The 56,759-nt window shown below is 66.0% G+C and carries 54 protein-coding genes and 1 riboswitch (2 of these 55 running past the window's edge); of the genes, 6 read left to right on the plus strand and 48 right to left on the minus strand.

All coding sequences use genetic code 11. The features are described from left to right. Both F4036_04830 and F4036_04835 read left to right on the plus strand, forming a co-directional pair. Positions 1-337 carry the 3' portion of a hypothetical protein gene (locus tag F4036_04830; GenBank protein MYK37067.1) on the plus strand. The gene continues 185 nt to the left of window position 1, outside the view, so the window shows 337 of its 522 coding nt (coding positions 186-522); its start codon lies off the left edge, out of view; the stop codon is at positions 335-337. Positions 338-367: 30 nt separating this feature from the next. Beyond that, positions 368-1,588 carry a M20 family metallo-hydrolase gene (locus F4036_04835; GenBank protein ID MYK37068.1) on the plus strand — a complete coding sequence of 407 codons (1,221 nt, stop codon included), beginning with the start codon at positions 368-370 and terminating at the stop codon, positions 1,586-1,588. A gap of 135 nt (positions 1,589-1,723) precedes the next feature. Here F4036_04835 and F4036_04840 read toward each other — a convergent pair whose 3' ends face one another. After that, positions 1,724-4,201 (minus strand): TonB-dependent receptor, encoded by a 2,478-nt coding sequence (locus tag F4036_04840; protein ID MYK37069.1) that lies wholly within the window; start codon positions 4,199-4,201, stop codon positions 1,724-1,726. A 6-nt stretch (positions 4,202-4,207) separates the two neighbouring features. On the opposite strand from F4036_04840, the gene F4036_04845 reads away from it, so the two are divergent. Further along, complete coding sequence (locus F4036_04845; GenBank protein MYK37070.1) at positions 4,208-5,539, plus strand: FAD-binding oxidoreductase; 1,332 nt, start codon at positions 4,208-4,210, stop codon at positions 5,537-5,539. 1 nt (position 5,540) lies between these two features. On the opposite strand, the gene gloA is transcribed toward F4036_04845, so the two are convergent. The 7 genes from gloA to F4036_04880 form a co-directional block, all read right to left on the minus strand. Then, entirely contained in the window at positions 5,541-6,092 is a 552-nt protein-coding gene (gene gloA / locus F4036_04850) for a lactoylglutathione lyase (GenBank protein ID MYK37071.1), read from the minus strand. Between the two features lie 7 nt (positions 6,093-6,099). Then, complete coding sequence (locus tag F4036_04855) at positions 6,100-6,546, minus strand: acetylacetone-cleaving protein (protein MYK37072.1); 447 nt, start codon at positions 6,544-6,546, stop codon at positions 6,100-6,102. 113 nt (positions 6,547-6,659) lie between these two features. Further along, positions 6,660-7,145, minus strand: a complete 486-nt coding sequence (locus F4036_04860) for a DUF3299 domain-containing protein (GenBank protein ID MYK37073.1) — start codon at positions 7,143-7,145, stop codon at positions 6,660-6,662. A gap of 26 nt (positions 7,146-7,171) precedes the next feature. Then, the gene (locus F4036_04865; protein ID MYK37074.1) at positions 7,172-8,416 is read right to left on the minus strand and encodes an FtsX-like permease family protein; all 1,245 of its coding nucleotides are present in this window, start codon (positions 8,414-8,416) and stop codon (positions 7,172-7,174) included. Continuing rightward, entirely contained in the window at positions 8,406-9,134 is a 729-nt protein-coding gene (locus F4036_04870) for an ATP-binding cassette domain-containing protein (protein MYK37075.1), read from the minus strand. The genes F4036_04865 and F4036_04870 overlap by 11 nt, the downstream gene beginning before the upstream one ends. Positions 9,135-9,139: 5 nt before the next feature. Continuing rightward, a complete protein-coding gene (locus F4036_04875) occupies positions 9,140-9,895 on the minus strand; it encodes a DUF2796 domain-containing protein (GenBank protein MYK37076.1) in 756 nt (251 codons plus the stop codon). 4 nt (positions 9,896-9,899) lie between these two features. Beyond that, entirely contained in the window at positions 9,900-12,089 is a 2,190-nt protein-coding gene (locus F4036_04880) for a TonB-dependent receptor (protein ID MYK37077.1), read from the minus strand. Positions 12,090-12,238: 149 nt separating this feature from the next. Here F4036_04880 and F4036_04885 point away from each other — a divergent pair, with 149 nt between their 5' ends. After that, the gene (locus F4036_04885) at positions 12,239-13,099 is read left to right on the plus strand and encodes a hypothetical protein (protein ID MYK37078.1); all 861 of its coding nucleotides are present in this window, start codon (positions 12,239-12,241) and stop codon (positions 13,097-13,099) included. Between the two features lie 25 nt (positions 13,100-13,124). Here the strand turns inward: F4036_04885 and F4036_04890 are convergent, their stop codons facing one another. From F4036_04890 to F4036_04955, 14 genes are all read right to left on the minus strand, one after another. Further along, entirely contained in the window at positions 13,125-13,925 is an 801-nt protein-coding gene (locus F4036_04890; protein ID MYK37079.1) for a crotonase/enoyl-CoA hydratase family protein, read from the minus strand. Between the two features lie 133 nt (positions 13,926-14,058). After that, complete coding sequence (gene bioA, locus F4036_04895) at positions 14,059-15,348, minus strand: adenosylmethionine--8-amino-7-oxononanoate transaminase (protein MYK37080.1); 1,290 nt, start codon at positions 15,346-15,348, stop codon at positions 14,059-14,061. A gap of 8 nt (positions 15,349-15,356) precedes the next feature. After that, complete coding sequence (gene bioD / locus F4036_04900; protein MYK37081.1) at positions 15,357-15,989, minus strand: dethiobiotin synthase; 633 nt, start codon at positions 15,987-15,989, stop codon at positions 15,357-15,359. 12 nt (positions 15,990-16,001) lie between these two features. Continuing rightward, positions 16,002-16,550: a peroxiredoxin gene (locus F4036_04905; GenBank protein MYK37082.1), complete on the minus strand. Its 549-nt coding sequence runs from the start codon at positions 16,548-16,550 to the stop codon at positions 16,002-16,004. Positions 16,551-16,614: 64 nt separating this feature from the next. Beyond that, positions 16,615-17,751: an aminotransferase class I/II-fold pyridoxal phosphate-dependent enzyme gene (locus F4036_04910; GenBank protein MYK37083.1), complete on the minus strand. Its 1,137-nt coding sequence runs from the start codon at positions 17,749-17,751 to the stop codon at positions 16,615-16,617. Further along, complete coding sequence (gene bioB, locus F4036_04915) at positions 17,748-18,719, minus strand: biotin synthase BioB (GenBank protein ID MYK37084.1); 972 nt, start codon at positions 18,717-18,719, stop codon at positions 17,748-17,750. The genes F4036_04910 and bioB overlap by 4 nt, the downstream gene beginning before the upstream one ends. Before the next feature lie 17 nt (positions 18,720-18,736). After that, on the minus strand, positions 18,737-20,305 hold the full coding sequence (gene actP, locus F4036_04920; GenBank protein MYK37085.1) for a cation/acetate symporter ActP: 1,569 nt from the start codon (positions 20,303-20,305) through the stop codon (positions 18,737-18,739). Continuing rightward, positions 20,295-20,699, minus strand: a complete 405-nt coding sequence (locus tag F4036_04925) for a DUF485 domain-containing protein (protein MYK37086.1) — start codon at positions 20,697-20,699, stop codon at positions 20,295-20,297. The genes actP and F4036_04925 overlap by 11 nt, the downstream gene beginning before the upstream one ends. Beyond that, the gene (locus F4036_04930; GenBank protein ID MYK37087.1) at positions 20,680-21,129 is read right to left on the minus strand and encodes a VOC family protein; all 450 of its coding nucleotides are present in this window, start codon (positions 21,127-21,129) and stop codon (positions 20,680-20,682) included. Before F4036_04930 ends, F4036_04925 begins: the two co-directional genes overlap by 20 nt. Positions 21,130-21,132: 3 nt before the next feature. Beyond that, complete coding sequence (locus tag F4036_04935; protein MYK37088.1) at positions 21,133-22,629, minus strand: aldehyde dehydrogenase; 1,497 nt, start codon at positions 22,627-22,629, stop codon at positions 21,133-21,135. A 29-nt stretch (positions 22,630-22,658) separates the two neighbouring features. Further along, positions 22,659-23,486: a phosphotransferase family protein gene (locus tag F4036_04940; protein ID MYK37089.1), complete on the minus strand. Its 828-nt coding sequence runs from the start codon at positions 23,484-23,486 to the stop codon at positions 22,659-22,661. Continuing rightward, the gene (locus F4036_04945) at positions 23,444-24,004 is read right to left on the minus strand and encodes a nicotinamide mononucleotide transporter (GenBank protein MYK37090.1); all 561 of its coding nucleotides are present in this window, start codon (positions 24,002-24,004) and stop codon (positions 23,444-23,446) included. The genes F4036_04940 and F4036_04945 overlap by 43 nt, the downstream gene beginning before the upstream one ends. 20 nt (positions 24,005-24,024) lie before the next feature. Continuing rightward, positions 24,025-24,294, minus strand: a complete 270-nt coding sequence (locus F4036_04950; protein ID MYK37091.1) for a hypothetical protein — start codon at positions 24,292-24,294, stop codon at positions 24,025-24,027. 10 nt (positions 24,295-24,304) lie between these two features. Then, positions 24,305-26,428 carry a TonB-dependent receptor gene (locus tag F4036_04955; GenBank protein MYK37092.1) on the minus strand — a complete coding sequence of 708 codons (2,124 nt, stop codon included), beginning with the start codon at positions 26,426-26,428 and terminating at the stop codon, positions 24,305-24,307. Next, positions 26,417-26,520: riboswitch (TPP riboswitch) on the minus strand. It overlaps the preceding gene by 12 nt. A gap of 101 nt (positions 26,521-26,621) precedes the next feature. On the opposite strand from F4036_04955, the gene F4036_04960 reads away from it, so the two are divergent. Further along, positions 26,622-27,497: an amidohydrolase gene (locus F4036_04960; GenBank protein MYK37093.1), complete on the plus strand. Its 876-nt coding sequence runs from the start codon at positions 26,622-26,624 to the stop codon at positions 27,495-27,497. A 42-nt stretch (positions 27,498-27,539) separates the two neighbouring features. On the opposite strand, the gene F4036_04965 is transcribed toward F4036_04960, so the two are convergent. Continuing rightward, positions 27,540-28,823: a bifunctional folylpolyglutamate synthase/dihydrofolate synthase gene (locus tag F4036_04965; protein MYK37094.1), complete on the minus strand. Its 1,284-nt coding sequence runs from the start codon at positions 28,821-28,823 to the stop codon at positions 27,540-27,542. 368 nt (positions 28,824-29,191) lie between these two features. On the opposite strand from F4036_04965, the gene F4036_04970 reads away from it, so the two are divergent. Then, entirely contained in the window at positions 29,192-29,881 is a 690-nt protein-coding gene (locus tag F4036_04970) for an AhpC/TSA family protein (GenBank protein ID MYK37095.1), read from the plus strand. Here the strand turns inward: F4036_04970 and pmbA are convergent. The 25 genes from pmbA to F4036_05095 form a co-directional block, all read right to left on the minus strand. After that, positions 29,861-31,180 carry a metalloprotease PmbA gene (gene pmbA, locus F4036_04975; GenBank protein ID MYK37096.1) on the minus strand — a complete coding sequence of 440 codons (1,320 nt, stop codon included), beginning with the start codon at positions 31,178-31,180 and terminating at the stop codon, positions 29,861-29,863. The two genes, F4036_04970 and pmbA, sit on opposite strands and share 21 nt — an antisense overlap. Next, entirely contained in the window at positions 31,167-31,631 is a 465-nt protein-coding gene (gene purE, locus F4036_04980) for a 5-(carboxyamino)imidazole ribonucleotide mutase (GenBank protein MYK37097.1), read from the minus strand. Before purE ends, pmbA begins: the two co-directional genes overlap by 14 nt. A gap of 208 nt (positions 31,632-31,839) precedes the next feature. After that, complete coding sequence (tldD, locus tag F4036_04985) at positions 31,840-33,315, minus strand: metalloprotease TldD (protein MYK37098.1); 1,476 nt, start codon at positions 33,313-33,315, stop codon at positions 31,840-31,842. Continuing rightward, on the minus strand, positions 33,312-34,139 hold the full coding sequence (locus F4036_04990; protein MYK37099.1) for a carbon-nitrogen hydrolase family protein: 828 nt from the start codon (positions 34,137-34,139) through the stop codon (positions 33,312-33,314). The genes tldD and F4036_04990 overlap by 4 nt, the downstream gene beginning before the upstream one ends. Next, entirely contained in the window at positions 34,136-38,110 is a 3,975-nt protein-coding gene (locus F4036_04995) for a hypothetical protein (GenBank protein MYK37100.1), read from the minus strand. The genes F4036_04990 and F4036_04995 overlap by 4 nt, the downstream gene beginning before the upstream one ends. Before the next feature lie 14 nt (positions 38,111-38,124). Continuing rightward, complete coding sequence (rsfS, locus tag F4036_05000; protein ID MYK37101.1) at positions 38,125-38,457, minus strand: ribosome silencing factor; 333 nt, start codon at positions 38,455-38,457, stop codon at positions 38,125-38,127. Between the two features lie 23 nt (positions 38,458-38,480). Then, on the minus strand, positions 38,481-39,140 hold the full coding sequence (gene nadD / locus F4036_05005) for a nicotinate (nicotinamide) nucleotide adenylyltransferase (protein ID MYK37102.1): 660 nt from the start codon (positions 39,138-39,140) through the stop codon (positions 38,481-38,483). After that, positions 39,137-40,162 carry a DNA polymerase III subunit delta gene (holA, locus tag F4036_05010; protein MYK37103.1) on the minus strand — a complete coding sequence of 342 codons (1,026 nt, stop codon included), beginning with the start codon at positions 40,160-40,162 and terminating at the stop codon, positions 39,137-39,139. The genes nadD and holA overlap by 4 nt, the downstream gene beginning before the upstream one ends. Continuing rightward, entirely contained in the window at positions 40,153-40,425 is a 273-nt protein-coding gene (locus F4036_05015) for a hypothetical protein (GenBank protein MYK37104.1), read from the minus strand. Before F4036_05015 ends, holA begins: the two co-directional genes overlap by 10 nt. Further along, positions 40,412-40,642 (minus strand): membrane protein insertion efficiency factor YidD, encoded by a 231-nt coding sequence (gene yidD, locus F4036_05020; protein MYK37105.1) that lies wholly within the window; start codon positions 40,640-40,642, stop codon positions 40,412-40,414. Before yidD ends, F4036_05015 begins: the two co-directional genes overlap by 14 nt. Positions 40,643-40,650: 8 nt before the next feature. Then, a complete protein-coding gene (locus F4036_05025) occupies positions 40,651-41,001 on the minus strand; it encodes a SufE family protein (protein MYK37106.1) in 351 nt (116 codons plus the stop codon). 80 nt (positions 41,002-41,081) lie between these two features. Next, the gene (gene hisI, locus F4036_05030) at positions 41,082-41,552 is read right to left on the minus strand and encodes a phosphoribosyl-AMP cyclohydrolase (protein MYK37107.1); all 471 of its coding nucleotides are present in this window, start codon (positions 41,550-41,552) and stop codon (positions 41,082-41,084) included. Positions 41,553-41,559: 7 nt separating this feature from the next. Continuing rightward, entirely contained in the window at positions 41,560-43,005 is a 1,446-nt protein-coding gene (locus F4036_05035) for a cysteine--tRNA ligase (GenBank protein ID MYK37108.1), read from the minus strand. Then, positions 43,002-43,520 carry a hypothetical protein gene (locus F4036_05040; GenBank protein ID MYK37109.1) on the minus strand — a complete coding sequence of 173 codons (519 nt, stop codon included), beginning with the start codon at positions 43,518-43,520 and terminating at the stop codon, positions 43,002-43,004. The genes F4036_05035 and F4036_05040 overlap by 4 nt, the downstream gene beginning before the upstream one ends. A gap of 5 nt (positions 43,521-43,525) precedes the next feature. Next, on the minus strand, positions 43,526-46,132 hold the full coding sequence (locus F4036_05045; GenBank protein MYK37110.1) for a leucine--tRNA ligase: 2,607 nt from the start codon (positions 46,130-46,132) through the stop codon (positions 43,526-43,528). A gap of 186 nt (positions 46,133-46,318) precedes the next feature. Then, positions 46,319-47,110: a hypothetical protein gene (locus F4036_05050; protein MYK37111.1), complete on the minus strand. Its 792-nt coding sequence runs from the start codon at positions 47,108-47,110 to the stop codon at positions 46,319-46,321. After that, complete coding sequence (locus F4036_05055) at positions 47,110-48,261, minus strand: acyl-CoA dehydrogenase (GenBank protein MYK37112.1); 1,152 nt, start codon at positions 48,259-48,261, stop codon at positions 47,110-47,112. The genes F4036_05050 and F4036_05055 overlap by 1 nt, the downstream gene beginning before the upstream one ends. A gap of 36 nt (positions 48,262-48,297) precedes the next feature. Further along, complete coding sequence (locus F4036_05060) at positions 48,298-48,612, minus strand: 2Fe-2S iron-sulfur cluster binding domain-containing protein (GenBank protein ID MYK37113.1); 315 nt, start codon at positions 48,610-48,612, stop codon at positions 48,298-48,300. A gap of 37 nt (positions 48,613-48,649) precedes the next feature. Further along, positions 48,650-48,916, minus strand: a complete 267-nt coding sequence (locus F4036_05065; GenBank protein ID MYK37114.1) for a hypothetical protein — start codon at positions 48,914-48,916, stop codon at positions 48,650-48,652. Positions 48,917-49,042: 126 nt separating this feature from the next. Further along, positions 49,043-51,664: a TonB-dependent receptor plug domain-containing protein gene (locus tag F4036_05070; GenBank protein MYK37115.1), complete on the minus strand. Its 2,622-nt coding sequence runs from the start codon at positions 51,662-51,664 to the stop codon at positions 49,043-49,045. Positions 51,665-51,805: 141 nt separating this feature from the next. Then, positions 51,806-53,122, minus strand: coding sequence for an OFA family MFS transporter (locus F4036_05075; protein ID MYK37116.1), 1,317 nt, complete (start codon positions 53,120-53,122; stop codon positions 51,806-51,808). A 2-nt stretch (positions 53,123-53,124) separates the two neighbouring features. Next, a complete protein-coding gene (locus F4036_05080; GenBank protein MYK37117.1) occupies positions 53,125-53,862 on the minus strand; it encodes a hypothetical protein in 738 nt (245 codons plus the stop codon). Position 53,863: 1 nt separating this feature from the next. Continuing rightward, entirely contained in the window at positions 53,864-55,168 is a 1,305-nt protein-coding gene (locus F4036_05085) for an ABC transporter substrate-binding protein (protein ID MYK37118.1), read from the minus strand. A gap of 55 nt (positions 55,169-55,223) precedes the next feature. Beyond that, positions 55,224-55,736: a tetratricopeptide repeat protein gene (locus tag F4036_05090; GenBank protein MYK37119.1), complete on the minus strand. Its 513-nt coding sequence runs from the start codon at positions 55,734-55,736 to the stop codon at positions 55,224-55,226. Between the two features lie 9 nt (positions 55,737-55,745). Then, positions 55,746-56,759 carry the 3' portion of an FMN-binding glutamate synthase family protein gene (locus tag F4036_05095; protein MYK37120.1) on the minus strand. Its footprint extends 468 nt past the window's final position, so only the last 1,014 of its 1,482 coding nucleotides appear in the window; the start codon falls outside the window, past its right edge — the gene reads right to left on this strand; the stop codon is at positions 55,746-55,748.

The following is a 56,759-nucleotide window of genomic DNA, read 5'->3' on the forward strand; positions in this document are numbered from 1 at the left end:
CGGTTCCGCCCTGGTGGAAGTGATGGCGCCCGGCAGTCCCGACGGAGTCGAAATGGTCAACATGTACCACGCCGACGGCGACCGGGTGCTGATGACGCACTACTGCGCCGCCGGCAACCAGCCCCGCATGGAAGTGAAGGCCACGGATGACGAGAACCGCGTCGAATTGCAGTTCGAGAGCGTCACCAACCTGGCCTCGCCCGACGCCAATCACATGCACCGCGCCGAGTATGTTTTCCACGGCGACGATCGCTTGACGACCCGCTGGTGGAGCATGCAGGACGGTAAGGTCAGCGAAGAGAACCACGTCACTATAGAACTGAAGCGCAAGAAGTAATCTGATTCTCACCAATCGGAGGGTGGCCCGATGCTGCCGATCGATCCGCAGCGGATGCTCGCGGACCTCCGCGCGCTTGCGGAGTTCGGCAAACTGGGCACCGGCGTCAATCGGCGCTCGCTCACACCAGAGGACCTGGCCGCTCGCGACTGGCTGCTGGCGCGAATGCGGGCTGCGGGGCTCGATGCGCGAATCGACGGAATCGGCAGCGTGGCCGGACGCACCCCCGGCAGCCGGCGGCACATCCTGATCGGCTCGCACACCGATTCGGTGCCCAAGGGCGGGTGGCTGGACGGCTCGATGGGGGTGATCTTCGGACTGGAGATTGCGCGGGCCTGCGTGGAGGCCGGCCGAAGGGACGACCCGGGCGTGGAGGTGATTTCCTTCATCGACGAGGAAGGACGGTTCGCCAGTCTGCTGGGAAGCGCCGTGTTCGCCGGTAAAGTGGACGAGTCGGATATCGGAAAGCTCAGGGACGAACGGGGCGAAAAGCTGGAAAGCGCATTGCAAGCGGCCGGTTACGCCGGGCGGGAGTTGTTGCGCTGCGAACCGGCGCGCCACGCGGCCTACCTCGAGGCGCACATCGAACAGGGCCCGGTACTGGAGACCGCCGGGAAGCGGATCGGACTGGTGACCGACATCGTTGGCGTGTCCCGCTGTGAGGTCGTGTTCACGGGCCAGGCCGATCACGCGGGCACCGTGCCGATGGGACTGCGCCGGGACGCGGCTGCCGCGCTGTACGCATTTGCCGACGAATTTGCGCGATTCTGCAGCGTAGAGGGGAGCGACCGGACCGTCTGGAACCTGGGGATCGTGGCGATGGACCCGGGCGCCTACAACGTCGTGACCCGTCAGGCCCGCCTGGGCGTGGAGTACCGCGATCCGTCGGAGTCCGTGCTCGATCGCATCAGGCAATACATCCACGATAGCGCAGCGAACGTGGCGAAACGGCACCGCGTTTCCGCGGAAGTCGTCGCGGGCGCGGGGATCCGTCCGAACCCGATGGACGAATCCATCCTGCGCCACCTGGAGAAGGCCGCCGGCGACCTCGGCGCATCGAGCATTCGCATGCCCAGCGGCGCGGGCCACGACGCGACGATGCTCGCGCCATTGATCCCCTCCGCGATGATGTTCGTGCCCAGCATCGGCGGCCGCAGCCATGACATCTCCGAGGACACGCGCGAAGAGGACATTGTGCTGGGGCTGAAGGTGCTGGCGCGCGCGGTAGAGCGGATCATCGCCTCCGCGTGATCCGGAAAAGAGGGCCTAGCAGCTCTCTTCGAGGGCGGGGACGCTGTGGGGGACATGCCCCCACTCCCAGGGGCGCCGAAAAGCGAAAGCCCGGATTTCGCCGGGCTTTCGCGTCTTGCGGGTTTCAGGCAGTCGCTAGAACGAGTAGCTGATGCTCGCCGTAATGAGCTGCGGCTGGCCCAGCGTACCGATCACGATGATCTCGTCCGCATCGCCGTCCAGGAAAAAGAAGTCCGGGAAGGTCTGCACATCGGTGTAGTAGTCCTCGTCCAGCAGGTTCTCGATGTTCACTGCCCATTCCCATCTCTCGCTGGCCAGGCTGAACTGGGCGCCCACCAGCGTGAAGCTGGGGTTGACCACGCTGACACCGGCCGGATCGGACAATCGCAAGCCCGTGTACTTGCCGTTATGGCTGACCTGCACGCTGGCGTTGAAGGTCATTCCGTTGGCCAGCGGCTGCACGTAGTCGGCGGCCACGTTCCAACTGAAGTCGGGTGTAACCGGCGGCGTGTCCCCGCCGATGTCCTTCAATATCGGATTGCCGTCGGCGTCGGCGCCGGACACCACGCTCGTGCCGCTGTCCCACTCGGCCTCGATCCAGCCGGCGGACAACGCCACGGATAGAGCATCGCTCACCGCCACACTGACTTCCGCCTCCACGCCAAACTGCTTGGAGTCGCCGACGTTGTTGATCAGTTCAACGATACCTGCGCCCTCGGCCGGAATCTGCGTTTCGATCTGGCGCTGGTTGTAGTCGATGAAGTAGGCCGCAATCGTTGCCGATCCCCGGCCATCCATCAGGCGGCCCTTCCAGCCTGTCTCAAAACTGGTGGCGTCCTCGGAATCGAAAGCCGGCAAGTAGTCCGGAACGTCCTCGCTGATATTGAAACCGCCCGGTTCGAATCCGCGCGCGACCGTACCGTAAAGCATCGAATCATCGCTGAGCCAGCGCGTCACGGAAACCCTCGGAAGAATCTCCGTACCGCTGTCGCTGCCTGTGTGGTTGGTGCTGAAGCGCAGCGTCTCGTTCTTCCAGCGGTCGGCGCGCAAGCCCACGCCCAGTTCCCAGTCGCCCATGTCGTAGGTGGCGTTGATGAACGCAGCGAGGTGGCTCTTGTCGCGGATGCGTTTCTCGAAAGGCGTCAGCGCAACTTCACCGGTTTCCTCCGCCTCGGTCACGGTTTCGCCGGCCCAGACGCCGGTGCACATCAGTCCGGCCGCGCAACCCAGCGGACCGCTGATATTGCCGTCCGCATAGATCACCGTGTCGTACCAGACCAGGTCGGAGTCCATCTTTTCGTCGTACTTGGAGTAGTACACGCCGCCCAGCCACTGGAACGGCCCCTCATCCGTGGATGTGAAGCGTATTTCCTGGGTCAGCACGTCCATGTCCTCGGGACGGAAAAGCGAGAGCAGGTATTCCTCCCTCTGGTCGAGATCGGTATAGCGGAAGCTCTCGGTGGTTGTGTAGGAAGACACCGACGTGATGTCGTAGCCGTTCAGCTCCCAGACCAGTTCCACCATGCCCGAGGTGGTGTCGCGTTCGTGGCGTGGATTGTTGCTGGCAGGCACTTCGTTGGGGTGCTCGAGGTTGCCCTCGTCCAGTTCCCTTATCCAGGTGTTGTTCGGGCCTTCGAACTCGTTGGAGCGCACCGAGACGTACGCGGAGAGATTGTCGCCCAGCGGCCCGGCCAGAGAAACGCGCACGCCGGATTCCTCCGTATTGCCGATGTCCTCGTCGTTGTTGCCGGCGATTCCGTTGAGCCGCGTCGGATTCGGATTGCGCAGATATCCGTCGTTGCTCACCCAGAAACCGAACGCCCGCATGGCCCAGTCGCCTGCGCCCAGCGGCAGGTTGAGGCTGCCCTCCACGTCGAAAATGCCCTGGTCGCCGACCACGCCCTTGACGCGCCCGAACATGGAATCGCTGTCCGGACGGGCGCTGACGAACTTGACCGCGCCGCCGATGTTGCTTCCGCCGTACAGCGTGCCCTGCGGCCCTTTCAGTACCTCGATGCGCTCAAGGTCGCCGAACCGCGACGAGGCGTCCGAGAAGAGCTGGACATCGTCGAGGTAGAAGCCCACGCCCTGCGTATTGCCGAAAGCGCCCAGGCCACGGACGGACACGTTGGGAAAACCGTCGAGGCGGGTGGACAGGTTGAGGTTGGGGATCTGGAAGCCCACGTCCTCCAGGCCCTTGATGTTCTGGCGGTCGATGTCGGCTCCGGTGATTACCGATACCGACTCGGGGATCTCCAGCAGGCTCTCCGCGCGTTTCCGCGCGGTCACCACAATCTCTTCGAATTCCCCGGCGGCGCTCTCCTGTGCTGTCGCCGTCCCTGCTGGCAGTAAGGAAATGGAAAAAGCTGAGATCGCAGCTATTGATCCAAGCCACGCAAAGTTTCTTGAAAACTTCAGCATGCTGGCGTCCCCCAATACTGACCGAACTATTGATTCTGCATATATTCCGGCCTGAATCAAGCAAACCTCATTCCGTGTCCGATCCCATTGCGCCATAATGGATTGCCGCCGAACCGGCGCTGCAGACGGAGCTCCCGCTTGAGCGAACACCTCAACGAGAACACCATCGCCGTTCTCAGCCGGCAGGGTCATTCCCTGATGACCGGCGACTCCGTGGGCGAGCGCCACAGCGTGGATTTCACCGCGGAAAACGCTTTCCGCCCGTCTGTGGTGGTGCGCCCCGGCTCCACGGAGGAAGTCTCGCGTCTGCTGAAGACCTGCCACGAACTCGGGCAGCCGGTGGTCGTGCAGGGCGGCATGACGGGCCTGGCCGGCGGCGCCACGCCGCAGGCGGGCGAGTTGGCCCTGTCGCTTGAGCGGCTCAACGGCATAGAAGAGCTGGATGCAGCCGCCATGACCATTACCGCCTGGGCCGGCACGCCGCTGCAGGTGATCCAGGAAGCGGCGCGGGACGCGGGATTTCATCTGCCGCTGGACTTCGGCGCGCGCGGTTCCTGCCATATCGGCGGGGCGATCGCCACCAATGCCGGCGGCAACCAGGTCATACGTTTCGGCATGACCCGCAACCTGGTGCTGGGACTGGAAGCCGTGCTGGCGGACGGTACGGTCATCAGTTCCCTGAACAAGATGCTCAAGAACAACGCCGGGTATGACTTGAAGCAGTTGTTCGTGGGCACCGAGGGAACGCTGGGCGTGATCACGCGCGCGGTCTTGCGTCTCTATCCCATGCTTGAGAGCACCTGCACCGCACTGTGCGCCGTGCGGTCGTTCGATCCTGCCGTTTCGCTGCTCCGTGAGCTGCAGGGCAAGCTGGGCGGCTCGGTGAGCGCGTATGAAGTCATGTGGTCGCCCTATTTCGACCGCGTGATCGGGCACAGCGACAGCCTGCGCTCGCCTTTCGACCGGGATTACCCGATTTACGCGCTGGTGGAAGCGGAAGGCTCGGACCAGGAAACGGACAGCCGTCGATTCGAGGAAGTCCTGGCCGGCGCGCTTGAGGCCGGACTGATCGATGACGCGGCGATCGCGCAGTCGGAAAAGGACCGGCAATCGTTCTGGAACATCCGCGACGGCGTGGCGGAGATCACCGCCGACCTTCTGCCCTACGCGAGCCTGGACGTGAGCATGGACATCGCCGAAATGGCGGAATTCCTGGATGAGTTCGACACGGAACTCAAGGAGGCGTTACCGGATGCCATCAACCTGGTGTTCGGACACATCGGCGACAACAACCTGCACCTGTTCGTGAGCACGCGCCGCGAAGGCGATCTGACGACCATCTTCGATATCGGTTACCGCCTGACCGGAGCGCACGGCGGCTCAATTTCGGCGGAGCACGGCATCGGCGTGCTCAAGCGCGACTATCTGCACCTGTCGCGGAGTCCCGAAGAAGTCGAACTGATGCGGCGCCTGAAGCAGGCCCTCGACCCCAGGGGCATCCTCAACCCCGGCCGCGTAATCCCCGCCTAGATCAGCCGGTCATGGCGACGGCCATGGAGCCGCAGCTGTCGGCTTCGAGGATTTCGATCCAATAGCCGTCGGGGTCCTTGATGAAGGCCAGCCCTTTCATCTTGCCGTCGTCCGGACGCTTTACGAACTCCACGCCCAGCTCCTCGAAGCGCTTGCAGGCCGCATAGACGTCCGGAACGGACAGCCCGATGTGGCCGAAACCGCGGGGATCGGCGTTGCCGTCGTGGTAGCCGGCGAAATCGTCGTCGCTCTCCGTGCCCCAGTTGTGGGTCAGCTCGATCATCGCCTTCTGCCGGAACGCGTAGGCGGCGCGCGCCTCGGCGCCGTCGGGAATGGGTTCGTCGTCTTCGGTGACGTAGCCCATGAAATACAGCGAGAACTCCATTTCCGGAAACCGGAACTCCTTGATCAGCGTCATCCCCAGGATCCGGGAATAAAAATCCAGCGACCGCCGCGGATCCTTGATCCGCAGCATCGTCTGGTTCATCACATATCCCCTGGTTTCGGGGACCGATACGACCTGCCCCTCTACCGCGGCTGGTTGACCGGACATCGGGAACTCAGCTCCCGGCGGTGGCGTTCCAGGCGTCGAGGACCTGCTTGCAGCCGACCAGCGCGATGGTGTTGCCATCGTCGTCCAGGAAGTTCAGCGGACCCAGGAAGGTCATGTAGAACTCGCTGTCCTCCGGGAATTCGGTGTGGTCGTGCTGGGCATTGCAGGCTTCGTAACCGTAGCCCGGCGCCACCGCGGTGTCGCCGCCTTCGTCGGTGCCGCCGCGAACGTGCATGCGCCCCTTGGTAAGAAAGTACTCGCCCGGACCCATGTGCACATGCTTGGCAAAAGACGAACCGGCCTTGCAATCGAAGATCGCGGTCCAGGCTCCTGCTTCCGGCGAAACGTGCAGCAGCTTCCACTTGATGTCGCCTGCGCACAGGCCTTGCGGGAAATCTACCCAGTCCACGGCATCCATCTGGACGTAACTGCCGGTGGGAGAATTGTCAGCCATTTTTTCCTCCTAAGGCGCCGCCGCAACCGGCCCGTCCGGCGGCGGGGCAGCCTGCAAAACGGGACTCAATCCTAACTACGGTCCCGGAACGGGTCAATACAACGCCGTGTCGGCTAGTACTCGTATATTTCTATTGCCTGGGCCGTCATCGTGTATCCCGAATAAGCGAGAAGGGATTCGCGAAACTCGGTCTTCAGTTCCCCCGTCGCCCAGATCGGCTCCCAGGTCGATTCGAGATCCATCGGCTCTTCCGCCGTAATGTAAACAATCTGGTTGGCGGGCGGCGGAGGATAGTGAATGCATGCCCCGAAGTAGGGAACCAGCAGGAATTCGCTCACTTTGCCTTCCTCGGAGACCTCCAGGGGCACGACGAATCCCGGAATCTTCACCAGAACGCCGTTGAGCTCTTCGACCACGCCCGTGGGAAAGGCCGGCATCGCAAACGGATCGAACGAGTTGTTCCCCGGCTGCTCGGTCGCTTCGGAAGCGGGAATCAGATCGTCCCAGGTGAGCTCACGGGCGTCGTCGGCAATCGCAATTCCGCCGAGAAGCAGCGTCACCGCGATCCCCTGCCGAATGACTCGATTCGAAACGTTCATGTTCTCTCCATTTTAGCGCCGCGGCGCTAAAGCCTTACCGTCAGGCCGTCGGCGAGCGAATTCCGGTATGCCCGCCAGGCGGGAATGACGCTCACAATAACCGCGATGACAAGGATACCGGCCAGCACATAGAGATCAAAGGCCCGCCATTGAACGCTCAGTTGAATGCCGAACTCCGAGAGCGCGAACTGCCGTATCGCCAGGATGCCGAACTGGACCAGCACCAGGCCGGAAAACGCGCCGAGAAAGGCGAGCATTGCCGCCTCCGAAAGCAGCAAGGCAAATATGTGCCCGGGCCTCGCGCCGACGGAGCGAAGGACGGACATTTCGCGGCGGCGCTCGTTGAGGCTGACCAGCAGCGTGGCAAGCAACCCGAGCACGCTGGCCAGCACGACCATAGCCGACACGCCCAGCAACGCGTACTCGGCGACGCGGACCAGTCCCCAGAGTTGCTGCAGGGCCACGCCCGGAATGACCGCGGTCATCGGCTCGTTCTCGAACTCGTTGACGTACCGCTGCAGCGCGAATATGGCCGTCCTGGATTTGAGCCCGATCAGGAACGCGGTAATTTCCTCCGGCTCGTAACCGGCGACTGGCGGCACCACGCGATCGGCGCCGCCGGCCGTATGGATCAGGTCCATCCCGCCCAGGCTGATATGCACGGTCCGATCGACCGGCGTGCCGGTGCGCGCGAGTATTCCGCTGATCGTGAACGGGTCCTCGTCGTGGGTAAGAAAACTCGTGTCCGCCAGTCCGTGGGACACGACGATTTGCCGGCCGATGTCGTATCCGAGCCGCTCGGCAACCTCCGCGCCGATCACCGCCTCGGTCGCCGAAGTGAACGGACCGCCTTCATCGAAAGCCAGCGGCCGGCGGTCCGCATACCGGTAATGACTGAAATAGCCGAGGTCCGTCCCGAGGACCCGATAGCCCCGGTGCGCATCGCCCAATGAGAACGGAATGGTCCAGTCCACCTCCGGTCTGCCGCCGATGTTCTCGTAGCTGCTCCACGTGACGTTGTTCGTGGGGTTGCCGATACGAAAAACCGAGTACAGGAGCAGGTTCAGATCGCCGCTGCGCGCGCCTACGATCAGGTCGGTGCCGGAGATCGTGTTGGCGAAGCTGGTCTGCGTGTCCGTCCTGACCCGATCCACAATGGACAGCAGGCCGGCGCTCACGGCAATCGATGCGACGGTCAGAATGGCCGTCGCACGCCGGTTGAGCAGGCTCTTGAAAACCAGCGAAAGTGCGTTGCCGAAGTTATGCAGCATTGGAAGGTTCCGGCGCGGTATTGCTCAGCCCGAGATCGATGGCAACGTCGAAGTGCGTCGCGAGCGAGGCATCGTGGCTGACGAATATGACGGTGCTGTCGGCCCGGCCGGCCTCGGACAGTAGCAGACTGATGAACTCGCGACGACGGTCCGCGTCAAGCGACGAGGTGGGTTCGTCGGCGATAACCAGTTCCGGCCGCCCGATCAGGGCGCGGGCGGCGGCGACGCGCTGCTGCTGTCCAACGCTCAGATCCGTCGTTCTGCGCGAACGAAGCTCCTCGCCGATGCCGAGCGCCGAAAGCAGCCGGGCCGCCGATTTTTCGACGGAGCCGTCCGCGTCGACGGCGCGCTGCAAGCGCCGCCGCGAATAGCGGCACGGAAGGGATGCGTTTTCGACCACCGACAGGTATGGAACGAGATTGAATTGCTGAAAGATGAAGCCGACGTGATCGGCGCGAATCCGGTCGCGGGCCGCACTCTTCATGACGGAGAGATTCTCGCCCAGAATGGCGACGACGCCCTCGCGCGCAACCAGCACGCCGCCGACCAGGGCGAGGAGAGTGCTCTTCCCGCATCCACTCGGACCGTATACAAATGCCCGTTGCGACGCCCGGACATTGAGTTCGGACAAGGCCAGGATGTCATCGCCCGAACCATAGCCGAAGCGCAGCCCCGAAATCGCTATCGCGATCTCGGAATCGAGGGCTGTGCCCGGCATGGCTCCTAGGGCCGCGACAGCGAAACTGAGGTTGCGCGCCCCTCCAGCGTCAAAACCTGCGCACCGGCAGAGGTCAGAATCTGAATCTCGATCGTTTCGACGCCTGCGAAGTTCTCCGTGAAACGCAGGGCGAGGGAGTCGAGATCGGAAGCGTTGGCGCATTGCCATTCGTAGTTTGCGATGACTTCAGCGTGCTGTTCGGCATCGTCGTGGTCGTGGTCGTCGGCTTCCTCGTGCTCATCGTGGTCGTGGTCGTCGGCTTCCTCGTGCTCATCGTGGTCGTGTGCGGCCGATTCGTCGTGCTCATCGTGGTCATGATCGCCCGCTTCGGCATGCTCGTCGTGGTCGTGATCCGTGTCGTGCGAATCATGCGTAGCGTCGTGGTCGCTCAGCACCGTGCCGGCAGCGTCGTCCCCGAGATGTTCCAGGACGTACGTCGGCCCGTCAATCGAAGTGTCCGAAATCGTGCAACTGGCCGAGTCCGCCAGCCCGAACATCGCGTCCGGATTCGACAAGGTCGCGGCAGCCCGCCGAACGAGTTCGAGCTGTTCGTCGTTCTCCGGCGCATGTTCAAAGCCGACGACATCGGACAGCGGCGCATCCAGCGAGACGGCAACCGTGCCGCCCTCAACCACGACGCCAAGTTCGACAACGCCATGGACGTGCTGCGCATGTACGCCGGCGGGGGCCAGGACGCAGATCGCCGTGGCGTACAGGAGCGACCGCCGCCGCTCGAATCGAAAATTCCTGACTTTGTGCATAGTTCTAAAACCTCACTCGTAATCCTGCCTCGATCGTGCGGTTGGGCGCCGGGGCCAGGTCCTTGACGATGGAGGTGTGATGACGCTGTTCGTCACCGGTAAGATTTCTGCCGCGCAGATACAGTTCGGTCCAGGTGTCCCCGCGCTCGATCCCGTACCGGACGTAGGCGCGAAGGTCATCGTAGCCGTCTGTCGGAAGTTCGAAATCCGCAACACTGTTCTGATCTGAAACCCGGGAATAGTCGACGCTCGCGCTGAACGCGCCCGCGCTGTAGTCTAAACCGATACCCGCGCGATCCGGTGGGATCAGCGGCAGGTTGTCGTTGCCGGACACGTCCAGGTCGGCGGACACGGTGTCGAAGAATCCCCTGGCCTCCAGCCTCGCGTCGCCCCATTCGGCCAGCACCAGGGACGCCTCGAGGTCCAGCCCCGAAAAGGTCGCGTCGGCCTGCCCGAACGCCCGCACGATCAACCCCTCGATCTCCTCGCCGGTCGCGGCATGGTAGATGAAGTCATTGAACTGCGTGTAGTACAACGTCCCCGCAATGGACCAGCGCGGGCCCGCTCCGCGCAGCGTCGCCGAAAAGTTCAGCGCCTGCTCCTCCTCAAGTCCGGGTTCGCCGATCTCGAAGCTGCGGGTGGCCAGGTGCGGCCCATTGGAGAACAATTCTTCGCCTACCGGCGCCCGCGCCGAGTAGTCGGTCAGCACGGTAGCGGTCCAGGCATCGTTCAGCGGCACGATCGCCCCCAGCGAGGCGCTCAGTGTCGTGAAGTCCGTCCCGGTGCTGTTCGCGGGCTCATGTTCCACGTTCTCCAGGCGCGCGCCGGCCTCGATGGCAAAACTGTCGAACGATCTTTCGCCCACCCAGAACACGCCCATCGCGCGTGAATCGACCGGTGGCGCAAAGGCCTCTTCGCCCACTACCGACAACGACCGGTCGGATAACTGCAGACCCACAGCGCCTCCCCAGCCGCCAACCGGGAGGTGGGTCAGTTCAACGCGCACCTCCCAAGCCTGGTTTTCGAAGGCCGTGCCGACTTCTCCGGAGGGCTCGATCTCCAGGTGCTCGTAGTCGTTGACGCCCAGCCGCAGGTTCAGATTCGAAAAGCCGGGCAGCGGGTCCGTCAGGCCCGCCTCCAGATCAACGCGGGTCTGCTTCAGGTCGATAAAGGGATTGCCTTCCTCTTCGTGCTCGTCGTCGTGCTCTTCTTCCTCGTGATCTTCGTCGTCGTGGTGGGCCGCCTCGTCGTGGTGTTCGTCTTCTTCGTGCTCATGGCCGTGGTCGTGGGCATGTCCGGGTATTCCGTATTCGCCATTCAGGTTGCTGACGGAAATGCCGATGAATCCGCGCTCGCCCGTGAACGAAAAGCCGGCGGCCCCACCCATCATGTCGAGCGCGCTGCCCGGCAGAACCCCGAAAGCTTCCTCTTCCTCTTCGTGGTGCTCTTCTTCGTCGTCATGGTCGTCGTCTTCATGATGCCCCATTTCGTCTTCATGCGGCTCGTGGTCGTGTTCTTCCTGTTGTTCCATCGCCCGGAACAGCGCCGATTCGGCATAGCCCGGTATCTCGTAGTCGTCGACCTCGCGGCGGAACCCGTCGAGGTGCCAGGCAAAGTTGCCAGCGCCCCCGTCCAGCCGGAACGCTCCGCTGCCCGAATTTCCGTTGTCGGCCCAGCGCAGGTCCAGTCGTCCGCTCAATTCGTCCGGCACGGATTGGGGAATGCGTCCGGTGTGCGTGTCCACCACTCCGCCGATCGATCCCGAACCGTACAGCAGCGTGCCGGAACCCTTGAGCAGCTCCAACCGCTCGGCGATGAATGGATCCACGGTGACCGCGTGATCGCCGCTGGTAACCGACACGTCCATGGCGTCGATGCCGTCCTCCATGATGCGCACGCGCGGGCCGCCCAGGCCATGGATGACCGGCCGGCCCACGGCAATGCCGTATGAACCGTTATGAATGCCAGGTTCTCCGGCAACCGTCGCTCCCAGCGTGTCCCCCAGCTTGCGTTCCAGCTCCTCGCCGGTCAGCACGTCTGCAGGCGTGGCCAAGCCGTCCGCAGACAGCGGATGTCCCACGATCACTATCTCTTCAATCGCCTCGGACCGATTCTCTTCCGCCTCATTCTGCCCAAATGCAGCGGGTGCGATGCACAGCAGCGCGACTACAGGAAAAACCTTGCCGCATTTCATCTAAATTCTCCTGATCCACTTTTGCGCGCGCGGCAACAGAGGGCGCTGCGCAATTCGAATGTTATGCGATAAGGAAACGGTATAACGTATCTGTCTATACGCCACGGATGCAGTGGGGTGTTGACTGCTTCCGTAGAATAGCCGCGCAGATGGACCCGACTGTTCTGCTTCTTGCGGTTTACTGCCCCGCGATCTTCGCTGCCGCGATTCTCGGCGGACGCCTGTCCGTCCTCGGCGCGCTGACGCACACCCGCACGCAGGTCATCATGAGCCTTGTTGCGGGCTTTATCCTGGGAATCGCCCTGTTTCACCTGCTCCCGCATGGCATGGAGCTGATGCCCGGCCCCGAGAAGATCGAGCACGGCATGCTCTGGACCGCGCTGGGCATCATTTTCATGGTCGCACTGCAGCGTATTTTCCGGTTTCACCAGCATGATTTCAGCAGCGAAGCGCAGGCCCTGCAGGATCGTCAGGCGCACGCTCCGGCCGCGATCGGCGCCAGCAGCGTGGCCGGAATCGCTTTCGGCCTTGCCATTCACACGATCACCGAGGGCGTCGCACTGGGGGCCAGCGTCCAGGAGAGCGTGCACACAACGGCGATCGGGGCGCTGCCGGGACTCGGCGTTTTCCTGGCCATCCTGCTGCACAAGCCCCTGGACGCCTACTCGATTCTCAGCGTCATGCGCTCGGCCGGCTACCGGCGCAGAACCCGCAACATCGTGAACGTCGCTTTTGCACTACTCTGCCCGGTGGTGGCTCTGGGCACTTTCTGGCTGGGCACTCAGTTGGCGCCCACGGGTGGAGGCGAGCTGGCAGCTTACGTGCTTTGTTTTGCCGCCGGCGCCTTCCTGTGTGTGGCGCTAAGCGACGTGTTGCCTGAAATTCACTTTCATACCCACGACCGTTTCAAGCTGATCATCGTCTTCCTGGTGGGTATCGGCCTCGCCTACGCGCTGCACTTCGTTGAGGCCGGTGCGTTACACGACCACGGCCACGGACACAGCCACTAGGCGCTTCGCGGTCTCCCGCAGGCGCTCATTCCCCCGTAAACCTGGGCGGGCGCTTTTCGAAAAACGCGGCCACCGCCTCGTCGTGGTCCCGGGTGCGCTGCAAAATTCCCTGCAGGTTCGCGGACATTTCCATGACCGACTCGAACCGGTCCTGCCTGCCGGCGCGCAATAGCTGCTTGGCCATCCGCAGCGCCACGGGCGGCTGCAGCGCGATTTCGCCGGCGAGTTCGCGAGCCCGCGGCAGCAACTCTCCGGGCGAGGTGACTTCGCTGACCAGCCCCCAGTCTTTCGCCGTTTCGGCATTGATGAGCTGCCCGGTAAGCAAAAGCTGCGCGGCGCGCGAATAGCCGATCAGATGCTGGAGGATCCATGCGCCTCCGTCGCCCGGAATCAGGCCCAGCTTGAGAAAGGTCTGCCCGAACAGCGCCTTCTCCGAGGCCAGGCGGATATCGGCCAGACAGGCCACGTCGTTGCCGAGGCCGATCGCGGGCCCGTTGACCGCCGCGATCAGCGGCACGTCCAGGTTCCACAGGGCGCGGATCATGCGGTGTATCTCGTTGCGATAGCTCTCGCGCAACTCCGCGGACCCGCCCTCGAACGCGCCGCTGCGGTCGCGCATGGCCTTGACGTCGCCGCCGGACGAGAATGCACGGCCCGCCCCCGTGAGGATCGCGCAACGCACTTCGGAATCCGCCTGAATTCGATCGGCCGCCTTCTCGAACAAGGCGCCGTCGCCGATGCGGCCCAGCAGGTTGCGCTCGTCAGGTCGATTGATCGTCAGCAGGGCCAGAGCCCCGTCCTTTTCGTACAACAGCTCTTCACTCATGGCAATTGTTTCCCGGAGCGTTAGCCTTTACGCGCTCCCATTGTGCCGGGAGTATAGGAGCCATGGATGGCGGATCAAGCCCCATGGATGGGTTTATGCGTCTCCCGGCACAATGGGAGCGCGTAAAGGCGGGCTATGCGTGCTCCAGGGAGACCGTTTCGCAGACGGCGGCGCAGAGGCGCCTCAGGTCCTGCACGGACATCACGTAGGCCGGCATCAGGTAAACCAGCCTGCCGAACGGCCGGGCCCATACGCCGCGCTCCACCAGGCGGCGCTGGATCTCCGCCACGTTAACCGGCTTGCGCATCTCGACCACGCCGATGGCGCCGAGCACGCGCACGTCCGCTACCTGGGCCAGGTCGCGGCAAGGCGCTAGGCCCCGGCGCAGTTCGCGTTCGACCCGCGCCACCCGCTTCCGCCACGGCGAGTCCATCAGCAGATCGATGCTTGCCGCAGCGATCGCGCAGGCCAGCGGATTGGCCATGAACGTAGGGCCGTGCATCAGCACGCCGGCGGCGCCGGGCGCGGCCGAGATCGTCTCGGCGACGTGCGGCCGCGCCAGCGTGGCCGCCAGGCTCAGGTAACCGCCGGTGAGCGCCTTGCCCACGCACATGATGTCGGGAACCACGCCGGCGTGATCGCAGCCGAACAGTTCGCCGCTGCGACCGAACCCGGTGGCGATCTCGTCGGCGATCAGCAGAAGCCCCAGACGATCGCACAGCTCGCGGGCGCCCTTGAGAAACTCGGGATGATAGAAGCGCATACCGCCGGCGCCCTGCACGATCGGTTCCAGGATCACCGCGGCGATCTCGTCGTTGTGCCCGTCCGCCAGGTCCTTCAGCGAATCCAGGTCGGACGGGTCCCAGGACTCGCCGAATCGAACGCCCGGCCTGTCGGCGAACAGCTGTTCGGAAACGACGCCGGAAAACAGGTGATGCATGCCGGTCACCGGATCGCAGACCGACATGGCCTGGAAAGTGTCGCCGTAATAGCCCCCCCGTATGGTCAGCAACCGCGTCCGGCTCTCCACCCCGCGAGCGCGCCAGTACTGCAGGGCCATCTTGATCGCCACCTCCACGGCCACCGACCCCGAATCGGAAAAAAAGACCCGGTCCAGGTCGCCCGGAGTCAGTTCGACCAGCCGTTGCGCCAGACGGATTGCAGGGGCGTGCGTGAGACCCCCGAACATCACATGCGGCATGCGCGATATCTGGTTGCGCGCCGCGCGGTTCAGCGCAGGGTGGTTGTAACCGTGGATTACCGACCACCACGACGACATCCCGTCGATCAGCTCCCGCCCGTCGGCCAGCGTCAGGCGCACGCCGCGGGCGGATGCCACCGGATAGACCGGCGTGGGATTCCGCATGGATTCGTAGGGATGCCAGAGGTGCCGCCGGTCGAAATCCAGGTCGGCAGCGGACAGGCGGTCGTTCACAGGTCGATTCTCGCCGCGTAGGTCTTTACCTGCCTGGGGCTTACCGGCTGGCGCAGCTTGGGAAGATCGAGCAGGCACTTCAATCCGGTTTCGCGGAGGATCACGCCGCGGGAATGGTCGTTCCGCTCGCCGTTGAATACGATGCCGGCCAGCGGCAGTTCACGCGAATTGAGTGCCTCCACCGTAAGCAGCGTGTGATTGATGCTGCCCAGGTAGTAGCTGGAAACAACCACCACCGGCAGGTTCCAGTATTTCAGAAGATCGACGTTGAGCAGGCCATCGGCCACCGGCACGAGCACGCCGCCGGCAGGTTCCACCACCAGCGGGCCTTCCACGTCCGGCATGCGCAGTCGCTCCTTGCGCAGGGTGACGCCCTCCTGGGCCGCCGCGGCGTCCGGCGCCATCGCCGCATGCAGGCTGTAGGCCTCGGGCAGGAAGCGGGCGCGGCTGAGCGTTACCAGCCGGCGAACCTCGTCGGTGTCCGTATGCACCAGGCCGCCGGCCTGTATCGGTTTCCAGTAGGCGGCCCCCAGGCGCTCCACGAAGAGCGCCGCCACCAGCGTCTTGCCGACGCCGGTGCCGATGCCCGCAATCGCAAATCGCACTGCGAGCCGCGCGGCCTGATGCAGCGCGCGACCCGGCTAGCGGCCGGCAGCGGATTCGGGTGCGGCTCGTTTCTCCACGCCCAGGCGTTCGAGGGTGGCGACAATGTCCTCGGCAGCCGTATCGGCATTGACGTTCCGATCGATTTCGAGAATCCGTCCGTCAGCGCCAATGTAGAACGTGTGGCGACTGGCGAAGCCGTAGGAACTCATTACCTGATAGGCTTCGGCCACTTCCTTCGACTCGTCGGAAAGGATCGGGAAGTCGGCGCCATACTTCTGTGCGAAAGCCGTGTTGTCCTCAATCGGGTCTATGCTGATCATGAAGTAGCTGACCTTGAACTGGCGGATCTTGTCGCCGTTCCTGGTCAAGGACTGGCATTCTCTTGTGCACCCGGGCGTATCGGCCTTTGGGAACCAGGCAAGCACCACGGCGCCGTCCCTGCGGAGCTCGGACAGGGAGTACTCGTTTCCATCAGAGCCCGGAAGGGTCCAGTCCGGCGCGGTGGAACCGGCATCAAGCGGGGCGGTAGTGGCAAAGGCTGCGCCGGCAAAGGCCAGCGCGCAAACAGCGAGAATGTTTTTCATGGGACGTTACCGGTGGTGGCTGCGGGCGGAAAATTATATCCACTTGCCCACGCTCCCAGGGCCGCTAACGCAGCGCTTCGTCCACGGCGCTGAACAGCAGGTCGATTTCCTCTCTGGTGTTGTATGCGTGCAGGCACACCCGGATTCGCTCCTCGCCCGCCGGAACGGTGGGCGCGCGAATCGGCAGCGCGGCAAGCCCGCGGCTGCGAACAATGCCGCCAACGCGCGTTATGCGCCGGGCGCCGGGAACGCGCAGGCACTGGATCCAGGACTCGCTCGGCAGCCATGGCTGCGCGGACTCCGCCACGCGCTCGCGAAAATAGGAGACGTTGCCCAGCAATTGCTCACGCTCCGCATTCAGTTCCGGAAGCAGTTCGTAAACGGTCCGCACGCTTGCCGCCCAGAGCGGCGAAACCCCCGTGGAGAATATGAACGAACGGGCGAAATTCACGAGGTAATCGCGCAGGTCCTTCGAACACAGCACGGCGCCGCCCTGCAGCCCCAACGCCTTGCCGAAAGTCACGACGCGGGCCAGCACCCGGTCCTGCAGCCCGGCGGCGACCGCGCCGCCGCGGCCCGCGGGCCCCAGCACGCCGTTGGCATGCGCCTCGTCCACCACGACCGCGGCATCATGTTCTTCGGCCAGATCCGCGATTTCCTCGAGCGGTGCAAAGTCGCCGTCCATCGAATAGACCGTGTCCACCGCCACCGCGGCGGTTTCCCCGGAATGCATTTCGCCCAGCCTGGCGTTGAGGTCGCGCATGTCGTTGTGCGCGAAGATCACCCGCTTCGCGCCGCTGAGGCGGCCCCCGTCGATAGCGCTGGCGTGAAGCAGGCGGTCGCAAATCAGCGTCTGCACCAGTCCGCCCAGGCTGGCAAGCAACCCGAGGTTGGCGGCGAAGCCGCTGGAAAAAACCAGCGCCGCCTCGGACGAATAGAAACCGGCAAGCCGGTCCTCCAGCGCCTCGATTTCCGGGTGGTTGCCCGAAATGAGCCGGGAACCCGTCGCTCCCTGGGGCGCGGCGCCATCGGCGGCGAGCGCGGCGATCCTTCGGCGCAGGCGCCGGTCCCGGGCCAGGCCCAGGTAGTCGTTGGAACAGAAGTCGATACCGCCGGGCGCCGTCTCCAGGCTGCGCAGCAAGCCGGCCTTTTCGCGCTCCCTGAGCGCCTCCCTTATGGCGCGCCGTATCGCAGCGCTCATGCAGCCGCGTGAGTATCCTGCTGCGTGTACGGTTCTCTGGGGGTGAGGCCCAGCAGCTCGAGCAACCCCTCGTCGCTGTCGAACGAGGGGTTCGGCGTGGTGAGCAGCTTTTCGCCGGTGAAGATCGAATTCGCGCCGGCCAGGAAACACAGGGCCTGCTGCTCGGCGCTCATGCGCGAGCGCCCGGCGGACAGGCGCACCATGGCCCTGGGCATGAGCAGGCGCGCACTCGCGATCATCCGGACCATTTCCCAGGTGGAGACCGGCGGGCAGTCCTCAAGGGGCGTTCCGGGCACGGGGACGAGCGCGTTGACCGGGACCGACTCCGGCGGGCTGGGCAGCGTGGCCAGCGTGTGCAGCAGGTCGATGCGCTGATCGACCGTTTCGCCCATCCCGATAATGCCGCCGCAGCACACCGACAGGCCGGCCTTGTGCACGTTGACCAGGGTCTCGAGGCGATCGTCATAGGTGCGCGTGCCGATGATCTCGGGGTAGAACTCGCGGCTGGAATCGAGGTTGTGGTTGTAGGCGTACAGGCCCGCTTCCTTGAGGCGCTCGGCCTGCGATTCGGTGAGCATGCCCAGCGTGCAGCAGACCTCGAGGCCCAGGTCGCGGACGCCGGACACCATTTCCAGCACCTCGTCGAAATGACGGTTGTCGCGCACTTCGCGCCAGGCGGCGCCCATGCAGAAGCGGGTGCTCCCCGCTTCCCTGGCTTCACGCGCGGCTTCCAGCACCGCGTCCAGATCCAGCAGGCCGTGCCGGTCGATACCGGTGTGGTATCGGGCCGCCTGCGGACAATAGGCGCAGTCCTCGGGGCAGCCGCCGGTCTTGACCGAAAGCAGCGTGCAGAGCTGCACCTCGCCCGGCGCATGATGCTCGCGGTGCACGGTCGCCGCCCTGTAGACCAGGTCCAGCAGCGGGGAATGGTAGATCGCCGCGACGTCCGCCCTTGTCAAGTCCGGCATGCTCGCCTCCTGGTGCACTAGTGCCGTATCACGGGTGTATCCCGCCGCCCAAGCACGGACGGCGCCAGCAATTCATCGTAACGCCGGCGCCCCAGCATCGCCTCGGGGCTGCGGTCTGCCAGCGATACTACAACGATTACCAGCGCCGCGGCCGGTATCGAGAACAGTCCGGGGTAAATCCACGGGAACGGCGCGTTCTCAAGACCAAGGGCGCCTTCCCAGACGGCCGGGCTCAGCGCCAGCAAGACCACCGAAACGACCATCCCCACCCAGCCTCCGAGGATCAGGCCGCGCGCGCTCGCGCCGCGCCAGAACAGCGCCGCGACCAGCGCCGGCGTATTCACGCTGGCGGCCACGGTAAAGGCGAGCGCGGTCAGGTAGGCGACGTTCTGTCCCTGAAACTGTATTCCCAGCGCCACGGCCAGCACGCCCAGCGCCACAACGCTGATCCGCGAGGCCCGGACCTCGGTACGGTCGTCGACGCGGCCGCGCTTGTAGACCCCGCTGTAGAGATCGTGCGCCAGCGCCGCGGCGGCCGCCAGCACCAGTCCGCAAACCACCGCCAGGAGCGTCGCGAATGCCACCGAAGCCATGAATCCCAAGAGCACGTTGCCGCCGATGATTCGCGCCGCGTGCATGATCGCCATATTGGTGCTGCCGATCATGCCTCCCTGCTCGTCCAGGATTTCCGTGTTCCCGGCCAGCAGCACGACGATGCCGAGCCCGGTAATCCAGAGCAGCAGCGAAAAAGTCACGATGTAGCCCGTGGCGAAGACCGCGGACCGGCGCGCCTGCCGGGCGTCGGGCACCGTAAAGAAGCGCATCAGCAGATGCGGCAGACCGACCATGCCGACGATGCCGGTCAGGACGAACGCAAAGATCGAGATCCTGTCCGGCAGGAATTGTCCCGGGCTCAGCCAGTCCTCGCCCCGCTGATGGACGCGCGCCGCCGACTCCAGCAGCGATAACGGGCCCTCGCCCAGATTAAGCATGAGCAGGGCGAGCAGCACCAGGATCGAGAACATGAGCAGCACGGCCTTGGTCATCTGCACCCAGGTGGTCGCCAGCATGCCGCCGACGCTTACGTAGAGCACGGTCAGGCCGCCCACCATGGCGACGGCCCAGGGATACGGAATGCCGAACAGCACCTCGAACAGCGCCCCGCCCGCCACCATCTGCGAAATGAGGTACAGGACCGCGGCCACCAGCGTCCCGGTGGCGGCCAGCACACGGATCGAGGCCTCGCGGAAACGCGCCGACAGCACGTCCACGAACGTGTAGCTGCCCAGGTTCCGCAGCCGTTCCGCGAGCAGGCACATCAACAGCGGATAGCCGACCGCCCCGCCCGTCATGTAGATCAGGCCGTCGTATCCGTCCGTATAGATCACGGCGGTCACTCCCAGCAGCGTTCCGGCCGAGAGGTGGTCCCCGGCGATCGCCAGCCCGTTGCTGAAGCCGCCCACCGAGTGCGAAGCCGCGTAGAACTCCGAGGACGAACGCGTGCGCCGTCCCGCCTGCCAGGTGATCAGCAGCGACGCCCCGAGGATCAGGACGAACGTGAGGATGGACGTGGCGTTAGGCGCCATCGGAGTTGTTCCACCCGTGACGCTCCCTGACCCTGGCGCGCAAGGGCGTCAGCCGGCGCGTGCTGAGCGCCGCATAGGTGGCCGTGGCGGCAAACCAGCCGAGCAGGCCCAGCACGTTCCAGACCAGCCCGACGGTGATCCAGCGTCCGGGCACGAGGCGGATGTCGAGCACCTCCGGCCAGAAGGCCATCGTCACGCCCAGACTGACGTAGAACGCCACCACGCTGCCGGCGATGGTGAACGCGTAGCGCCGCTGGAGGCGGCGCAGCCGGATGAAGTCCGGATCCTGAGCGAGTTTCGCTACGGTATTCAACGCTACCCCGGGAGAGAGGGCGTCTCGCCCTCCGGGAGGTCGGGACGACCTCGCTCCCAGACTACGATTGCAGGATGCAATAGAGCACGATCAGGTGGCCGTCGTGATCGAGCATGCCGATCTCGCGCCCCACGCGGCCGTCGTGCGTGCGCAGCGTTTCCTCCGGAAAAACGTGCAGGCCTTCGGCGCGCGCGGCCTCCAGAACGCCATCGATATCGTCCACCTCCAGGACCAGCGCGTGGCTGCTGGGCAGGTTGGGCTCGGGTAGTTCCACGCCCTTGATCTCGGTCAGCGCCAGGCTGCGCACCTGGTCTTTGGAACTGAGCGCGGCAAACCCCGTGGTGGCTTCGCGTGGAATCTGAAATACCACGAATGAGTATGACTCCGGGCGATGTCCCAGCGTGAAATCCAGCTTGAAGCCCAGGATGTCCCGGTAGACGCGGTACGCGCGCTCCAGGTCGGCAACGACGAGGTTGGTGCGTTGCACCCGCACCGGAAGGTCACTGGTCATCTGTCATTCTCCCATCTTGAGCATCGGAAATTCGGTGAGCGGAATGCTCACGGTCTTGGGTTCGGTAAAGAACTCCAGGCTCCCCCTGGCGCCGTCGCGGCCGATGCCGGACTGCTTGTAACCGCCGAAGGGCGCCCTCAATTCGCGATAGATCGGCGTGTTCACCCAGATCGTGCCGGCGCGAAGCTCGCGCGCCGCGCGCATCGTCACGTTGAGGTCCTGCGACCAGAGGTAGGCCACCAGGCCGAACTCCGAGTCGTTGGCGATCCGCAGGGCCTCGTCCAGGTCCTCGTAGACCAGGAAAGTCGCGAACGGGCCGAAGATCTCTTCCTGGCAGATGCGCGCCGAGTTGTCCTCGGCCAGGACCGCCGTCGGCTCCACGAACCAGCCCTGCTCCATGCCCTTGGGCCGGCCGCCGCCGGTCAGCAGCTTGGCGCCTTCCTCGCGCGCCAGGCTCGCGTAACCCAGCACCCGGTTCATGTGGCTCTCGTAGCACAGCGGTCCGATTTCGGTTTCCGCCTCAAGCGGGTCGCCGATGCGCAGCTTGCGGGAGCGCTCCACGAAACGCTCGATGAACTCGTCGGCAATCGATTTCTGCACCAGGATGCGCGAGCCCGCCAGGCACTGCTGGCCGTTGCCGGAGTAGATGCCGATCAGCGAGCCGTCCAGAGCGCGGTCGAGGTCGGCGCTCTCGTGAATAATGTTGGCGGACTTGCCGCCCAGTTCCAGCAGCACCGGCTTGAGCGACTTGCCGGCCTCGGACATGATGATCTTTCCGGTTTCGGATCCGCCGGTGAAGCCCACCATGTCCACTTCGGGGTGCGTCACCAGCGCCGTGCCGGTCACCGGTCCGCGTCCGTTCACGAGATTCACTACGCCGGGCGGCAGCCCGGCCTCGTGAAAGATCTCGACCATCCGCTCCATCGAGTGCGGGGTGTATTCGGACGGTTTCAGCACGCAGGTATTGCCGAAGGCGATGCAGGTGGCCACCCGCATCGAAGCCAGCGGTATAGGCGCGTTCCACGGCGCCATCATGGCGCCCACGCCCACCGGCTCGCGGGTCACGTAGGTCAGGTAGTTGGGGTTCTGCGTATAGACCTCGCCCGATTCCTGGCTCAGGACCTCGCCGAAGAACTCGAAGTTGTAGGCGGCGCGCGCCACGTGCATGGCGCGGACCTGGGTGATCGGCACGCCGGTGTTGAGACTGTCGAGAAACTCCAGTTCGTCGCGGTGCCTGTGCAGCGCCTCGTGCATGGAGCGGAAGATCGCCTTTCTCTCGTCGGCGCCCATGCGCGGCCAGGGGCCGGTCTCGAAAGCCCTGCGCGCGGAGTTCACGGCCGCATCCACTTCCTGGGCGTCCGCCTCCCTCAGGACCCCGTTCGGCTCCTCGCTGGCCGGATTGATGATGGGAAAGTCCACCCCGCTTCGCGAAGCGCCCACCGGCTCGCCGTCGATGATGCTGGTGACGCGTTCGCGTACGTCAAATGCCACGTCGTTCATGGCGGGCGAGCATAAAGAATCGGCGGCGGCTAATCAATCTGCGCGACCGCCCTCACGGCGGCTTCCCACAGCAGACGCACGTTTCCGTAGCCCTCCACCAGGTGCGTCAGGCCGCGCCAATCGGACGGGTGAACGTGGCCCCTGGCCACGCCCAGGAGCGCGCGGCCCTGCCCCATGTCGAGATCGTGATGACCGACCACGACGGCGAGGTCGAAGAGCGGATCTCCTGGGGCGGCGAACTCCCAGTCGATCAGGCGCAATGCCGGTCCGTTCAGAATGTTCTGCGCGACCGGGTCGTTGTGGCACAGCGCCGGCTTCCTCCGGTGCCCGGCGGCCGCCTTCAGGGAACGGCAGGCTGCACGCGCCGTTGTTCGCGCCCGGACACCTCCGACGAGCGACGCGTAGTGGTGCACGGAACGGGCCAGGTCGAGCGGCGCAACGTTCGGCGGTGGTGGAACGGTCTCGTGCAGGCGCCGAAGTGTCGTTCCCAGATGGCGCAAGAGCCGCGGATTGCGCAGGCCGCCGGGCGTGCAGGCGCGGCCCGGCAGCCAGCGGGTCACGAGCAGGCCTCCGGGAAGATCGGCGAAAACGAGATCAGGGCCGAGTCCCCGGCCCTGGATCGCTTGCAGGGCGCCGAGTTCGGCGGTCCGATCCAGCCGGAGCAGGCGAACGGCAGGCGTATCGAAGCGAACTACAAACCGCTCCTCGCCCCGCGCGGCCAGCCACGTCTCGTTCCATCCCCCGCCCCCGGAAAGCCGGCGAATGTATCCGAGGCGCCCGAGTCCGGGGATTTCCGGGGGCAGCCGTGCGGAGTTCAAGTCGGCAGGGCCTTGCGCCAGGAACGGTAGCCCACCCATGCCAATACAAGGTAGCTGGCGAAAAGCACGGCGGTGAAATAAAGGCCGCGCTCCAGGTACAGGGCCACGTAAATCGAGTCCAGGGCCATCCACCAGATCCAGTTGCCGATGTACTTGCGCGCCTGCATGAAGGTGGCCAGCGGCGCCGCCAGCGCGGTGACCACGTCGATGAAGAACAGCGAGGATTCACTGTATTGCGCGCCGAAGATCGCGATCGGTATCGAGACCGCCAGCAGCGCGGCCACCGCGATCAGGTTGTTGCGCCAGCCCCAGTAGCCCAGCGTCGCCGGGTTCTTCGCTCCCCTGCGCCACTTGCGGTAGCCGTACACGGCCATGACCATGTAGAAGACCTGCAGCCAGGGCTGGAAGATCAGGCCGGCGTCGAGAAAAACCACCACGAACAGCCCGGAAGCGATGTACGACGCCAGCCAGCAGGAGATATGGCGACGTATGGCCAGGGTCACGTAGACGAAGCCGAGCGCCACGCCCACGATCTCCAGGATCGTCATCAGTTCCATGCGGAATCAGGCGCCGGCAGCTAGAGCTGCGGGGGTGAAGAGATCGGCAGGTCGGCGTTCAGGTACTTGGCTACCAACACCACCCGGTCGCCGGATTCCATGACCGCCTTCATGCAGGCGTCCACGGCCCGTTGCACGTCCTCCAGTTCGCCGCGAAGCTGGGTGCTCATCTGGTTGGTGAGCACCTCGACGCCGGGCTGCTCGCGCAACTCTCGGATAAACCCCGTAATGCGCTCGATCGGCTGCTCGCTGGCCAGCGGGTAAAGGCTGAGTTCGGCGGTGATGCGCATGGTCCGTTCCTCAAAACCGGCGACGTATCGTAACGCCGAAATGCCGCGGATCGCCCTGCTGGCGGAACTCCTGCTCGGGCCAGTCCGGAGGCACGTTCGAGAAGTAAAAACCGCGGATCGCGTAATACTCGTCCAGCAGGTTGCGCGCCCAGGCGAACGCCTCCCAGCCATTCCAGGCCCGCCCGGCGCGCAGGTTCAACAGCGTGTACGCCTCCGACTTGCGGTCGTGGCTGTTGGAAAAATAGAAGCCGTCCGTGCCGGTCAGTTCGCCGCCTGCGAACCAGCCTTGGGGATGGCGCCACAGCGCGCCGAGCGCATAACCGTAGCCCGGCGCGTGAGGCTGCTCGCGGCCCTCAAGTTCGGGACGGCCCGGATAGCGGGTGATTTCCGTGTCCAGCAATCCCAGGGCCGCGCTCATGCGCCACGCGTCGCCGGGCCGGTACTCCAGCGTCAACTCGACACCGCGGTTGACTCCGCGCCCGACGTTCCGTGTATAGAACAGGAAGGTGTTCGGGTCCTGGGGGTCCACCTGCCGGGACGTGTCCACCTGCACGTCCACGCGCTGCGAATGGAACACGGCCAGTTCGCCGCGCAGGCGCCCGTCCAGCCACAGGCCCTTGGCGCCGATCTCATAGTTCCAGAGGAATTCCGGCTCGTACAGCAGTTCATCGCTGGTCAGTCCCCGGCCCCCCAGGCCCAGGTTGAACCCGCCGGCCTTGTAGCCGCGCGCAATCCGCGCATAAACGTTCGTGTCCTCGCCGAAGGGTCGCGACAAACTCAAATGGCCGCCCAGCATGTCGTCCGACGCTGAAAACAGCTCGCCGTTCGAATCGGCGTAGTCGGCTTCGCGCCGTTCCCAGCGCAGGCCCGCCGTTACAAGCCATGGGTCCGCGAACGCGCGCGACAGCTCGCCGAACAGCGCCAGGCTGTCGGCACCGTAGCCGGAATCGAACCGGTCCTCGCTGGGTCCGGGCGCGTAGCCCGGCTCCGCGTACAGGCCCGTGTCCAGGCGGTCATTGTCTTCCTCGAGGTTCATGAACCAGACGCCCAGCACATAGCCCGTCTCGCGTTCCGCCGGCGACAGCAGGCGCAGTTCCTGGCTGAAGCCCGAGCGCTCGCGCAAGGTGCGCGAAGTGTAGTCGTAGCGCATTTCAAAGCCGGCGATCTCGGACCAGTAGCCGTCCTCTCCCCAGTCCGCGTCGTAGCTGTGCTCGATGTCCGAACTCGCCGCTCCCGTAACGCTCACGAGGCTGTGCCCGCCGGTAAGCTCCAGGTCGGCGCGCAGCGACGCGCCGGTGGACGCCTGCGAATCGCGCCCCGGCCGGTCCGACCAGGTGGTCAGTTCGTTGTCGATGGACCAGCCGTCGTAGCCGTTGTCCAGGTCGATATGGAGCAGCGTCAGCTTCAACGCCAGTTCCGGCGAGGGCTCGTAGTTGAGCCGTGCCCTCAAGCTCAACTCCTGCCTGCCATTGGTGTCGTGGCGATCAAGCGTGTCGTTGCGCCGGAAACCGTTGGCCCGGTACTGATGCGCCGAAAAACGCCCGGCGGCCGCCGGGCCCAGCGGGCCGCTCAACGCCAGCCCCGCAGCGCGCATGTCGTCATTGCCCAGCGAAATCTCGGCCTCCGCCTCCCGCTCGCGGGACGGCTCCCTGGAGCGCGCGTAGATCAGGCCCGCCAGCGCATTGGCGCCGTAGCGCGTGCCCTGGGGGCCCCGCAATATCTCGACGCTGCCCAGATCGAAACGCGTGGCCACTCCGCCCAGGGCCGAGAAGTCGATGTCATCGAGAAGAAATCCCACCGAAGGGTTCGGCGCGCCCTCGTACTGAGAACGCTCGCCGATGCCGCGCACCTGGAAATAGCGGGCCCGCGAAGATCCGCCGGCCCAGTGCAGGTTGGGCGTGAGCAGGGCCAACTCCTCGAAATGCTGCACCGCCGAACTGCGGATGACCTGTGCATCCAGCACCGTGACGCTGGAGGGCAGGTCCAGGCTCCGCACTTCCTTCAGCGACGCCGTGACCACCACCTCCTCCAGCGGGCCCGTAGCCGAATCCTGCGCGGATTCCTGCGCGAGAGCCGCGGTCGCCAGAAAGGCGGTTGCCGAAAGAAAAAAACTGCGCGAATTGAAATGCCGCATACCTCGTTCCTCCGCCGGTACTAACCGGATCAGGTTCAAGGGGTTCCCCTCAACAAGGGTCTCAGGCCGGAATGCCGCCCCCCAGGTAAGTCGCAAGTATAAGGCGAACCACCTGGCGGGCCGTTATGCAAGCGCCGCCCACGATTCGCGGCGGTTGAAGGATAATTGCCGCCGAACGAGCGGAGCGGATGGTATGAGCAAGCCCAAGCACGATTACCGGGCGATCGACGCGGTCGTCAATATCTGGACGCCGGAGGCGCTGTCGCACCGGCCCGGCTGGCAGGGCGATTTCTTCGTCGGCAAGATGAAGGCCGAGAGCCCGCTCATGGCGGGCCTTTCGCTGGAGCAGATGATCGAGCGGCTGGACGCCGCCGGAATCGAGCGGGCGTTCCTGATCGCCCCGCGAACCGGCCAGGTGGGCCTGCCCGGCTGTTATCACCTGCCCTACGAGGTGGTCGCCCGCGCCTGCGAAGAGCATCCCGACCGCTTCTCGGGACTTGCCGGCATCGACCCCACCCAGGGCATGGAAGGCGTGCGGATGTTCGAGGACGCCGTGAAGAACATGGGCTTCATCGGCGCGCACCTCTACCCGCACTGGTTCGAGCTGGCGCCCGACCACGCGCGCTACTACCCGTACTACGCCAAGTGCTGCGAACTGGACGTGCCCATACAGATGCAGGTGGGCCAGTCGATGATCTACGCCAAGGACGCGCCGCGTCGCAGCGTGGGCCGCCCAATCGCATTGGACGCCGTGGCCTGCGACTTCCCGGAACTGAAGCTGATCGGCATCCACGTGGGCATTCCCTGGCACGAGGAGATGATCGCCATGTCGTGGAAGCACGACAACGTGTTCATCGGCTGCGACGCGCACCGGCCGAAGTACTGGCCGGACAGCTTCCGCCACTACATCAATTCATTCGGCCAGGACAAGGTCATCTTCGGCACCGACTTCCCGGTGCTGGACTTCGAGCGCACGGTGGACGACATCGACGCGCTGGACCTCCGCCCGCATGCTCGGCGCAAACTGATGCGCGACAACGTCCTGCGCATCTACGGCCTGGACGCCTGACCCCGGGTAGCGACCCTGGGAGCGAGGGCGTCCCGCCCTCGTCTAACACTGCCGCAGCAGCCAGCCGCGCGCCGGCCCGGCAGTATTGAACGACCCGGTTACGACCACCCGGCCGCCCGCTTCCACCAACCGCGACGCCTGCTCGCAGGCTTCCGGCACCGATTCGCAGCGCCGCAGCTTCGCATGCGGCCGTACTGCCACCACCCGGGCCAGCTCTTCCGGAGAACAGGCCCTCGGCCATTCCGCCCGGGTAACGATTACCTGATCGTCCGCATTCATCGGCAGAACCTGCATGAATCCGGCGATGTCCTTGTCGCCGTGCATGCCCAGAACCCAGATTGCCGGGCGCGGCGGCAGGGCGTTGAGGCTCTGGGCCAGGCACGCGCCGGCATCGGGATTGTGCGCCACATCCAGCACCCATTCCGCGCCCGCATACTCCATGCGCTCGAACCGCCCCGGCAAGCGGCCGGCCTTCAGGATCGCCGAATAATCGTGAACTTCGGGTACCCAATCGACATCGAGGGTCTCCAGCACCGCAAGGGCCAGGCTGGCGTTCGGCAGCTCCGTCGAGTTGGCGGGATCGGCAACCGCCAGTCCGGAGCGGCGGATGGTCCGCCCGCGCCAGTCCCAGCGCTCGCCATGACGCTCGTAGTCGAAATCCGCGCCTGCCTGGTACAGCGGCGCCTCAAGTTCCGCCGCGCGGGCGGCGATCGGCGCGGGCGCAAGCCCCGCTCCGTAAAACGCGGGACGCCCGGCACGGAGAATGCCCGCCTTTTCGGCCGCCACCGAATCCAGCGTGTCGCCCAGCCAGTCCTGGTGGTCCATCGCGATCCGCGTGATCACGCTCACGTCCGGGTCAATCGCGTTGACGGCGTCCAGCCTGCCGCCCAGCCCCACCTCCAGCACCCAGACCTCACAGCCCTCCCGGTCGAAAAGGCTGAAGGCCGCCAGCGTGAGGAACTCGAACTCGGTGAGCCGGATATCGCCTCGCGCAGCCTCCACCCGCTCGAATTCGCGGCTCAGGCTCTCCGGGTCGGCGTGGGAGCCGCCTATCTGGACCCGTTCCCCGAAGTCCTGCAGGTAGGGCGAAAGATACATGGCGGTGCGCAGCCCGCCCCGCAAGCGCAGCGCCGCATCGATCAGCGCCGCCGTGCTGCCCTTGCCGTTGGTGCCCCCCACGGTCACCACGCGGCCGGGAGGCGGCTTGAGGTCCAGCTTGCCGATCACTTCCGCAATCCGCTCAAGCCCCAGGTCGATCTCGCTGGGGTGCAGACGGGCCGCATGGCGCAGCCACTCGTCCAGACGCTTCGGGGCCGCGTTCGCCATGGCCGCGAATTAAGGCTTATATACCCTAGTAACGCATCCCAATTCTCTTTCGAACTGGCCTGCCCTGCTGAAAGCAGCCGTTAGCGAGTATCCGTATCACCGTTATATTCGTCGCCAGCATGAACGACCTCGATCCCCGTTGGTTCGCCGTCAACTGGCTCTGCCATCGCTTGCGGGTTCACCGGTATGGAAAAACCCGGGCCCGTGCAACCCACCCCTGACAAGACCAAGGATGAAATAAGCAACCCGTAGATTACCTTCATTGGCGAGATACTCTGCATGATTCATTTCCTCCCAAAAGAGCGCGATTCTATTCTACGGCTTTGAAAGGCCGGCGAGTTCGCTCTGACAGCTCCTGGCGCACTACAATGCGCCGACTATTCCGGAGCCACGATATGCGCAATCAACCTTCATCCATTCTTCCTGCCCTTTGCCTCGCCCTGGCGTTCGCCGCGCCCGCATCACACGCCGAATTCGCCGCCAGCGCCGAAGAAACGCAACCCGTGCCCGCCGGTGTCGCGGCGCCTTCGTTCACCGCCCGCAACGCGGACGGCAGCGACTTCGTTTTCGATCCCTCGTCGCTGGACCGCCCGGCCATGCTGATCTTCTACCGCGGCGGATGGTGCCCGTACTGCAATCGCCACCTGGCGGAATTGCGGCACGTCGTGCCCGAGCTGGAGCAGCGCGGGATGGACGTCTATTTCCTGAGCGCCGACAGTCCCGCCAACCTCGCCTCGGCGCTGCACGGCGACGCCGAGGGCCTGGACTACACGCTCCTGTCCGACGCAAGGATGGGCGCCGCCCAAGCCTTCGGCCTCGCGTTCCGCGTGTCCGACGATTACTACCAACAGGCGAAGGAATACGGCCTGGATCTCGAAGAGGCTTCCGGCGAGACCCACCATGCCCTGCCGGTGCCCGCCGTATACGTCATCGACGCCGCCGGCATGATCCGCTTCGCGCACTCCGAGCCCGACTACACCCAGCGCCTGGGCAACGACGAACTCCGCGCCGCCGTGGACGGCTTGCTGGAAGGCGGTTCAGGCGCCGGCGATGCTTAGGTCTTCGATGAGGATCGAACCGGTGTAGATGCCGCCGCGCCGGTCCACGTCGGTACCGATGGCGGCGATATTGCGGAACATGTCCTTCAGGTTGCCGGCCACGGTGATCTCGTGGACGGCGTGCTGGACGGCGCCGCCGCGCACCCAGTATCCGGCCGCGCCGCGCGAATAGTCGCCGGTCACGGTGTTGGCGCCCTGCCCCATCATTTCGGTCACCACCACGCCCTCGCCCATTTCCGCCAGCAGCTCCTCGTACGACTGGCCGGTGCTTTCGAGAAACAGATTATGGGCGCCGCCGGCGTTCCCCGTGGTCGCCATGCCGAGCTTGCGCGCCGAGTAGCTGCCCAGGAAGTAACCCTTCAGCACGCCGCCGCAGATCAGGTCGCGGTCGGCGGTCGCCACGCCCTCGCCGTCGTAGGCGCGACTGGCCAGACCGCGCGGGATGTGCGGACGTTCGTTCAGGTTGACGCAGTCCGCGAAAACCTGCTTGTCCAGACTGTCGAGCAAAAAGCTGGCGCGGTTGTAGAGCGCCCGGCCGCTCACCGCAGCGCAGAAGTGTCCGACCAGGCTGCGGGCGACGCGTGGCGCGAACAGCACCGGCGCCTTCGTGCTGCCGATCTTGCGCGCTCCCAGGCGCCGGATCGTCCTTTCGGCGGCGCTCTCCCCCACTTCCTTCGCCGGAGTCAGCTCCTCGGGCGCCCGGGCCACGCTGAAATCGTAGTCGCGTTCCATCTGACCGTCCTGCTCGCCCAGCACGACACAGGACAGCGAGTGGCTGCTCGACCGGCCGCATTGCAGAAACCCGTGCGAGTTCCCGTACGCGAAGGCGGATTCGCCGGTATCGACGCCGGCGCCCTCCGAGTTGCTGATCCGCGGGTCCGCGTCCAGCGCGGCGGCTTCGCACTCCAGCGCCAGGTCCATGGCCTGCTCCGCTTCCAGGTCCCAGGGGTGGTGCAGGTCGAGGCCGGGGAACTCCGTGGCCATGCGATCCGCGTCGGCAAGGCCCGCGTACTCGTCCTCGGCGGCGAACCGGGCCAGGCTCAGGGCCTTGTCGACGGTTTCGCGAACGGCCCCGGATGACAGGTCGGAAGTGCTGGCCGAACCTCGCCGCTTTCCCTGGTAAACGGTCACGCCCAGCGAATGGTCCTGGTGGCTTTCCAGCGTTTCCACCTCGCGCATCCGCACGCGCAGGGTCAGTCCCGTGTTGTTGGAGGCGGAGGCTTCCGCCTGGCTGGCGCCCCGTTTGCGGGCGTAGCTCAGGGCATCGGCCACCCGCTCGCTGAGTTCATTGGGTGACATCGGCGCCCCGGACCGCTTCCGCCGTCTGCGCGGCCCGAAAGGCCTTGAGCGCGTCGCGCACGTCGGCGTCGCTCAGGGCCAGTATGGCGGCTGCCATCAGGGCGGCATTCACGGCGCCGTGACGGCCGACTCCCAGCGTTCCCACCGGCACGCCGGCCGGCATCTGGGCCATGGACAGCATGGCGTCGGCGCCCCCGAAGGCGGCGGTCGCCATCGGAACGCCGAGCACCGGGAGCGACGTGAGTGCCGCCACCGTCCCCGGAAGGGCCGCGGCCAGGCCGGCGCCGGCGATGACCACCTTGATCCCGCGGTCCTCGGCCTCGTCGCAGTAGTCGGCCAGTTGCCTGGGGGCGCGGTGCGCGGACAGCGCCCGCGCTTCCCAGACTATGCCCAGCGAATCCAGCGTGTTGGCCGCGTTCTCCATGATTTTCCAGTCCGAACGCGAACCCATGAGAATGGCTACTTGTGTCATCTGATGTTCCTGGTTGGTTAGTAAACCTTGTGCTCCCTCGCACATCTATTGCGTCCCTTCTCGCGTGAGACGCATTCGTCATCCATGACGCTTGACGAGAGGCATCCTGCCTTCGACACTCCCGCGAGAAGGGACGCAATAGATGCGCTTGAGCTGGCGTGGCACAGGGGCCGGCGGCAAGCCGGGATCATGCGGTGCCTCCGACGGTGATGCCGTCCACGCGGATGGTGGGCATGCCGACGCCCACGGGCACGGTCTGCCCGTCCTTGCCGCATACGCCCACGCCGGGATCCAGCGCCAGGTCGCTGCCGACCATCGACACGCGCGTCAGCACCGTGGGACCGTCGCCGATCAGCGTTGCGTCGCGCAACGGAGCACCCAGCCTGCCGTTCTCGATTCGATAGGCCTCGCTGGCCGAGAAGACGAACTTTCCGGACGTGATGTCCACCTGCCCGCCTCCGAAGTTCTTTGCATACACGCCCTTCTTCACCGAGCGGATGATCTCTTCGGGATCATGCGGGCCCGGCATCATGAAGGTGTTGGTCATGCGCGGCATCGGCAGGTGCGCGTATGACTCGCGGCGGCCGTTGCCGGTGGGCTTCACGCCCATCAGGCCGGCATTCAGGCGATCCTGCATATAGCCCGCCAGCACGCCGTTCTCGATCAGCACCGTGCGGCCGGTGGGCGTGCCTTCGTCGTCGATCTCCAGCGACCCGCGGCGGCCCGGCATGCTGCCGTCGTCCACCACCGTGCACTGGTCCGTGGCGACCGCTTCACCGATGCGGCCGGCAAAGGCGGACACGCCCTTGCGGTTGAAGTCGCCCTCCAGGCCGTGGCCGACCGCTTCGTGCAACAGCACGCCCGGCCAACCCGGTCCCAGCACGACGATTTCCTCGCCGGCGGGCGCGGGCCTGGCGTCCAGGTTGACCACCGCCTGGCGCACGGCCTCGCGCGCGTATTCGCCGGCCGAATCGGCCGCGACCAGGTCGGCCAGCGGCAGTCGCCCGCCCCAGCCGGCAACCCCGTGGCGGACTTCTCCGTTCTGCTCCAGCAATACCGTCACGCCCAGCCGCACCAGCGGGCGATCGTCGGCCGCCAGCCGGCCGTCGGACGAACACACCAGCATCAGGTTGCGGGCGACGGACAGGCTGGCGATCACCTGCCGCACCCGCGTGTCCGCGGCGCGGGCCTCGCGGTCCAGGGCGTGCAGCAGTTCCACCTTGGACGTATCGGAGTAACCGTCGCCGGGATCGCCGGCGGCGTAGAGGCGCCGGCTTGCGCCTTCGCGGCGCAGCTCGATCCGCCCCCGGCCGCCGCCGCGGGCAATCGCGCCGGCCGTGTTGGCTGCGCGCAACAGGGTCGCGGGGTCCAGGTCGTCGGAATAGGCGAAGCCGGACTTTTCTCCGCTCACGGCCCGGGCGCTCATGCCGCGCCCGCGGTCGTGGCTGGCGGTCTTGACGATGCCGTCTTCCAGCACCCAGGATTCGCTGGAATACTCCGAGAAATACAGGTCGCCCCAGTCCACGCCGGGCCGCAGCAGCGCGCCGAGGGCCCGGTCAAGCTGACTGTCGCCGAGATCCGCCGATTCCAGCAGGCTGCCGCGGGCCAGCGCCAGGGCCTGCTGCTGCACCTCGAAGGTGGAAGGATCGGGAATCCTGTTCATGAACGGCCCGACGCCAGCCGGCGATGATCGAGCGCGGGAAAGCCGCTGCGCAGCCGGTCGAGCTTGTCCAGCGCCACGTCATGGCAGAGCACGCCGTCGCCCGCCTTGCGCTCCGCCACGACCTGGCCCCAGGGCTCGACCAGCATCGAGTGCCCGTAGCTCTTGCGCCCGCCGGGATGGCTTCCATGCTGCGCCGACGCCAGCATGTAGCAAAGGTTTTCGACGGCCCGGGCGCGAATCAGCACGTGCCAGTGCGCTTCTCCGGTCGGGCGGGTAAAGGCGGCCGGAAGGGCAATCATCTCGGCGCCCTGCTCGCTCATGGCGCGAAACAGCTCGGGGAAGCGAAGGTCGTAGCACACCGCCAGTCCCAGCCGGCCGAACGGCGTTTCCGCCACGACCGGTTCGCCGCCCGCCGTGGTCGTCGCGGACTCGCGGTACGACTCCTTGCGCCCGGGCAGGGACACGTCGAACAGATGCATCTTGTCGTAGCGCGCCGCCAGCGTCCCGGAACCGTCGAACAGGCAGCAGGCCGATGCAGGGCGGCGCGGTTCCTCCGCGGACATGGGAATGGTTCCGGCAACGATCCACATCCCCAGCCGTTGCGCCTGCCCGGCCGCGAATTCCTGCCACGGCCCGTCGCCCGGGCTCTCGGCATGCTCCGCGCGCATGCGCTCGGCGTCCCGGGACATCAGCGCGAAGTTCTCCGGCAGCACGGCCAGCGCCGCGCCCTGGCCGGCGGCCCGTTCGAGCAAAGCCGCCGCGCGCTTGAGGTTGGCGCCGGGCTCGTCGCCCGAACACATCTGTATGACCGCAACCTTGCTCATGGCGCACCCGGGCCGGTACCGGCAGCCGGTTCGTCCGCTACGGCGTCCGGACTGTCCGAATCGTCAGCCTGCTGCGGCATGACCTCCTCCTGCGCCTGGCTCAGCAGCGCATCCCAATCCACTTCAGGCATGTCGGTCAATTGTTCCTCCAGATATCGGGCGCAGTCGTCAAACGCGCCCAGATCAATTTCCTCTCGCAGCACCTGCTCAACCAGCGGCTCGTCCCAGCTGCCGCCGACCCGGTAATAATTTGCCGAGATCGCCTGCAGAGGCTCGCGGAAGGCCTGCGAGAGCAACAGCATCGTTGCGCCCAGGCCGGTCCCGCCCACTATCACGCCGCCCAGCGAAAGCAGATCCGGCAGATTGGGGGATACTACGGCAACCTGGTCGTAACTGCGATCCTGCAGGCCGGTGCGGCCGAACAGCGCGAGGCCGGCAACCGCGCCCTGCAGGCCCACATTGCAGGTGTAAGCCTGCCCTTCGCGAAGGCTGAAATCTCCCGCCAGCCGGTCGAAGGGCAGTCCCTCCTCCGTCACTTCGCGGAAATCGAGCGCCAGGCGGCGCGGCAGGCGGGCCAGGCTGAGCACGCCCAGCATCCGACCGCCGCCGGGATCCAGGGCGGCCACTTCGCCCACCTCCACCTCCACGCCGACCGTTCCGTTGGACCGTGCGAGAAAGTCCCCCGAAGGCGGCCCTTCCCAGCTCGCGGAAAGGGTCATCTGACCCCGGTCGCCGGAAATGCCGCGCGCGTAGCCCAGCTGTTCCAGGGCCGCGGCCACGTCGGAGCTCTCCAGGACCATGTCGAGCCGACCCAGCTGTTCCGCGCCTTCCTCGTCCGTGACCAGCCAGGCCGCGCTGCCCTGCGACGAGAAGGCCGGCGATTCGGTCCGAAACCAGTTCACCGCCAGTCCGCCCGCGGTCTTCTCGTAACGGGCCCGCACCTCGCCCAAGCGCATCCGTCCGATGGAAAGATCGCTCAACATCACCTTGCCGGCCGGCAGGCTGCGCGGGTTCGCCGGCGGTTGCGGCTCCGGGTCCGGCAGCGTCAGCCTCAACCGGTTCAGGTCCGCCAGCAACTGTCCGTTTCCGGACCCCGCGCGCGGCCAGAACAGGCGCCCGTCGGCGAAATCACCCTGAAGCTCCACCTGCCATCCGTCGGAGCGGGGACGCACGCGGATCGACTGGTCCTTGAGCGTGCTTCCCATCGTATAGACCTCGCCCGCGGTCAGGTCCAGCGTCCAGGGCAGGTCAAGCGAACCGGCTTCGGATCCCAGCACCTCGGCCCATAGGGCGGGACGCAGCCAGTCGATGCGGCCGTCCACCAGCAGTCCCGGGCCTTCCGGCAGGCGCGGCAAGGAATCGCCGAAGTGCAGACGCCCGCGGCTGATCCGCCATCCCTCGCCGGCGTCGGCGAACTCCAGGGCGACGCCCGGCCCCAGGCCCAGCCTTCCCGTCAGGCGCGGCAGGTCCCCGGAGCCCCATAGAAGCTCCAGCCGCGTGGGCCCGGGTTCATCCGCCGGCTTGTTCATCGGGTACGGCAAGGCACTGCCCAGTCCGGCCAGATCGGTTTCCAGGAGCACCCGCACGGGACGCGAAAGGCCCGCCTGCATCTCGGGCACCAGCACGCTGCCGTCCCACGCGAACTGCCCATCGAGCCGGTCCAGCGCGCAGCAGTCAAACAGTTCTTCCAGCGCTTCCGCGGTCGCCGATCCGTCCAGGTCCAGCCGATACCCGTAGCCGGCCATTCCGGCGGGGGCCCTGTTCACGTCGATCAGCAGCGGCTGATCGAGAAAACGTCCCTGCAACTCGCGTGCGCGCACTCCGGCGCGGGTAAAGCGAATGCTGCCCCTGAGGTTGGTGACCGCGGGTATCAGTTCGCTCAGCTTCAATTCTCCGCCGCCGAGTTCGGTTTCGGTGAAAATTTCCCAGGCGCTCCGGTCCGCGATAGGCAGCCTGAACTCCACGCGGGTTCCGGCCTCCCCGGAGGCCTCGGCATTCAGCAGCATGGGATGAATCCGATCGGCCATCGGAATGCGCGCGAGTCCGGCGATCAGCGCCGGCAGGGGATCGTCGCTTTCGCCGTTCACCTCCACCACCGGACTCACCAGGTCGCGGACATCGGTGCGCACGTCCCGCCAGCGCACGCCTGCCAGCTCGCCCGCCGCGTCGAGAATGACCAGGGCGGATCCGTTCAGCACCAGCTGGCCCGACAGGTCCGCCACGTCGGGCCACGCCTCGTGCACCGTCAGCACGCCGTCGCTCAGGGCCATCTCCACCCGCATGACCGCGCCGCCGAACGGAAATGAATCGAGCGGTCCGCTGAGTTGCATGTTCCACCCGTCGGCGCGGCCGGCGTGAAGGGCCCGGCTCAGCCAGCCAAACGGAAGTCCGCGCGTGTTTTTCCAGGGAAGGAGCGCGAGCGCGGCCGGCAGGTCCTCGATACGATCGCCGCCGCCGCTCAGGTCGAGCACGGGAGAGCTGCCGCCCTCGGGCAGGGACAGGGAGAAACGGCCGGCGAAGTCCATCCCGTCGGCGCCCATTCTCAGGTTGTTGCCCTCGATCGACCAGTTCTCCGGTCCGGTCCTCCAGCTCAATTCCGCCTGCGCCCCGGTCAGATCGACCGCCCCCTCCAGCCAGGAAGCGGCGAAGTCGCCGGCGCCGGAAATCGAGAGATCGGCATTGCCCGCGCCGGATTCGTGCCGCAGGCTGCCGTCAACTCCCGCCAGCGTCAGGCCGCGTTCCGGCCATTGCAGGGACAACCCGGAAAACCCGGCGCGTATTTCCGGCGGAAACGGATCCCCGGACTCCCAACTCAGGCTCAGATCGCTGACATCGCCGGCAACCGGCACCAGAGCAGGCGCCACTCCGGCTGCTTCGGCGATTCCCAGCAGTGGCGGAATCGCGTCCTCGAGTCGCACAAAGCCCGCCTCCAGTTGCAACGCGGCGAGTTCTCCGCCGCTTGCCAGCGTCCAGCTTGCACTGATCTCGGTGGCCCGCCAGTCCTCCCCGTTTCGCGCCGCCTCAAGCCGCGCGGCAGTCAACTCGGCCGCGTTTCCCCGTCGTTGCCATTCGAACTGGCCCGCAAGGCGGTCAAAAACATGGTCGGCAGGCCCGCCCCCAACCCACAGGTCCGCAAAGTCGAGTTCGCCGAAAAGCTGTTCGATTTCGGCGCCGTCGAGGTCCACGAAGACGTTGAAATCGCCGGAGCCGATCAACGGCAGTCCGGCCGCTTCGGTGATCAGTTCCCGTACCCTCGCCAGGTTTACGGACCGGCCCTCCAGGTGCAGCCGCCAGGGCCCGGTGGGCAGAAATGCGCGGGTCCACTGCGCAAGCTCGATGTCCGCACCCAACCCCAGCCAGTCGCCGTATTCCTCCGGCAGCACCAGGCGTCCGTCGAGCACGATCCGGCCGTCGGCTATGGTCACCGACAGCCGTTCCAGCCACAGGTTCTCGCGCACGCTCCGCGCCGGTTCCTCGAAATCGATCCACACGTCGCGCAGTTGCAGTTCGGGCGGGGCAAAAGCCAGCAGGCGCGCCGGACCGCCCGGATAGTAGGCGGGATCGCGTCCCTGCACGGAGAAGGTCTCCGTGCCCAGCCGCCTGAGCGACAGACGGGCGCCGACGATCGACATGCGGTCCAAGTTGAGGCCCGGTCCGGGCAGCAGCGTCAGGAGATTGATTCCCACCAGGATCTCGTCGGCCAGCAACAACGGACCGCCGCCGCGCTCGGACATGACCCGCACCCCGCGCAGACGGAATTCGGGGCCGGTAAAGCCCCAAGACGGTTCGATCCGGGCGAACTCCACCGGATAGCCCAGGGCGTCGCTGGTCCACTCGGCGATCTCCTCCTGGAACGTCGGCACGAGGGGCATCAGCACGCGCAGCACGCCCAGCAACAGGGCCACGAACAGCAATGCCACGCAAACGGCGCCGACCAGCCGGCGCAGGGCCTTCTTCAGCGGGTCGGGCATGTGCCGCCGGTCCGCTATGTTCCCGCAGCGGCGCTGTCAAACTCCCACAAGTCCTCCAGCTTGTAGAAGTCCCGTGTTTCCTGCCGCATGAGGTGGACCACCAGGTCGCCCAGATCGATCAGCACCCATTCGCCCCATTGCAGGCCTTCGACGCCCAGGACCCGGTGCCCGGCCTTCTTGCTTCGTTCGGTCAGGCGATCGGCCAGGGCCCTGATGTGACGCGTGTTGCGGCCGGTGGCGATCAGCATGAAATCGGTCATGCCGGTTTGCGAGCGCACGTCCAGCAGGCGCACTTCGGAGGCCTGCAATTCGTCCAGGATGCCTTCGGCCAGGCGCACCAGGGCCATGTCCGGCACTGCGGAGCGGGCGCTCAATTCTCGCCTCCAGCGTAGGCGCCGGAATCCGAGATGATTCGCGCGACCCGGGCCGGTATCAGGTCCTGCGCAAGGTCTCCCGACCGGGCCGCGCTGCGCACCCGGCTGGAAGAAACCGATGCGACGGGCTTCCGGCAAATCATGATGCTGCCGGCCTCCGAAGCCCTCAGCTCGCGATGGTCCGTAATCGATCGCGCCTCGATTTCCGCCTTGAGGGCCGCCGGCAGCGGGGCCTGATGGCCGGCGCGGGCTCCGACCAGGACGTGCGCCAGGCCGAAAATCGACTTCCAGCGGCGCCAGGTCGGCAGCGTGAGGAATGAATCGAACCCCATCATCCAGCACAGCGTGCGACCCGGGTTCGCGCGCTTCAGGAATTCGAGCGTGTCCACCGTATAGCCGGTGGCGGAAGGACCCAGCTCGCAATCTTCAACCGAGAATCCGGGGATCCCCTCGAGCGCCGCCCTGAGCATCCGCAGCCTGAGCGGCGCGGAAGCCACCAGGGTGGTGCGGTGCGGCGGGGCGGACGCGATGACGAAACGAACCTCGGACAGCCTCGCCGCGCCGGCCAACCGGCGCGCCAGCTCGACATGCCCCCTGTGCACCGGGTCGAAACTGCCGCCGAGCAGTCCCAGCACCGTGTCCCGCCGCTCGCTCATCGATCGGCGCCCATGCGATGCGGCTCCGCCAGGCCGAAGGCCAGAAGCTGAAGTTCCGTCCAGGGCTCTCCCGGCCGGGCGCCCTTGATGACCTGGTCGGCCCGCGCGGAGCGAACGAGCAGCCGGCGGATGGAACGGGCGCCGTGGCGCTTCAGCGCCGAGCGGAACTCGGCCTTGCGGCTCGACCAGACCCTGAGCGCCCCCATGGCCGAGGGCAGGCTGTCGCCCCGTGCCGTGCGCCAGTACAGGTCCGCCAGTGTCGTGATATCGCGAACGAGGACCCAGAGAATCAGCGTCAGCGGCGCGCGTTCGCGCCTGAGCCCGGCGAGAATGCGCGCCGTACGCCGCAGGTCCTGGCCCAGGGCGGCCGACCCGAGCTGAAATACGTCGAACCGGCTGGCGTCCGCGATGGCTTCCATGACCGCGTCCACGGACAGCGGTCCGGGGTCGTGGGCGAGTGCCAGCTTGTCGATCTGCTGCCTCGCGGACAGCAGGTTGCCCTCGGTGCGCTCGGCCAGCAGCGTCACGGCCGCTTCGTCGGGCTGGAACCCCTCGCCGGCCAGACGGTCCCTGATCCAGCCGCGTTGCTCGCGGGCGGAAAGCAGTGGCGCATCCACCCAGGTCCCGGCTTTCTCCAGCGCGCCCACCCAGGCGCTCCTGCGTGCGTTGCGGTCCAGCGCTCCGGCGACCACCATGATCAGAGTATCCTCGGGGACGGCGCCGGACAGCTCCTTCAGAACCTTCGCGCCGGCCGCTCCCGGCTTGCCGGCCGGCATTCGGACCTCGACCAGCCGCCGGCTGGCGAACAGCGATTGGCTGCAGGCGTCGGTATACAACTCGCCCCAGTTGAAGCGAGCGTCGGCCAGGTGAAACGAGCGTTCGGAAAAGCCGCCATCACGGGCCGCGGCCCGGACCCGGTCGACCGCCTCGTCCAGCAGCAGCGGCTCCGCCCCGGACAGCAAGTACAGGGGCGCCAGCCCTCGTTCGAGGGCGGCCGGCAGTTCATTCGGGGTCAGGCGCACGTATCGGCGAGCGCGACAGCTTCCTCGACCAGCAGCACCGGAATGCCTTCATGCACCGGGTAGAGCCAGCCGCCGCATTCGGAGACCAGTGCGCCTTCCATCGCCTGCGTGAGTTTCTGTCCGGCGGCGTTGCTCAGCGTCTCTTTCGCCACGCCTTCGTTGAAACCCGCCAGTTCGTCCGCCCCGGCAGGGCGCAATTCGCCACCGGTCCTCGGACAACGCAGGAGCGACAGAAAGGACTCGTCCACGCTAAGGCCGGTCAATCTTGACGGGCGGCACCGGGTCCCAGCCCGATGGGCCCAGCGGGTGGCAGCGCAGCAGGCGGCGCAGGGCCATCCCGAAGCCGCGCGGCAGGCCGTGAGTTTCGATGGCTTCCCTGGCGTATTCGGAACAGGTCGGCTGGAATCGGCAGCGAGGACCCAGGAAAGGAGACACGCAAAGCTGGTAGGCGCGGATCAGCGCAATGGCCCCGGCTTTCATAAGTGACACTAGAGACATTTTACGGCCCTCTGCCGGATTTCGTTCACCATGGAATGCAGGCCGTTGCTGCGGGTAGGGCTCAGGTGCTGGTCGAGGCCGGCCCCGGCGATGAAGTCGGGCGGCGTCTCCACGATCTCCGCCGGACGCCGGCCGCTGTAAACGCGCATAAGGATTGCCGCCAGCCCGGAAACGATCGCGGAATCGCTGATCGCCAGAAAAAAGAGGCGCCCTTCGTCCTGCCAGGACTTCAGCCACACCTGGGACTGGCAGCCGCGCAGGCGATTGTCCTCGATCCGCCACTCGTCGGGAAAGTCAGGCGCATTGCGGCCCAGTTCGATAATGTGCTGATAGCGCTCCATCCAACTGTCGAAGAAACCCAGCTCATCGAGCAGCTCTTCCTGGGCGTCCCGCAGAGTTCCGGGGGACGGCGGTTCGACGCTCACAACCGGGTGGGGTTTTCCTGCCCGGCGTAAACCTGCTCCGGATCGAACACCTTGTCGCTTTCGGTGAATTCCAGCTCGACCGGCCCGCCGCCCGAAGTCAGCGGGACCCGGCGATAGAAGCAGGACCGGTAACCCACGTGGCAGCTCGCGCCGCCGGTCAGCTCGACCCGCAGCCAAACGCAGTCCTGATCGTCGTCGATCAGCAGTTCGCGCACCCGCTGCCTAAGCCCGCTGGTTTCCCCCTTCCGCCAGAGCTTGTTGCGGCTGCGGCTGAAGTAATGCGCCTCGCCGGTGGTGATGGTGAGCTCGAGCGCCTCGCGGTTCATGTAGGCGTGCATCAGCAGTTCCCCGCTGCCGTGGTCCGTGACCACGGCCGGGATCAGGCCGTTGGCGTCGAATTTCGGCGCCAGCTCGGCGCTCTCTTCCACCTGAACCACGGTCCTCCGGGGTGCAAAAAGTTCGCTCATGGGTCAATCATAGCGCCGTCCGGCGCCAGGTCGTACCTTGCGGGCCGTCTTCCAGGACAACGCCGCGGCCGGCGAGCTCGTCGCGGATGCGATCGGCCGCGGCGTAGTCGCCGGCCGCACGCTGCCTGGCCCGCGCGCCGATGCGCGCTTCGATTGCCTCCGCGCTCAGTTCCGGGTCGCTCTCCGCGGCCGTAAACCACTCCGCGGGATCGGCCTGAAGAATGCCCATAAGGAAGCCGCCGGCCCTGAGCGCCGCCCCCCCCGCGGCCGGCTCCACGGCGCCGGACCGCAGCCTGCGGGCCTCCGCGGCCAGCACGCCCAGGGCCTCAGGCGTGTTGAGGTCGTCCTCAAGCGCCTGAACGAGTTCCGCCGACGGTTCTGCGTGTCGAGGACTGTCTCCCGGGAGCGAAGGCGTCCCGCCTTCGTGGAGGGCGGGACGCCCTCCACCCCGGGGGCGCTTGCCTTCCCCGGAATCCCCGGCGCAGTCGAGCAGAACGCGATACAGGCGGTCCAGGCGCTGCCGGGACGCCGCAACCAGTTCGTCGCTCCACTCCAGCGGGTCCCGGTAACGCGCGCTTAGCAGGGCCAGCCGCAGGACCTCGCCCGGGATCTTCCCGCGCAATTCGCGGATTGTCAGAATGTTGCCCCGGGACTTGGCCATTTTCGACTTGCCCATGCGGATCATCCCGTTGTGCACCCAGTAACGGGCCAGGGGCGCGCCATGCGCGCAGCAGCTCTGGGCGATCTCGTTCTCATGGTGCGGAAAGATCAGGTCCCGGCCCCCTCCGTGTATGTCGATCGTTTCTCCCAGGTGTTCCCGGGCCATGGCCGAACATTCGAGGTGCCAGCCCGGGCGCCCGCGTCCCCACGGGCTTTCCCAGCCAGGCAGTTCTTCGGAAGACGGCTTCCAGAGCACGAAGTCGGCCGGGTCTTCCTTGTACGGCGCAACTTCCACGCGGGCGCCGGCAATCTGCTCGTCGCGATTGCGCCCGGAAAGCTCGCCGTAAGCGTCATACGCACCCACCCGGAAGAGCACGTGACCTTCCGCCTCGTAAGCATGTCCCGATTTCAGCAGGCTCTCGACCAATGCGGTCATCTGCCGCAGATGTTCGGTCGCACGCGGTTGCCGGTCGGGCGCAAGCACGCCCAGCGCCGCAATGTCTTCCTGCCAGACCCCGGTCCAGCGCCGAGCGACCGTTGCGATCGGCACGCCCTCTTCGGCGGCCGCCTGGTTGATCTTGTCGTCCACGTCCGTGATGTTGCTGGCGTAGAGCAGGCGGTAGCGGCGGCGCAGAATGCGCGCCAGCACGTCGAACACCACGGCCGGGCGGGCGTTGCCGATGTGGGCGGGTCCGTAGACCGTAGGTCCGCACACGTACATCGTCACGCGGTCCGGATCGCCGGGAACAAAGGGCTGGCGTTCGCCGCCCAGCGTGTTGTAGAGGCTGATCATGGCCCGCCGGCTGCGGCAGGAGCGGGAAGCGTGGCCAGGTCGCGGAGTATCTGCCAGGCCAGTTCCTCGGCCAGGGCGTCGCGCAGCACATCGGTTTCCCGCTCCATTCCCAGCACCCGGAACTCGTCCTGCACGCGGGTGTGGTTTGCTTCGCGCTCGCGCTCTTCGATCAGCCGCGCCGGGCCGAGTCTGAGCGTGTAGCGCACACGGTAGCTGATTTCCGTGACCGTGGGCAGATTATTCGCGGAAATCGCCACCAGACTTTCTTCGCTCTCGTCGTCCAGCAGACGCAGGATTGCAACATCCTCTCCGGGCTCGCCGTGCAACGTGACCCCCGCCAGGCGCAATTGCTCGTTCAGGGCGCGCCAAAGCGGCGTCGTGCCGTGGGCGCTTTGCAGCCAGATGCCCCCGGACAGCGCCGGGAACTCAAGCGGCCCCTGAAACTGGAAGCCGCAGGCCGCGAGCAGGAGCGACAGCGCGCAGACCGCGGCGCCGCGTGGCAGAAAAGCCCGCATCGGAATCACACCACGAAATTGACGACCCGGCCCGGCACATACACTTCCCGCAGGATCGGGATTTCCGCCAGGTGGGCGGCCACCCGCTCGTTGCCGCGGGCAGCTGCCAGCACGTCGTCGCGCTCTGCGCCGGCCGCCACGCGAATGCTGGCGCGAAGCTTGCCGTTGATCTGAACCGCGATCTCCACGGTCTCCTCCTTCAGCCATTCTTCGCGCGCCTCGGGCCAGGGCGCATTGGCCAGCGATTCGGCGTGACCCAGGCGTTCCCAGAGCTCTTCGCCCATGTGCGGCGCGAACGGGCTGATCAGCAGCACCAGCGGCTCGGCAACGGCGCGCGGCAGTTCATCCCAGCGGGCCGCCGCATTGACCATTTCCATCAGCGCGGCGATGGCCGTGTTCAGCCGCAGCGTCCGGATGTCCTCGGTGACCTTCGCGATCGTGCGATGCAGAAGCCGCATCTGTTGGGCGTCCGGTTCCTTCTCGGCCACCCCGCGATCGAGCAGCGACCACAGCCGGTTGAGGAACCGATGCGGGCCCTCCACTCCGCGGGTACTCCAGGGTTTGGACTTCTCCAGCGGCCCCAGGAACATCTCGTAGAGGCGGAATGCGTCGGCCCCGCAGTGGCTCAGGACGTCTTCGGGATTGACCACGTTGCCGCGCGACTTGGACATCTTGTGGGCGCGCGATTCGAGGACTACGGACGCATCCGCGGTCAGGACAAAGTTCTCCCCGCTCTTCAGCACGTCGTCCTCGCTCACGGCCACGGGTTCGAGTTCCTCGCCGCTGTCCTTCTCCACGTAGGCGGCCGGTTGCGAACCGCTCACGCGGCGCGCGCGTTCCGCCGAGACCAGCGCGCCGGCGTCGTCCCTGTAGGCGGTGTATTCGCGCTCGCCGAGAATCACGCCCTGATGCACGACCTTGCGGAAAGGCTCGTCGCAGGACACCAGGCCCGCGTCGTACAGCACCTTGTGCCAGAACCGCGCGTAGAGGAGATGCAGCACGGCGTGTTCGGCGCCGCCGATGTACAGATCCACCGGCATCCAGTAACGCTCCAGTTCCGGATCCACCAGGCGGCCCGGATTGTGGGGATCGATGAAGCGCAGGTAGTACCAGCACGAGCCCGCCCACTGCGGCATCGTGTTGGTCTCGCGGCGCGCCGGCCTGCCGCCGGACGGATCGACCGTGTCCAGCCAGTCCGTGGCCTTGGCCAGCGGCCCTTCCGGAGAACCGCTGGGCCGGAAGTCCTCCAGGTCCGGGAGCGTCAGCGGAAGTTCTGTTTCCGGAAGGGGACGCGCGACGCCGTCCACGAACACGACCGGGAACGGCTCGCCCCAGTAACGCTGGCGGCTGAACAGCCAGTCGCGCAGGCGGTAGGCGATCCTCGGCCGGCCCCGGCCGCGCCGGTCAAGCCAGTCCACCGCGGCCTGTTTGGCCTCCTCCATGCGCATGCCGTTCAGGAAATCGCTGTTGATCACCACGCCCTCGCCGCTGAAGGCCGCGTCCTCGTAGCCCTCCGGAGGTTGAACGGTGCGCACGACCTTCAGCGAATTCTCGAGCGCGAACTCCCAGTCGCGCTGGTCCTCGCCGGGAACGCCCATGATCGCGCCGGTGCCGTAGCCCATCAGCACGTAGTCGGCCACCCAGACCGGCACGTCCTCGCCGGTGACCGGGTGTCGGGCACGCGCTCCCGTGTCCACGCCGCTGCGGTCGTGCGCGTCGGCTGCGCGGTCGCGCTGGCTCTTGCGCGCCGCTTCGCGGCAATAGCGCCGCACCATGTCGATGCGCCGGGGGGTCGCGAGCTTCTCGACCAGCGGATGCTCCGGCGACAGGGCGAGGAAAGTGGCGCCGAAGATCGTGTCGGGACGGGTACTGAATACCCGGATCTTTTCCTTGCGCCCGACCAGCTCGAAGTCGATCTCCGCCCCCACCGAGCGGCCTATCCAGTTGCGCTGCATCTCCAGCGTGGATTCCGGCCAGTCCAGGCCGTCCAGCCCCTCCAGCAGGCGTTCCGCGTACTCGGTGATCCGAAGCATCCACTGCCTCAGGGGCCGGCGTTCGCAGGCGAAACCGCCCACTTCCGAACGCCCTTCCACGACTTCCTCGTTGGCCAGGGTGGTGCCGAGTTCCGGGCACCACCAGACCGGCTGCTCGTCCTGGTAGGCGAGCCCGCGCTCGTGGAGTTTGAGGAATATCCACTGCGTCCAGCGGTAATAGTCCGGGTCCGCGGTGCTGATCTCGCGCGACCAGTCGTACGAGAACCCCAGCGATTTCAGTTGCATGCGGAACCGGTCGATGTTGCGGCGCGTGGTCACCCGCGGATGCGTGTTGGTGCGCACCGCGTACTGCTCGGCCGGCAGGCCGAAGGCGTCCCAGCCGATCGGGTGAAGTACGTTGTAGCCGCGCATGCGCTTGTAACGGGCAACGATGTCGGTCGCCGTGTAGCCCTCCGGGTGGCCGACGTGCAGGCCGGCGCCGCTGGGATAGGGAAACATGTCGAGGATGTAGGCCTTGGGCCGCGAATGATCGGGCCGGACCGGCGTCCTGAACGTTCCATCACGCTCCCAGCGCGCTTGCCACTTCGGTTCGATTTCGGCAAACGGATACGAACTCATAGGCGCGAATTGTACGGGCCACCAGCGTTATATTCGCTGGTGGGCGGAGCTTTCCACCGCCCATGCTGAAGCTCGTCGTTCGCCCCCCTCCTCGTGGGAGCGTTGGAGCAGGGATAGCGAGAAACGAGCCAGGATGGCGTCTCCAACGAGGAGGAGGGCGAACGACGAGCGAGGAAGCAGTTGAGTCTAGCGAGTCAGGGCCGCCCAGGTTGCGCTCGGGCCCGCGGAGATGGCGCGCCTGCCGATGGCCTCGGCCCAGTCGGTATCGCGGCCGTACTCGGCGCGCCAGCGCCATAGAGGCAGGCTGAAGTACTGCAACCCCATCTCCTCGGTAAACCCGATCGCTCCATGCACCCCATGCGCGATCTGCGTAACCGAATGCACGAGTTCCGAGCAGCGGCACTTGGCGATGGCGACCGCCAGCCACGCCGGGTTCTCCCCGGACTCCGGCATGCCGTGCTTCTGTACGGCCGCGAAGGCCTGCTGCGACGCCGCCTGCATGCAGGCCGCGTAGCCCGCGAGCTCGGCCATTTGCTGCTGCACGGCCTGGAACTTCGCAATCGGGCGCCCGAACTGCGTGCGCTCCGAACAATACGCGGCCGTGCGCTCCACCAGTCCCTGCGCGGCGCCCGCCATCTGCGCCGAGCGGAGCAGCGCGCCTGCCGGCATCGGCAACGGCGACGCGCCGGCGGCGGCATCTTCGGCGCCATGGCCGAGTCCGCGCCGGATCATGGTTTCGGGCAATGCGCCCGGAGCTGCGTAGCGTCCGCAGGCCTCGGCGATGACGAATGCGTCCGGCCACCCCCCGCCATAGCCCCCCTGTTCCTGCGGCACCAGCACCGCGTCCAGGCCCATCTCGAGCGCCAGTTCCATGAAGCGGACGCCGCCGGAGCCATGCGCCTCGGCGAGATCTTCGGGCGCCAGATTTTCGGCGAACATACGCTCCACCGTTTCCACCAGCAGCGGGTCGGCGCGCATCACCGAAGCCCCAGGCCGCGCGCGATGATGCCGCGCAGGATTTCGCCGCTGCCCCCGCGCAGCGAGAACGACGGCGCCAGGACCGTCATCAGGTGCAGCGCCTGCTGGTAAGGATGCGCCTCCTCCCCGCCGTCCGGCGGCAGATCGACGATCTCCTGGGCCAGCCGCGGCAGCGACTGCTCGAAACGGGTGCCCATGTCCTTGACCATGGCTGCTTCCAGGGCCGGCGACTCGCCGCTCTCCAGCATCGCTGCAACCGACAGCGACATGGCGCGCAGCGCGCCCAGTTGCGCCACGATACGGCCCACGGCCGCGGCAGCCGAACCGCCGGCTTCGCGCTCGCCCAGTACGAGCAACATCTCGTTGAACAAGGCCTGGCAGGAGAGATAGCGCTCGGGACCGGAGCGCTCCAGGGCCAGTTCCTCGGTCACCTGCTTCCAGCCCTCGTTCTCGACCCCGATCAACGCGTCTTCCGCCAGCAATGCGTCCTCGAAATGAACCTCGTTGAAGTGTTCGCGGCCGGCAATGTCCCGGATCGGTGCGATGCGTATGCCGGGCGTGTTGCGCAAATCCACCAGGAACTGCGACAGCCCCTCGTTCCGGCGCTGGCCCTCCCCGGTGCGAAACAGCGCGATCATGTAGTGCGCACGGTGTGCGTTGGTGGTCCAGATCTTCGTTCCGTTGACCCGCCAGCCCGACGCAGTCCTCGTCGCCCGGGTGCGCAGCGAGGCCAGGTCCGATCCCGAATCCGGCTCGCTCATGCCGATGCAGAAACACAGTTCCCCGCGGCATATGTGCGGGATGATTCTCCGCTTGAGTTCCTCGCTGCCGTAGCGCAGGATCAGCGGGCCGCTTTGCCGGTCGGCGAACCAGTGAAAGCCGGTCGGCGCGCCGGCGGCAAGGCACTCCTCCAGCACCACGAACCGCTCGAGCTGGGAGCGTCCGCCGCCGCCGTACTCCTCCGGAAAACCCAGGCCGATGTAGCCGGCCTCGCCCATGCGGCGGCTGAAATCCGGGTTGCAGGCGTCCCAGGAGAGGGCCCGCTCGCTCAGCGGCACGTCCCGCAAGGCATCAGCGAGGAACGCGCGCACCTCCCCGCGCAGGGCCTCCGCCCCCTCGGGCATTTCCGGCGGAGAAAAATCAGCCCGCATATGGCGCGTTGACGCGGCGCAAGCCGGCGAAGCTCCTTATTCTTCGGGGGCGATGGTGAGGGTAAGGCCGTCCAACTCCTCGGAGAACCTGAGCTGGCAGGTCAGCCGCGATTTTTCCGAGAAGTACTCCAGTTCCGACAACAGCTCTTCCTCTTCCGGCGACCGGGGCGGCAACCTGGACCGCCAGGTGGAATCGATGTAGCAGTGGCAGGTCGCGCAGGAGCACATGCCGCCGCACAGCGCCTCGACCCCGTTGTCGAGCTCGCGCAGGGTCTCCATGACGCTGGCGCCGGTATGGCCTTCCACGACCAGGGATTCGCCCATCCGGTCGGTTACGTAAATCCGCGCCATTGCCGATCCAGTGTGCTGTCCCCTGACGGGCCCCGGCTCAGGCCGTGCCGGCGTTACGATCCAGCGGCGTGTGGAAGTACTCGCTCTCCTCGCAATGCTGCTTGACCTCCTCCATGAGGCGGGCCAGCCGCTGCTCGGCGGTCGATACCGAGGCGCAGGACTCGCACAGCGGATCGCTGCAGGGCTGGCGCGAAAACAGCCAGAAATGGACCGCGCCCGCCAGCAGGCCCGAGGCCACGTCCCAGGCGTCCGGCTCGTCGTTGGATTCCAGCAGCCTGTTGCCGCCGTTTATGACGGCGTCAATCGCTTCCTGGAAACCTTCGGGATACTCTTCTTCGCCGGTGAAGTAGTCGTCCGGCAGCAGATTATCGGTACTCATGCGCTTACCCGTACTACGCTTACGAGGCCGCCATATGGTACACCGACGGCGTCAGAAACGGTAACTCACGCGGAAGTAAACGAACCCGCCGTTGTAGTCGTAAGGGGAACTCTCGGGCTGTGCGTTTCCCTGGCCCGACGACTCGCCCTCAACGGCGCCGGGCGAAGTATCGAACAGGTTCTGCACCCCTGCGCTGGCCGTGTATCCGCCGGCGAAGTCATAGCTCAGCTCCGCATCCACCAGAAAATCGCCGCCCCAGGAATCGAGGCTGCCGCAGCCTGCGCTCTGGAAACGGCAGGCGTCCCATCCGGCAAAGTAGCTGCCGCGGGCCAGCAGGCGCCAGGCGCCCCAGGCGTGGTCCCAGGTGGCCGCGACGCGGTGCGCGGGGTTCATGTCCTCAAGCTCGGTACGGCGGCGCATCGACAGGAGGCTGACGGTCTGGACTTCGTCCAGCCGTGTCCCGAGGACTTCGCTGACCGTGAATGGAGGCGAGAAGTCGTCCAGCTCGGTCCGGGTCCAGTTCCACGCCAGCGTCAGTTCGCTGCTTCCGCCGAAGGCCGCGAAAGCGTAGTTCAGGGACACGTCCAGGCCGGTGGTCGTGGTGCCGAAATCGTTGGTCAGGAAGTTGATGGTCGTGACCTCGCTTCCCGCCGCCAGGCCGCTTTGCTCCAGCAGGAACGCGATCTGGTCGGTAATCCGGATGTCGCCGGTCGGCGAAATGCGGTCGGCGATTTCGATGCGGAAGAAGTCGGCCCTGATGCGGGCGGCGGCGGAGAAATCGTAAGTCAGTCCCACCGAAAAGCCGACCGAGGTCTCCTCCTTCAGCGGTTCGCCGCCCAGCGCCCGGGCCACGGGATTCGTGGGCGGCACCTTGCCGACTTCCTGCAATCCTCCGAGACCGCTGAAGGTCGTTGAAAGCACTGCAACATTGGCCTGCCCCGGTGACGGCGCGCGAAAACCCGTACTGGCCGTCGCGCGCAGGGCGAGATCGGCGGACGCTCGCCACAAGGCCGAAAGCTTGCCGTTGATCGTGGTGCCGAAATCGTCGTAGAAGTCCTCGTAACGCAGCGCAAAGCCCATGGTCAGGTTGGCCGTCAGGTCGGCCTCCAGATCGACGTAGGCCGCGTAGTTCGGGCGGTCCCACTTGCCCGCATTGCGCGGATTCAGACCCTGGAATCCGTTCGAACCGATGCTGAAGGAACCGGCGATGCGGCCGTCGGCGTAGGGCCCTACCCGGTACGAGTCCGGATCGCCGGCCACCGTTTCGAATTCCTCGTTGCGCCACTCCAGACCCGCGGCCACGTTCAGCGGCGAATGGAACGCGCCGACCTCGAGCGGATAAACGGCATCCAGGTTCACATTGGTCTCGTTCTGTATGTATTCGCGCGGCTTGAAGTCGGTGGGCGTCTCGGGCCCCAGCGACGCGTTGATCGTGTTGCGCATGAAGAACGCGACCTGGCTCTCGGCGCTTGAAACGCTGAGATCCCAGCTCAGGCCGTTCAGGAACTCGCCGCGCAACCCCCCGGTAAGGCTGAAGTCGCTGATGTCGGCCCCGAAACGGGGCGTAAACCCGCCGGGGAAACGCTCGTTGAAGAGAAAACAGGCGCCCCGCGTGGATTGCACGAACGCGCTTACGGCGCTGAAGTCGGCCTCCAGCCCCGGGACCGTCGCCTGGCAATCGATCGCGTCATCGGGGTTCAGGTCCGCGACCAGGCGCCGCGTGCCGGTGCGGAAGACGCCATTGCGCGCCGCGCTTCCGCCGGGAGCGCGGAAGAAGAAGCCGCCTTCCGACGTGCGCGTCGAATAGTTGCCGAAGGAGTAGAGATCGATCCCGGACGGCAATTCGGCAGCCATGTTGTAGAACGTGGTGATCGCATCGTCGATGACCGGGTTGCCCCAGATCTGAGCCGGCTCGGCAACCGGGTAGCCCTGCGCCGCCAGCGCCGAGGCGTTGGCCCGCTGGACCGCCCGGACCGTCGGGTCCAGCGTCTTGTACTCGGCGCTCAGATTGAGGAAACCGGCGCCGCCCAGCGGCAGCCCGACGTTGCCCGCCACCTGCGTCAATCCGCCGTCGCCCTCATAGTACTCGCCGTAGCGCGCCTCCAGCATTCCGCCTTCCGAACTGTTCCTGAGCTGAAAATTGATCACGCCGGCAATCGCGTCGGACCCGTACTGGGCCGAGGCGCCGTCGCGCAGAATCTCGACGCGGTCGATCGCGATGGCCGGGATCACGAACAGGTCCGGGCCCTGCGAGCCGGAATTGAGCGAACTGCCCAGAAACGCGATCACCCCGGAGCGGTGGCGGCGCTTCTCGTTCACCAGGACCAGCGCCGAGTCGGGCGGCAGGCCGCGCAAGGTGGCGGGCCGCACCAGGGTCGCTTCGTCGTCGATGCCGTGCCGCTGCACATTGTAGGAAAGCGTCGTGTTTCGCAGCAGATCGTCAAGATCGGTTGCGCCCTGGTTCATCAGGTCCTCGCCCGATACCACGTCGACGGGAACCGGCACGTTTTCCAGGTTCGCGTCCTTTCGCCGGGTCCCGACCACGACAATTTCCTCGAGGACGGGCGTCGTAGCCTCCTGCCCGCCGGACGCCGGTTCCTGAGCGGCAGCCCCGGCCGCGCCAAAAAAACAAACCGCCGATGCAAGGAGAACCTTGCGTATACAGGTATTCATTGCGCTGCCCCCGCATTCATTCGCCGGCGCATCGTACCAGACGCCGGGATAACCGGGAACGAGGGCATGTCCCTCGCGGCGTCCCCCTGGGCGGGAGGGCGTCCCGCCCTCCGCGAAGGCGAGACGCCTTCGCTCCCGGGACTAGGAAGCGGCGGTTTGCGGGATGCCGTACTCGCGCAGCGTCGCCTCCATCGTGGGGCGGCCCAGCCGTATCCGGCTGTCGCTCAGGAGGTAGGAAAACACGAAGCCGGCCCCCAGCATCATTACGCCGATCAGGAAGCAGTAGAGCACGGCCCGGTCAGGATACACGTCCTTCAGGTAGCCCACGTACACCGGCCCGGCAATGCCGGCCGCCGCCCAGGCCGTGAGGACGGCGCCGTAGATGGTGGACATCTTCTTCGGACCGAAAACGTCCAGCACGAACGACGGCATGGTGGCGAACCCGCCGCCGAAACACAGCAGCACGTAACAGACCAGCGCGGAAAACACGATGGGATTGGTTTCGGTCATCAGGATGCCGAACACCACCATCTGGCTGGCCAGCAGGATCCGGAACACGGCCACCCGTCCGATGCGGTCGGACAGCAATCCCCAGAACAGGCGTCCCACGCCGTTGCACAGGGAACTCACGGCAATCAGCGTTGCGCCGTATTCGGCAAGAATTGCCGGTTCGAGCGAAGGATCGGACAGTCCCCAGACCTCCTGCAGCAACTCCGACTGGAAACTGATCACGGAAATGCCCGCGGCGATATTGAAGAAGAAAACGATCCAGAGAATGACGAAAGCCGGGGACCTGATGTACGGCCACACCGACTCCGGCCCGCCGGCGGCGGATGCCTGCGGCGCGGACGGAGTCCCGGGCGCCGGCTCCGTTTCCGGGGGATTGCTCAGGAAGAGACTGCAGGGAATCAGTACGCAGGCGAAAATCACGCCCAGCCAGACAAACACCAGCGAAAGGTCCTCGCCCGCCTGCAATACGAGCAGGGGCGCCAGGCCCTTGCTCAGCAGGAAGGCGCCCACTCCGAATCCCATCACCACAATGCCCGTCACCAATCCCTTGCGGTCGGGGAACCATTTCGCGACGGTGGCGACCGGTGTCACGTATCCCATCCCGATGCCCGCGCCGCCGATCACCCCGTAGCCCAGGTAGAACAGCGGAATCCAGTCCAGGTACAGCGCGAGGCCGCCGATCAGGTATCCGACGGAGAACAGTGCGCTGCCCAGAAGGGCCAGCCGCCTCGGCCCCAGCCGCGGCAGCGCCTGCCCGGCCCATGCCGCCGAGACGCCGAGCGTAAAGATCGTGATGCTGAATGCCCATGCGGACTGGGTAAACGTCCAACCCGATTGCCTTACAAGGATCGTCTGAAAGAAGCTCCAGGCGTAGACCGTGCCCAGGCACACCTGCAGCGTCGTGCAGAAGAGCGCGATGACGGTCCGCGGCAAGCGTATGGTTTTCATTTCTACGCCAGCGGCGCGGCCTTAAGGGACTCGGGTTTGGGCCCGTTCCGGGCCACGTACAGGAACAGGCGGGCCAGGTGGCCCGCTTCATCGTCACGGGCGAGTATTTCCCTGTCCGACACCGCGCCTTCGTCCTCATCCCTGGCGAGATCCACCGCATAGGCCAGCAACTCGCCGAGTGGCCGCGCCGCCAGGTTTACGAGCCAGATCGCGGCCAGCACACCGAACACCAGGATCCCGGCAACAAGATAAATCTGCTGCCCGATGGCCCGCTGGATCTTCAGCGCCACCACGTCCAGGTCCATGCCCACATGAACGGTCCCGGCCACCCCGGCCAGGATCGGGCTGCCGACTTCCACGAAATAGCCCATTCCCGGAATCTCCCGCTCCACGGGTTCGGTGCTGCGGTGGTCGCTTTCAAGAATGGCGTTGGGAATGCCCGGCACAAAGGTATGCGCAAGGTATTCGCCGGTTTCGCTGGTGATGTAGATGTAACGGATCCCCTGAATTTCGATGAACTGGTCCACCAGCGACTGCAGGGTGGCCATGTCGCGGTTCAGGAGAATGTCCACGCTGGAGTCCGCCACGGTCTTGGCGATGTTCCTGCTGTTGATCTCGTACTCGGCCGATAACTGCGTATTGACCGTATAGACGCAGAGGGCGGACGTCGAAAAAACGATCACGCCGAAAATGGCGAATATGCCGAATCGCGTGCGCCGGAATAGTTTCTCGATTTTCATGTCATGCAAATTTGGCTTGCCAATCCTCCAAGGCCACGAAACGGCCGTCCTCGACGACCGTGTAGTAAACGGTTTGCAGTCCCTGGCGGCGGTCCGGGCCGAAAGAAACCGCCTCGCCGACCCCGAGATCGAAGTCCCGCACCGAAAACACCGCTTCTTCCAGCCTTGCCCGATCGACCTCGCCGTCCAGCCGGCGGAGTATTTCCGCCAGGAGTTTGGCGTTGAGGAAGCCCTCCAGGCTGCCGAAACTGTGCGGGAAGGGCGCGTACTCCTCCTTGACCAGTTCCGGCGGAATCTGCGGATCGTAGCGGGCCATGAGATCGCGGTATTCGCGCACGGAGGGCAGCGACAGGTCCTCGTAACTCGGAACGACCTGGGAGTTGACCAGCAGGCGGGTGTAGGGCTCGCTGTCCTCGCGCTCCTCGGTCAGCAACTTGAGCATGTTCTCGCTGCCCACGAAGGACAGGTTGGCGATGGGAACCTCGAGACCCAGGTCGACGGCGTCGCGCGCGAACGCGGCGCAGGCCGCGTAGGCCCCGATGCAGACCACCGCGTCCGGCGAGGCCGACTTGAGGATTTCGACCTGGCGGCGCATCGTGCCCGTGTACGGCGCGCCGCGGCTGTAGGTGGCCTCGCCGGCGATGCGCAGGCCGTGCGGGGCCAGGGCCGCCCTGACGCCGGCCCAGCCGCTGCGGCCGTAGGCGTCCGCCTGGTAGAAGACGGCGATGCGCTCCTTGCCGATGCTCACGAAGTTGTTGACCAGGCCCGCGGTTTCCTGCGCGTAGGACGCCCTCAGATTGAAGGCGAAATCGCCGTACGGCGGCTGCCTCTGTGGCTGGGCGCCGGTGAACGGAAAGAACATGAAGATGTTCTCGTCCTGGAATTTCTTCAGCAGCGGCAGCACGCGCGTGACGGTGGGCGTGCCCACGTAGCCGAACAGCAGGAAGACCTGGTCCTCCAGCATCAGCTTCATCGTATTTTCCACGCAGGGGTCGGGCTGGTAACCGTCGTCGTACATCTTCAGCACGATCCTGCGGCCATTGATGCCGCCGGCCTCGTTGATACGGCTGAAATAAGCGCTTGCGCCACGATAGAGTTCGGTGCCCAGTCCCCGGGAAGGGCCGGAAAACGCGGCCGATACGCCGAGCACGATCTCGCCGGAGTACGGCGGGCCGCCCGAGCCGGTTGCCGCCGGGTCGGAGTCCGCCTGAAGGAAACGGCTCGCGGTCCCGCCGAGCGTCCTTCCCCACGGCGCCAGCACAGCGGCCGCCAATCCGTAACGGATAAGCTCCTTTCTCGTCAGCATGAGCGAATCCGGCGACTGCGCTGTCAGGAAACTCCCGGTTTCCGCCTGGGAAACATCAAGTCTGCTTCACGGTCCGGTCGCGAGCCGCCAGGCGCACATTGAGGAATTCCTCCGCTTCCCTGAGCCGCTTTGCATCGGGGTTGATGCGCTTGCCGTGCTGTATATCCTCGGCCGCCTTGTTCAGGTTTCCGGTCAGGGCATACAGCACGGCGCGATTGGAGTACGCATGCCAGTTGTTCGGCTTGAGCCTCAGGGACTCGTTGCAGTGCTCCAGCGCCTCGCGGAAATTGCCGCCCATCACGTAGCCCGCGCAAAGGTTGTTGTGCGCGGAAGACCGCGTGCGAATGCTGTGGGCCGCGCCCGCCGGCGCCCGCAATCCTTCCAGCGTCAAGCGGATACCCTCCTCGTAGTCGCCCAGGCGCAGCGCCAGGGCCCCATCGGAAAGTTTCGGGTCGGCCCCGAAAACAGACTGCGAAAGGGAACTCTGGGCCGCCGCCGGCGCCGATGCCGATGCAAGAAGCATCGCGCCTATCAGGCAGACGAAGCATGTGCGTATCGATATCGACATACGTATATCTTACGCTGCCTGCGGGTAAATTTCCGACAACGGCCGGCTGCGGCCGTCCGGCTGGACGATCCGGCAATGATCGCGGCGCAGCAGCCGCGGCTCGGCGACCCCGCAGGAGTGCGCGATGATCTTCAGTTCCTGCTCGATCCGGCGCTGGTAATTGGCCACGCTCACCGCCTTGGTGGGCGGATCGAGACCGCGTTGCAGCCGCCGGTTGTGGGTGGTGATGCCGGTGGGACAGGTGTTCTTGTTGCAGCGCATCGCCTGTATGCAGCCCAGTGCGAACATGAAGCCCCTGGCGGACACCGCAAAGTCCGCCCCGGCGCACAATGCCCAGGCCACCTCCGTGGGCGTGATCAGCTTGCCGCTGGCCACCACCCGCACGCGTTCGCGAAGGCCGTGGCGCTCGAGCGCGTCCACCAGCATGATCAGGCTCTCCCTCAAGACCATGCCCACGTTGTCCATCAGCGGCATCGGGGCCGCGCCCGTGCCGCCGTCGCCGGAGTCGACGGTAATGAAATCGGGCGCCGCGTCCGCCCCGCGCCGGTTGATCAGTTCGAACAGTTCGTCCAGCCACCGAGGGCTCCCGATCACGGCCTTGTAGCCGGTGGGTTTGCCGCCCACGTCCCGCACCCTGGCGATCATGTCCAGCAGTTCCCCGTTGTTGCTCACGTCGCGATGGCGGTTCGGACTTATCGCGTCCTCGCCGGCACGGATGCCGCGGATGCGGGCGATCTCCCCGGTCACCTTCGCGCCCGGCAGCATCCCGCCCTTGCCGGGTTTGGCGCCCTGGCTCAGCTTGATCTCGATCATCCTCACCTGCGGGTTCGAGCCGACTTCCCGGAGACGCTCCTCGCTGAGCGCGCCGTCGGGCGTGCGCACGCCGTTCTTGGCCGTGCCGAACTGAAACACGACGTCATTGCCGGCCTCCAGGTGCCAGGGCGAAAGCCCACCCTCGCCGGTGTTGATCCAGCATCCGGCCATCGCCGCGCCCTTCCCCAGCGCCGTGACCGCCGGCCTGGA

This window comes from Gammaproteobacteria bacterium (genome assembly GCA_009845905.1).
GTDB lineage: Bacteria > Pseudomonadota > Gammaproteobacteria > Steroidobacterales > Foliamicaceae > Foliamicus.

Bases quoted from the DNA above. Each gene is read 5' to 3' on its own strand.
- F4036_04835 (MYK37068.1), top strand. From the start codon at position 368: ATGCTGCCGATCGATCCGCAGCGGATGCTCGCGGACCTCCGCGCGCTT.
- F4036_04840 (MYK37069.1), bottom strand. From the start codon at position 4,201: ATGACCCTGCCGGCTGAGAACGGCGATGGTGTTCTCGTTGAGGTGTTC.
- F4036_04845 (MYK37070.1), top strand. From the start codon at position 4,208: ATGACCGGCGACTCCGTGGGCGAGCGCCACAGCGTGGATTTCACCGCG.
- gloA (MYK37071.1), bottom strand. From the start codon at position 6,092: ATGTCCGGTCAACCAGCCGCGGTAGAGGGGCAGGTCGTATCGGTCCCC.
- F4036_04855 (MYK37072.1), bottom strand. From the start codon at position 6,546: ATGGCTGACAATTCTCCCACCGGCAGTTACGTCCAGATGGATGCCGTG.
- F4036_04860 (MYK37073.1), bottom strand. From the start codon at position 7,145: ATGAACGTTTCGAATCGAGTCATTCGGCAGGGGATCGCGGTGACGCTG.
- F4036_04865 (MYK37074.1), bottom strand. From the start codon at position 8,416: ATGCTGCATAACTTCGGCAACGCACTTTCGCTGGTTTTCAAGAGCCTG.
- F4036_04870 (MYK37075.1), bottom strand. From the start codon at position 9,134: ATGCCGGGCACAGCCCTCGATTCCGAGATCGCGATAGCGATTTCGGGG.
- F4036_04875 (MYK37076.1), bottom strand. From the start codon at position 9,895: ATGCACAAAGTCAGGAATTTTCGATTCGAGCGGCGGCGGTCGCTCCTG.
- F4036_04880 (MYK37077.1), bottom strand. From the start codon at position 12,089: ATGAAATGCGGCAAGGTTTTTCCTGTAGTCGCGCTGCTGTGCATCGCA.
- F4036_04885 (MYK37078.1), top strand. From the start codon at position 12,239: ATGGACCCGACTGTTCTGCTTCTTGCGGTTTACTGCCCCGCGATCTTC.
- F4036_04890 (MYK37079.1), bottom strand. From the start codon at position 13,925: ATGAGTGAAGAGCTGTTGTACGAAAAGGACGGGGCTCTGGCCCTGCTG.
- F4036_04905 (MYK37082.1), bottom strand. From the start codon at position 16,550: ATGAAAAACATTCTCGCTGTTTGCGCGCTGGCCTTTGCCGGCGCAGCC.
- F4036_04910 (MYK37083.1), bottom strand. From the start codon at position 17,751: ATGAGCGCTGCGATACGGCGCGCCATAAGGGAGGCGCTCAGGGAGCGC.
- bioB (MYK37084.1), bottom strand. From the start codon at position 18,719: ATGCCGGACTTGACAAGGGCGGACGTCGCGGCGATCTACCATTCCCCG.
- actP (MYK37085.1), bottom strand. From the start codon at position 20,305: ATGGCGCCTAACGCCACGTCCATCCTCACGTTCGTCCTGATCCTCGGG.
- F4036_04930 (MYK37087.1), bottom strand. From the start codon at position 21,129: ATGACCAGTGACCTTCCGGTGCGGGTGCAACGCACCAACCTCGTCGTT.
- F4036_04935 (MYK37088.1), bottom strand. From the start codon at position 22,629: ATGAACGACGTGGCATTTGACGTACGCGAACGCGTCACCAGCATCATC.
- F4036_04940 (MYK37089.1), bottom strand. From the start codon at position 23,486: ATGGGTGGGCTACCGTTCCTGGCGCAAGGCCCTGCCGACTTGAACTCC.
- F4036_04945 (MYK37090.1), bottom strand. From the start codon at position 24,004: ATGGAACTGATGACGATCCTGGAGATCGTGGGCGTGGCGCTCGGCTTC.
- F4036_04950 (MYK37091.1), bottom strand. From the start codon at position 24,294: ATGCGCATCACCGCCGAACTCAGCCTTTACCCGCTGGCCAGCGAGCAG.
- F4036_04955 (MYK37092.1), bottom strand. From the start codon at position 26,428: ATGCGGCATTTCAATTCGCGCAGTTTTTTTCTTTCGGCAACCGCCTTT.
- F4036_04960 (MYK37093.1), top strand. From the start codon at position 26,622: ATGAGCAAGCCCAAGCACGATTACCGGGCGATCGACGCGGTCGTCAAT.
- F4036_04965 (MYK37094.1), bottom strand. From the start codon at position 28,823: ATGGCGAACGCGGCCCCGAAGCGTCTGGACGAGTGGCTGCGCCATGCG.
- F4036_04970 (MYK37095.1), top strand. From the start codon at position 29,192: ATGCGCCGACTATTCCGGAGCCACGATATGCGCAATCAACCTTCATCC.
- pmbA (MYK37096.1), bottom strand. From the start codon at position 31,180: ATGTCACCCAATGAACTCAGCGAGCGGGTGGCCGATGCCCTGAGCTAC.
- purE (MYK37097.1), bottom strand. From the start codon at position 31,631: ATGGGTTCGCGTTCGGACTGGAAAATCATGGAGAACGCGGCCAACACG.
- tldD (MYK37098.1), bottom strand. From the start codon at position 33,315: ATGAACAGGATTCCCGATCCTTCCACCTTCGAGGTGCAGCAGCAGGCC.
- F4036_04990 (MYK37099.1), bottom strand. From the start codon at position 34,139: ATGAGCAAGGTTGCGGTCATACAGATGTGTTCGGGCGACGAGCCCGGC.
- F4036_04995 (MYK37100.1), bottom strand. From the start codon at position 38,110: ATGCCCGACCCGCTGAAGAAGGCCCTGCGCCGGCTGGTCGGCGCCGTT.
- rsfS (MYK37101.1), bottom strand. From the start codon at position 38,457: ATGGCCCTGGTGCGCCTGGCCGAAGGCATCCTGGACGAATTGCAGGCC.
- nadD (MYK37102.1), bottom strand. From the start codon at position 39,140: ATGAGCGAGCGGCGGGACACGGTGCTGGGACTGCTCGGCGGCAGTTTC.
- yidD (MYK37105.1), bottom strand. From the start codon at position 40,642: ATGAAAGCCGGGGCCATTGCGCTGATCCGCGCCTACCAGCTTTGCGTG.
- F4036_05025 (MYK37106.1), bottom strand. From the start codon at position 41,001: ATGGAGCGCTATCAGCACATTATCGAACTGGGCCGCAATGCGCCTGAC.
- hisI (MYK37107.1), bottom strand. From the start codon at position 41,552: ATGAGCGAACTTTTTGCACCCCGGAGGACCGTGGTTCAGGTGGAAGAG.
- F4036_05035 (MYK37108.1), bottom strand. From the start codon at position 43,005: ATGATCAGCCTCTACAACACGCTGGGCGGCGAACGCCAGCCCTTTGTT.
- F4036_05040 (MYK37109.1), bottom strand. From the start codon at position 43,520: ATGCGGGCTTTTCTGCCACGCGGCGCCGCGGTCTGCGCGCTGTCGCTC.
- F4036_05045 (MYK37110.1), bottom strand. From the start codon at position 46,132: ATGAGTTCGTATCCGTTTGCCGAAATCGAACCGAAGTGGCAAGCGCGC.
- F4036_05050 (MYK37111.1), bottom strand. From the start codon at position 47,110: ATGCGCGCCGACCCGCTGCTGGTGGAAACGGTGGAGCGTATGTTCGCC.
- F4036_05055 (MYK37112.1), bottom strand. From the start codon at position 48,261: ATGCGGGCTGATTTTTCTCCGCCGGAAATGCCCGAGGGGGCGGAGGCC.
- F4036_05060 (MYK37113.1), bottom strand. From the start codon at position 48,612: ATGGCGCGGATTTACGTAACCGACCGGATGGGCGAATCCCTGGTCGTG.
- F4036_05070 (MYK37115.1), bottom strand. From the start codon at position 51,664: ATGAATACCTGTATACGCAAGGTTCTCCTTGCATCGGCGGTTTGTTTT.
- F4036_05075 (MYK37116.1), bottom strand. From the start codon at position 53,122: ATGAAAACCATACGCTTGCCGCGGACCGTCATCGCGCTCTTCTGCACG.
- F4036_05080 (MYK37117.1), bottom strand. From the start codon at position 53,862: ATGAAAATCGAGAAACTATTCCGGCGCACGCGATTCGGCATATTCGCC.
- F4036_05085 (MYK37118.1), bottom strand. From the start codon at position 55,168: ATGCTGACGAGAAAGGAGCTTATCCGTTACGGATTGGCGGCCGCTGTG.
- F4036_05090 (MYK37119.1), bottom strand. From the start codon at position 55,736: ATGTCGATATCGATACGCACATGCTTCGTCTGCCTGATAGGCGCGATG.